Genomic DNA, 54066 nt, shown 5'->3' with positions numbered 1-54066 from the left:
GACCCGGCGCGCGCCGTCGTCGATCCGCGCCTCAGGGTGCATGGCCTCGAAGCGTTGCGCGTCATCGATGCCTCGATCTTTCCCGACAACATCACCGGCAACACCAACGCCGCCGCTATCATGACCGGATGGAAGGGCGCCGAACTGGTTCTGGAGGATCAAAAATGAAAATCACCGACGTCAAGACCTGGGTGGTCGGCAACCCGCCGCCCGGCATCGGCGGCAAATATTTCATCTTCGTCAAGCTCACCACAGATGGCGGCGTCGTCGGCTACGGCGAGGCCTACAACGCCACCTTCTCGGCCCATGTCACGGCGAGGATGGTCGAGGACATGGCCGAGCGCTATCTGATCGGCCGCGACCCGCACGACGTCGAGACCTTCTTCCGCCGCGCCTATTCGTCCGGCTTCACCCAGCGCCCCGACGTGTCCGGCATGGGCTGTTTCTCGGCGCTCGAAATCGCCTGCTGGGACATTATCGGCAAGGAGGCCGGCAAGCCGGTCTACAAGCTGCTCGGCGGCCAGGTGCACGAAACGCTGCGTTCCTATACCTATCTCTACCCGCACAGCGGCAGCGTCCACTCCGAGGACGCGCGCGGCAAGAACGTCTACAACGATCCCGACCTGGCTGCCGCCTGCGCGCTGGAATATGTCGAGCAGGGTTTCACTGCGGTCAAGCTCGATCCGGCCGGCCCCTACACCGCCTTCGACGGCCACCAGCCGCGCCTCGTCGACATCGACCTCTCCGCCCGGATGGTCAAGGCGATCCGCGAGGCAGTCGGCACCCGCGCCGACATCCTGTTCGGCACCCACGGCCAGTTCACTGCGTCGGGTGCGCTGCGCCTGGCCCGCGCCATCGAACCTTACGATCCGCTATGGTTCGAGGAGCCGGTGCCGCCCGACATGCCCGAAGTGATGGCGCAGGTGGCGAGGGGCACTTCGATCCCGATTGCGACAGGGGAAAGACTGACCACGAAATTCGAATTCGCCCGCGTCATCGAGAACCGCGCCGCCACCATCCTGCAGCCGGACCTCGGCCGCTCCGGCGGTATCCTCGAAACCAAGAAGATCGCAGCCATGGCCGAGGCCTATCACATCCAGGTCGCGCCGCACTGCTATTGCGGACCGATCGTCGGCGCCGCCAACATCCAGCTCGCCGTGACGCTGCCCAACTTCCTCATCCTGGAATCGCTGAAGCAGTGGGACGGTTTTCACGCGAAGCTGCTCAAGAAGAAGATCGAATGGCAGGACGGCAACGTCATCCCGTCTAAGGAGCCGGGCCTCGGCGTCGAGCTCGATGAGGCCGTCTGCGAGGCGCATCCCTGGACCGGCAAGGACCTGCATTTGCAGATGATGCAGACGCCGTTGATGCCGTGAGTTGTCCAGCGGGACCTACCAACAATGTCACGCGATTTCAACGTGTTGGACCTAGGATCGGAATCACCGCCGAAACAACTTGAATCAATCCCTCAACGGCTTGATTCAATATCTCAGCGTCAATGCGCCGGGCAGGATCTCGAAGGTCGCCGGTATGCGACCCGGCGATTCGCCGTCTATGTCGATCAGCGCGGCGTTCTTTTGCACATCGCCGAGCGGCTCGACAACCACTTTCTTGCCGCGCAGGATGGTGATCGCCGGATGGTTGCGGTGCCGCCCGCCATAGAGCAGGCGGATGTCCCAGATCAGCTTCAGCTTGCCGGCGGCGCGCAGGATAACGATGTCGAACTCGCCGTCGTTAAGCTCGGCGTCGGGCGCGATCATCATGCCGCCGCCAAAGAATTTTCCGTTTGCCACCGCCACCAGCGCCATGCGCGCCTCGACCGGGGCACCGTCGTCGACAGTGATCGCAACCTCCTGGAAGCGGTAGCGGAGGAACTCCCAGACCGTGCGCCAATAGAACAACGCCTTGGCCGAAACCTTGCCCTTGCGCTTGTCGGCATTGACCGCGCGGTCGGTGGCGCCGGAAAGCCCGAGGCTGGCGATGTTGATGAAATGGCGGCTGGCCAGCGCGCCATGGTCGTCGACATAGCTGATGCACCCGGCATCGACCTTGCGCCCCTTGGCCTCGGCAATCCGCTTCAGTGTCAGGTCGACATTGTCCGACAGGCCGAGCCCGCGGGCGAAGTCGATGCCGGTGCCGCAAGGCAGCAGCCCGAGTTCGGCCGTCCGGCCGCTTTCCCGGAAAGCCTTCAGCAGCCCGTCGGCGACCTCGCTGGCGGTGCCGTCGCCGCCGGCCGCGATCACCAGCTCGAAGCCGATGGCGGCAAGGTCGAGCGCCAGCCGTTCGGCATCGCCCTCGGCCTGCGTTTCACGCAGCTCGAAATCGCCGAAATGTCTTTTCAGCGAAGCCGCAACCTCGGGCCAATGCCGCTTGAGCCTGCCGCCGCCGGCGATCGGATTGAGAACCACCGCGACCTTCAAGCCTGCCTCCCCAAGGCCATCGAACACGCCTTCCACTCATTTGCCGGCATTGAAGCCCGCGCCGGCCCGCGGGGCAAGATCGAATGTCTGACAATGCGATCGAGCATGAAAAGCGATTTCGGCTGAGACTTGGCTGAAAAAGAGTCCAGCCCATGTCACATTCGGCAAATCCAACTCGTCATGTCTCCGGAAACCCTTGAAAGGAGATCACGATGGCACCCAGGCTAAACCCCTTTACCGCCAGCCCCGCGGCAATGCGGCCGTGGATCGAGCTGGGAAAAACAATTCAGACCAGCGGTCTCGAGCCCTTGTTGAGGGAACTTGTCATGACGCGGGCATCACAGATCAACGGATGCGCCTTCTGCATCCACCATCACGTTGAAGATGCCCGCAAGTACGGAGAGACCGAGGACCGGCTCCATCTTCTCAGCGCCTGGCACGAGTCCGCGCTATATTCCGACCGCGAGCGGGCCGCGCTGGGCTGGACCGAGGCGCTGACGCTGGTGTCGGAGACCCGTGCGCCTGACGATGCCTACCAGGCGCTGCGCCAGCATTTTACCGAGGACGAGCAGGTGAGGCTCACCTTGCTGATCGCGCAAGTCAACGCCTGGAACCGCATCAGGATCGGCTTTCGTTCTGTCCACGCGGCTGAGGAACGGCAGGCCGCCTGATGGCACCCGCATCGGGCCAGGACGCCGCTGTCGTCTTCGATCCCCTACGTCCGACCCTTGTCCGCGTTGCATATCTAATGCTGGGCTCGATCGCGGACGCGGAGGACGTTCTCCAGGACGCTTTCTTGTGCTGGCTCGATGTCGACCGAAACGCGGTGCGCGAACCGGAAGCTTTTCTGCGCCGGGTCGTCACGCGTTTGTGCCTGGACCGGCTCAAGTCGGTGCGGCGTCGGCGCGAGACCTATGTCGGCCCGTGGCTGCCTGAGCCGGTTATGAATCGGCTGAGGACGAGACCGATGACGTAACCTTGCCCTTGCTGATGGCGCTGGAGCGCCTGTCGCCGCTGGAGCGCGCTGCCTTCCTGCTTCATGACGTGTTCGGCCTCGACTTCGCCGAGGTCGCGGCCACGATCGGCCGCGAGCCCGCCACCTGTCGCCAGCTCGCCAGCCGGGCGAGAGCCCACGTCCGCGCCGACCGCCCTCGCTATCCCGTGCCGCGGGAACAGGGCCTGGAGATCGCCGAAGCCTTCTTCGCCGCGTCCCGGGACGGCAAGTTGGACAGCCTGCGCGCACTGCTCGCGGCGGACGTCACGCTCTACGCCGATGGCGGCGGCAAGGCACCGGCGCGAAAGGCGCCGGCCTTTGGGCTCGATGATGTCATGCGCCAGTACGCGACGTTCGCGTCTGTCTATGCGGTGAGCCGATCTCGCCTGCTGCGCTATGGCTTTATCAACGGCCTGCCGGGGTTCATCACCATCGAGCGAGGCGACATTCTCCAAACGACTGCGCTGGAGATTGAGGATGGTCGCGTCGTCGCCATCTATGTCGTGCGCAACCCCGATAAGCTCAGGCACATGGCTGACACCCTGCATTGACGGCTTGGCAGGCGGGCACCGCCAATCAACTGCCCACGAACCCCTCTGCGAATACGCGCCTCAGTCCCCGATAATCCCGCTATCCACAGGCGCGCGGCAGTTTCGCCAAACGCTTATCCGGCGTACATTAAACCCATCTCAGGCGGCTACCGATCGCCACGCCGAAAGGCAAAGCGGAACGGCGGATTTCCTGAGGCCCGTACGGCCCTGAACGAGAACAGGCTTGCTTGTTGGAGGGATGGAAGCCGAGACCTACGGGGCCGCGGAAAGCGTGCGAACGCCAACGGCGGACCGATGCTGCCATGAAGGACGGCAAAAACCTTCGATGGCGCGCTGGGCAAAGCTCGCAAGAGTGGAGACCGGCGTGGTCCGGAACGGACGCTGCCCTCGGGTGGCGACTGGCAGGACCGTCAAAATCAAGGCCGGCATGGCGCGACATCTTTCGGGAGTTGCCGCCGCGACCGTGTCCTGATCTGACAGGGAGGCGCTGGGAGAAATCCCGGCGCCGACTGTCTTTGTGGCTCCGCCTGACGATTTTGCCGGCGACGCTTCACCCTGCGCCAAAATCAGCTACTATCCATTAGCCGTCGGGGGCCGTTTGAGAAGGCTGACGGCAGGGGGATACTTCATGACGCTCATCCAGAAGCTTGCTGTTGCCTATGCTTTCCTGTTCTTCGGTGTTGTTGCCATCGGCTATGTGCCGGCCTTCAACGATGCCGGCGGCAATCTGTTCGGCCTGTTCTCGCTGCAATGGTATGACGATTTGCTGCACGCCTTCTCCGGCGTGTGGGCGCTGGCCGCCGCCTTCATCTCGCACCGCCAGGCGGTATTCTATTTCAAGCTGTTCGGATCGGTCTATCTGTTCGACGGCGTGCTCGGCCTGGTCACCGGTTCCGGCTGCCTCGATGGCGGCATTTTCATCAACGGCTTCCGCTCCTTGAACGACATCGAATTCCCCGCCCGCTTCTTCGCCAACCTGCCTCACATCGTCATCGGCGGCTTCGCCGTCTATGTCGGGTTCTGGCTGTCGAAACGTGTGTATGACCATTTCGCCACGGCCTGACCGGCCATGTTCCTGTTCCGCTGGCTGAAGCGCATCATCAAGGCGATCCTCTGGCTCGTCGTCATTGTCGTGTTGATCCCGATCGCCGGGCTGGCCTACGGCTTTCTCACGACGCCCTCGCTGGACACAACACCATTGCCGGGCGTCACTGAGGGTGCCCCGCCGAAGGCACTGGCCGACAAAGTCCGTGCCGAGATCCCCGGCTACCAGCGGCCAGAGGAATCGACCTTTCTGACCTATCCGGAATGGGCCATCGTCTACGCCGCCCGCGAATATGCCGGCTTCGTCGACAAGAACCAGCCGAGCGGTTTTCTCTATCTCTCCTATATCGGCCGCTTCTGGCAGGACTATGCGATGGTGGTCCGCGCCAGCTCCGCCTACAAGTTCAACCTCGACAACCACCAGATGCTGGTGATCATCGGCACCAGCCACACGATCGAGCACGCCATCCAGTGGGCCTATGAAAATACGGTCGGCCGCATTACCGAAGCGACGGCCGGCAAGCGCACCGCCGTCGACATCTACCAGGCCGAGGTGGCGGCGGAGTATGCCGGTTTTCTCGACCAGGTGCCGTGGTACCAGTTTCCCTATGCCGAAAAGCGTGCCGGCCTGTTTGCCGTCCAGCCGGCAGCGGACGACAGCGCCGTCCGCACCAGCGAACGCAAGCTCGCCTTCGGCCTCGCCTACACCATCAAGCAGGGTTACGCCGATCTGATCAAGTCGGCGCTCGCCGCCACCACCGACCCGGCCTTGCTCGACATCCACGTCTGGGCCAAGGGTCCGGTCAGCGAGGTGACCCGCAACGAGCCCGACACCTTGCTGGAGCGCGATCTCGGCGCCGACGGCACGGTCTTCGTCACCAGGCGCTATCAGGTGTTCACCGACATGATCCCGCGCCTGATCGGCAAGGGCGTCTCCTTCGTCGAGATCGGCGGCAATGACGAGATCATGGTCACCGTGCTTTCCAATGACGAGATCAATGTTCCCCAAGGCGCACGCACCTTGTTCAGCTACCCGCTTCCGGCGGAGCCTTCGACGCGCCGCACCGGCCTGACCGTCGCCGTGCGCAAGCTGCACCTCGTGCTGCCGGCGCTGATGACGGCGGGCGCCAGGCTCGAGCACGTCTACGATTACTGAGGCCTTTCGGTCACAGCCAGCCTCGGCAAGACGTGGCGTGATGCTCCGCCACGCTCATTCCACAATCGCGGCCAAATCCCGCCTTGTTCCGCAACGATTGATGACGCCGTAGCACTTTGATCTTGCGCACATGCGCCAGGCAATTCGGAGGGACAAGACCGTGATCAAGACCGCCCTTGTCGCCATGACCATCGTCGGCTGCGACTGCGACGCCAGGCTTTGCGAATATATCGGCGAGACGCCCGCCAAATGGTCGACCATTGCCGAATGCGAAGCGGCGATGAAAAGCCAGATGCTGCACGAGCGCAATTTCGATTATCCGCTGGTCTCGGGCATCTGCCGGACACAGAACTCGTCTTCGTCATCGCAGCTCGCGGCGACCACTTCGGAGCCCGAATTGACGACGGCCAGTACGGCCGCGACAGAGCCGCTGCCAGCAGAACTGAGCCATCGGCCCAGTGCAGCGGTCGGAACGCAGGCGACGGCGACGGAAACAGAAGCCGTCCGGCCGGTCGCCTACGAAGCGGCGGTCGATGGCGGCAGCGCCCTGCTCTACCGCACGAAGACCGGGTACGCCGTGGTCAAGACCGATCTCGGCCGCGCCGCATCGGCAACGATCGGCATCGCCAGGCGCTCGGCGAACTGGCTGGCGGCGAAGCTGCCTGACGGTCTGTAACCGGCACTTCAGGCCGTGCCGATCAGTGCCTTGATGGCGCGGTAAAAAGTCGAGGAAAACAGCTCCCCCGGATCGTATTGCCGCTTCTTCGCCAGGAAGGACGGCAGTTCCGGATAGGAGGCAAGCAGCTCCTTGCCCGTGTAGTGGAGTTGGTAGGGCAGGAAAAAACGCCCGCCATGCTTGATCGTCACGTCGATTAGCGCCCTTGTCAGTGCCCGCATCCTGGCATTGCCGTCGGCGTCGGTCGGCTGATTGATGTAGAGCACCAGCGAATAGGCCGGCTCCGGTGCATAATTCAACGCCACATCCTCCTTGTGGACGATGCGTACCGAAGCGTTGAGCACCGGCAGGGTCTGGTTGCGCAGGATCTCGCGCGCTTCCGCGATGAACGGGTTATAGCCCGCCCGCGGGATGAAATATTCGTGCAGTATGTCGGTTTCGTCGAGCAGATCGTTGAACAGATAGGGTACTGAATCGTGCATCGGGTTGTTGCGGGTGACCAGGCAGGCCTCGCCTTCGGCCATTGCCGCCGTCCGCGCCACCGTGCAGCTCTCGAATTGCGGCTCCAGCGTCTTTTCGGTGAACCATTTCAGCTCCTGGAACAGGCTGCCCCATTTCGCCAGGTTGATGATCACCCGTTTGAGCCCAACCGAGCCCGGTTCACCGATTGCCGGCTGGTCGGCCGGCGGCTGGTCGGCGACCTTGTCATAGCGATAGACGATCATATCCTCGAGGAAATTGCCCGGCGCAGTCGACAGATGCCCATAAAACAGACCAATCGCCCTGTTTGGCTCCAGCACCTCGGCGAAGAACGTCGGGAATTCGTCCGATTTGATGATCTCGCGCGAGGTGCGGTAGACGGCGTTGTCGACGATATCGAGTGTCGCCTCCAGCACCACGCCGAACAGGCCGTAGCCGCCGACGACGTGGCGGAACAGCTCGGTGTTTTCGGCCGGTGAGCAGGTTGTCACCGAACCGTCGGCCAGCATCACCCGCATCGAACGGATCGAGCCGGCGACCGAGCCGGCCTGGTGGTCCATGCCATGCGCGTTGACCGAAAGCGAGCCGCCCACCGAAAAGATGTCGGTCGACTGCATCGCCTTCACCGCAAAGCGCGGGTGCAAAAAATCCTGGATGTCGTGCCAGCGCGCGCCCGGCTGCAAGGTCATCGTCTTCGCCGCCGCATCGACGCGGACCTTGTTGAATTTGCGCATGTCGAGGATCAACGCATTGTCATCGAAAGCGTGGCCGCCCATCGAGTGGCGCACCGCCGCGACCGAGACCTTCAGGCCGTTGGTGCGGGCAAAGGCCAGCGCGCTCGCAATGTGGTTTTCCTCGCTGACTTCGATAACGCCGTAGACCGGCGTCATCGACAGGCCGCTGGCATCGTTGATGTCGCCGCCCTTGGCCAGCCATGGCAGCGCCGGATCGTAGGCTGGCGCGTTCTCGAGCGGCTTCAGCGCCAGGTCGATGCCGTCAATGTCGGCAATGCGGCCGGAATTCTTCTGCGCCGACGGGCCGCGCGCCAGCCTCGCCACGGTCGTCCCGCCCCAGACCATCGCGCCGCCGACCACCGCCGCACCCAGCAGCAACCGCCGCGACAGGCGAAACCCCTTGCGTTCCTCGATCATAGCCCCACCCCACTGTCCCAGGAATAGCGCCGGATGGAGACAAAAACCAGTTGCCAATCAGACGTTCGGCGAATGATGATCCGGTTTGTCTGGCGGAAATGTCGAAAGCAGTCTCACCATGAAGCTTGCAGCCGTACCGCGCTTGCCCTGTTGCTCGCGTTTGCTCCGGCATCAGCCGACGCGCAAACTCCTGGTCAGGGCGACGACAAGGTCGTCAGCGTAGCTGGCGACGATCCGGAGATGGCGGCCGCTATCGAGCAGGCGCGTGCCGGTCTCGACGACTTCCTGGCATTGGCCGACGCGCCTCCATCCGGAACCGCCGACTTCCAATTGAAAGTCATGGTCAGGGACGGGGACGCCACGGAACATTTCTGGGTCATTCCCTTCCACCGTACGGCGGCCGGATTTGCGGGAACCTTGGACAACGAGCCGCAGACCGTTCACAACGTCGTGGCAGGCCAGGAGATCGAATTCAGCCGGGACGATATTTCCGACTGGGGTTATATGAAGAACGGACGCCGGGTGGGAAGCTTCACTGTCTGCGTTCTCTTCAAAAAGATGTCGAAGGATGACGCCGACTATTATCGCCAGAACTATGGCTTCGATTGTTGACGGCTGAATTCCAGTTCAACCGGCTTCTACATCGTTCACGCCGATCTTTCGCACCAGCGCCGCTGTCGCCAGGATCGCGCCCATGTCGGCGATCATCGGCGCGACATGCTTGGTGTAGTCGAGGCGCGTGGAGATATCCGGCAGCTCGAAGAAATTCCTTTCCTGCGGCAGCAGCAAGAAGCCGTCGCTGCCGCTGAGCGCAACGCGTGCCGGATCGTTCGGCCGGGTTTCGCCGAGCCATCGCAGCGCCTGCGCCAGCCGGCCGGTCACCAGCGGCTGCGCCGCCTCGATATTGTCGGTGCGGAACTCGTAGGCGGCATCGAGCTCCGGCACGCCGCTGGACAGTTCCTGCATCTTGCTGCCGAAGATGCCGCGGAAGAAGCCGACGACCTTGTTGGTCCGGCGCGCGGCGACCAATGTGCCGGGGAACGGCACGATCGTCTCGAAGGCGACGATTACGCCCTTGAACACTGCTGTCGTGCTCTTGCCCGTCCCTTCCCGGAGATCTGCTTCGTAAAGCTCGAACGGAAACCCTTCATAGCGGCCGGAAAAAACATCGTCGAAAGACTGCCGGTTGAACGGGCCAACCGTCTCACGCGGCAACCGGTCAAACGAATTCGGCTTGACGTTGTGCCGGTATTGCATGTTCTCGATGAAGCCGAAGACGATCGGCAGCAGAGTGCTGCGGAACGACTGCCGCAATTTGCGCGCCGGCTTGATCGCCTTGAAATAGAGCAGGATTGCCGCCAGGAAGCCGCCGATATAGAGGAACACATGCGGGGTCGAGAACCACTGCTCGTTCGGGTCGGCAACCCCGTTGAAAAGCCAGGCCACAAGCGCCACGAACACCAGCAGCAGTCCGATGAACATCGGCACCCGCCAGCGCGTCTGGCGATGGGCCGAAGCTCTTTCGGCCTCGTAGGCCTCGATGTTCTTCCTGATGCCGGCGATCACCGCTTCGCTCGGCATGAAATCCGCTGTTTCCATCGCCCACCCGCCGCCACAAGCCTGCCCGCGTAGCGCATGATAGCCGGTTTTGTGGACCGCGTCAGCGCAGCCGTCAGCGCGCGGCGAAGATCGCATCAAGGCGGGCCAGAACCCTTTGCCTCGATTTTCCCGCCAGCGCTTCAACCGGCACCAGCCGCTCATGATCGCCGGTGCGCAGCCGCATGAAGGCATGCAGCCGGTAGGCGGCGATGGCCCCGCGCGTGCCGGGATCGGCGCTGATGTCGACGACGAGAATGGCGCCGATACGGCTCGGCCATGGCTGGCGCGCGAAGGCGGTGCCGAAGAAATCGCCGAGCCCATAGGCAACGAGCGTCTTGCCGATCCGCTCGATCGGCTGCACGACGTGGGCATGATGCCCGGCGACCAAGCCGACGCCATGTTCGGCCAGGCGCTGGGCGAGCTTTCGCGTTTCTGCGCGCGGAAAATGCCGGAACTCCCAATCCCAATGCGGCACCGCGCAGAGGAGATCGACACCCGATGCGGCACCGCGCGGCCATTGCGTCGGATCGCCTTGCATCGAGACTCGGCCCGCGAATTGAGCCGCGCCGGCGTTGCGCCACAGGGTAAAGCCGGCAAGGCCGATGGTCAGCGGCCCGACCGCAAACCGTTCGACTGGAGCCCCAGCACCGATGGTGCGGCTGCCGAGCCGCGCTATCGCGGCGACAGTCTCGTCGAAGCCGGCAATGCCCTGGTCGAGCACATGGTTGTTGGCCAGCGACAGCACCAGTCTTTCCAGCGAAATGCCGGCGGCGGCCAGCGCCTCGGCAAGAAACCGCTCGCTCATCGCATGGTGCGTGCCGAACCTCGTACCCAAAACAGAGCTCGGCCGTTCCACGACCGGGCTTTCGCAATTGCCGACCACGAGATCGGCCGAGGCGAGCAGCGCCGCGATCGCCGGATCGCAGTCCGGCGCACGACGATTGGCCACCGCCGAGATGTCGCCGACGAATGCCAGCCGCACCGTCCGCGCCGGCGCCGGTTCGAGCAGGGCTGCCGCCATCGGAGCGAAGCCGCGAGCCGCGCCGCCGAGCGAAGGCCGGAGGAAACGGGGCAGCCAGGACAGTTTGTAGGAAAGCGGATAATTCGACACGCGACGCCCAATCGTTTGCCCTGTGTAGACCGTCCGCCGGATTGATTGAAGCGTCGACTGTTATCGGTGAACCACAGGGCTACAGGCGCGCGAACCAAATGCGTGTATGATCCACTGCGGAGCGACAAAAGGGGCGATCACGATGACGCGTTTTTCCAGGCTGATGGCAGGCGCCATCGTTCTTCTCCTGCCGCTGTCCTCGGCCAGAGCCGCGGCTCCCGAACCGACGGCCCTGTTCGAGGCAAAAACCGTGGCCGAGCGCGACAGCGCGCTAGCCGCGCTGGAAGCCGCCGCGCCCGGCAATCCGGCATCGGCCTATGCCGCCGGCGCCAGTGAATTCTTCACCGCGCTGGAGATCCTGGCGGGCGGTCTGCACCGCCACGGTTTCGACAGCCCGCAATCGTTCATGCTGCCGCTGATGCGGCTGCCGGTGCCGGACAATGTCGATCCCGAGCCGCTGACCTACGAACAATTCCGCGCCATTCTCGTCGCCTTCCGCGACCGGTTGGAGAAATCCGCAGCCACGCTGGGCTCGGTACCCGCCGACGCGGATATCGGCATGGTCATCGACCTGACCCGTCTCGGCATCGATCTCAACGAGGACGGCCAGATCGCGCCGGACGAAAGTGCCGCCGCGATCATGGCGTCCCTGTCACGCGGCGGCGGTGCGCCAGACGCGGCCGCACCCGCCCTCACCTTCCGCTTCGACCGCGCCGACGGCTACTGGCTACAGGGCTATTCCGAATTCCTGATGGCGCAGGCCGATTTCTGGCTGGCGCATGACTTCAGCAACACCTTCGACGGTTCGTTCCATATGCTGTTCCCGCGCGCCAACCTGCCGCTGCAGGACACGCTCGTTCCGCCGGACGGCGGCATGAGCGGCGGCATGTTGTCGTCCGAATGGCGCATCGCCGATTTCATCTCGCTGGTCCATCTCGTCAACTGGCAAGTGGTCGAGCCGGAGCGCCGGCAAGCGGCGCGCCGCCATCTCATGGAAATGATCCGGCTGTCGCGCGAGGACTGGAAAGCCATCCGCGCCGAAACCGACAATGACCGTGAATGGCTGCCCGGGCCGCAGCAAAAAGGCGCCAGCCCGCTCACCGGCCTCGACGTCGGCGAGCAGCAGGTGCAGGCCTGGCTCGCCGCCTTGGCCATGGCCGAGGATCTGCTGGAAGGCCGCACCTTGCTGCCGCATTTCCGCATCGCCGACAAGGGCATCAACATGAAGCGCTTCTTCGACGAGCCGAAGCCCTTCGACCTGGTGCTGTCGATCACCGGCCCGGCCATCGCGCCCTATCTCGAGCGCGGGAAGATTCTCACCAGCGAGGAGTTCGACCAGATCCAGCGCCAATTCGGCGGCGCCGGGTTTCTGACGTTCGCGTTGTGGTTTAATTGAGCGGGAAGCTTGGAGGGTGCTCCTGACACCCTGCTGTCAGCAGCCAAATTGCGCGCAGCACCCCTCACCACTCCGCTCTTTCCATTTTGGCCGATACCTCCCATATTCGGGCCATGGCCAGACTCTCTGACAAGAAAACACCGCCGCCGGCGAATGACGATCGCGCTTCGCCGCCCAAGCGGCGCAGCCCGCTGACCGATTTCCTCGATGCCTCGGAGCCACTGCACGGCTTTGCCGAAGCGCCGCAGGCCGAGTTCACCGGCGCGCCGCTAACCGGCTCGATCGCCGACTGGGCCGAGCAGATCGAGCAGGAAGCCGAGAAGGAAGGGCGCGTTTCCGGCAAAGTCGGCGGCAAATTAGCGAAGCCGGCGAAAAAGATCCCCGAGCGCTCGTCTTCCCCCGGCCGTACGGCGCGCGGCACGTCGATGGGCGGCGCGGCTTCGGCGCGGGAGCGCACCGCGGCCGGTCTCAATCCTGTCGCCGGCCTCGATGTCTCACTGGAAGAGGCCGAGACCATGGCTTCGGGCGGCGTCACCGCCACCGTCGCGGCGCTGTCGGCGCTGATCGAATCCGGCAATCCGCTGCACAAGGACGGCGTGCTGTGGACGCCGCACCGCCCTGCCCGACCGGAGAAATCCGAAGGCGGCATCGCCATCAAGATGGTCTCGGATTTCGAGCCGGCCGGCGACCAGCCGACGGCGATCAAGGATCTGGTCGAGGGCGTCAACAGCAACGACCGCACCCAGGTGCTGCTCGGCGTCACCGGCTCCGGCAAGACCTTCACCATGGCCAAGGTGATCGAGGAGACGCAGCGCCCTGCTCTGATCCTGGCCCCCAACAAGACGCTTGCCGCGCAGCTCTATTCCGAGTTCAAGAAATTCTTCCCGGAAAACGCCGTCGAGTATTTTGTCAGCTACTACGACTATTACCAGCCTGAGGCCTATGTGCCCCGGACCGACACCTACATCGAGAAGGAATCCTCGATCAACGAGCAGATCGATCGCATGCGCCACTCGGCGACGCGCTCGCTGCTCGAGCGTGACGACGTCATCATCGTCGCCTCGGTCTCCTGCATCTACGGTATCGGCTCGGTCGAGACCTATACGGCGATGACCTTCCAGATGCAGATCGGCGACCGCCTAGACCAGCGCGCGTTGCTCGCCGACCTCGTCGCCCAGCAATACAAGCGCCAGGACATAAACTTCGTCCGCGGCTCGTTCCGGGTGCGCGGCGACACGATCGAGATCTTCCCGGCTCACCTCGAGGACCGTGCCTGGCGCATCTCGTTGTTCGGCGACGAGATCGAGGCGATCACCGAATTCGATCCGCTGACGGGCCAAAAGACCGGCGAGCTGAAGAGCGTCAAGATCTACGCCAATTCGCACTATGTGACGCCGCGCCCGACCTTGAACCAGGCCATCAAGTCGATCAAGGAAGAACTCAAGCATAGGCTGGTCGAACTCGAACGGGCCGGTCGGTTGCTGGAGGCGCAGCGGCTGGAGCAGCGCACCCGCTTCGACCTGGAGATGCTTGAGGCGACCGGCTCCTGCGCCGGCATCGAGAATTACTCGCGCTATCTGACCGGCCGCCAGCCGGGCGATCCGCCGCCGACCTTGTTCGAATACATCCCCGACAATGCGTTGGTCTTTGTCGACGAAAGCCACGTCACCGTACCGCAGATCGGCGGCATGTATCGCGGCGACTTTCGCCGCAAGGCGACGCTGGCCGAGTACGGGTTCCGCCTGCCGTCCTGCATGGACAACCGGCCGTTGCGCTTCGAGGAGTGGGACGCCATGCGCCCGCTTTCGGTCGCTGTTTCGGCAACGCCCGGCGGCTGGGAGATGGAACAGTCCGGCGGCGTTTTCGCCGAGCAGGTCATCCGCCCGACCGGCCTGATCGACCCGCCGGTCGAAGTGCGCCCGGCCAAGAGCCAGGTCGACGATGTGGTCGGCGAGATCCGCGAAACGACGAGGGCAGGCTACCGCACGCTGGTCACCGTGCTGACCAAGCGCATGGCCGAGGACCTGACCGAATATCTGCATGAGCAAGGCATTCGCGTGCGCTACATGCACTCCGACATCGACACGCTGGAGCGCATCGAGATCCTGCGCGATTTGCGGCTCGGCGCCTTCGACGTGCTCGTTGGTATCAACCTGTTGCGCGAAGGCCTCGACATTCCCGAATGCGGTTTCGTCGCCATCCTCGATGCCGACAAGGAGGGCTTCCTGCGCTCCGAGACATCGCTGATCCAGACCATCGGCCGCGCCGCCCGCAACGTCGACGGCAAGGTCATCCTCTACGCCGACCAGATCACCGGCTCGATGGAACGAGCGATGGCCGAGACCAGCCGCCGCCGCGAAAAGCAGATGGAGTGGAACCAAGCCAACGGCATCACGCCGGAATCGGTCAAGTCGCGCATCTCCGACATCCTGGACTCGGTCTACGAGAAGGATCATGTCCGCGCCGACATCTCGCAGTTCACCGACAGCGCCGGCGCGATGATGGGCAACAATCTGAAAGCCCATCTCGACGCGATGGACAAGCAGATGCGCGACGCCGCCGCCAACCTCGACTTCGAAAAGGCGGCCCGCATCCGCGACGAGATCAAGCGGCTGCGCGAGATGGAACTGTCGATCTCCGACGATCCGCTGGCCAAATATGCCGACATGGAAAGCCCCGTCTCCGGCCGCGAGAAGGGCAAGCACAACAAGGGCGTGGCCAAACATCGTACATCAGAGGAACAGGAGCGTTTCCGCAAACTCGACGAGGCACGTGCCGCCGAAAAGGCGGCCCGGCCCAACCTCTTTCGCAAGCCCGCGCTCGACGAGATGGGCGCCGACGGCGCCGTACCGGTCAAGAAGCCGCTCTTTGCCAAACCGTCGCTCGACGCAATGGGGCCGGGCACCGACATGCCGACGCCGGCCGGCGCGGTGTCGCGTTCACTGTTCAAGAAACAGTCGGCCGAAGAAGCGCACGGCTCCGATTTCGGCATCCCCGGAGAGCCGACCAAACCGCTGTTCAAGAAAAACTCGCTCGACGAGATGACAGTGCGCCGGACCGAGAAGCCGGTTGAAGGAAAGGTGCCGGCCAAGCCACAGCCGATCTCCCCCCGTGTGGGGGAGATGCCCGGCAGGGCAGAGGGGGGCGCGAAGGATCGCAATGATTCTGCCAAACCCATTGTCCGCGAACGTGCCGGCATCGGTTCCTACGAAGACTCCGCCGACGCGCGTCGCGAAAAGCGACGGCCCGGCAAGACCGGCCGCCCGGGGCGGTAAGGCTCTCCGACTGAGCCGCTAGCTCCGTCTCTTCCCCCATCACCGCGGCCGAGATGGTTTGTCCAGGAACGCTTACGCCTATGTCACCATCAAGGCCGATTGCGTTCGTGCCTATCCTTGGCTCTCATCGAACAACCTTCCCTGGCTTTCAGCTTCGCGCTTCATTTTCCGCGCTTGTCTCTTAGTGGCGGTCTCAGCCCTCTGTCGCTGTATTTTAACCAACTTTGCTTCGCCTGTCGAAATTGTGCGAAGCTTGCCCTTACCGTCATCTGGCCAAGCGCAGGGCACGGCGAAGAACCCTGGCTTGGCTTTTTTCGAGTGCTTCAGGATGGTTGGCCACCAATGCAACAGCAATGCGGCCTTGCGACAGAACGGCCATTGACCCCACTTCGGAGCAAAGAAGATTACGATCATACCCTCTTGAACTAAGGCGAGCCTTTCGTGAGGAACAGTGGCCATTTTGGTATCGCCAGATACGATCACCGTCCCGCCAGAGGCTGCGTAACGCTTCACCCAAGGCACATCATTTTTCGGCTGATAGTCTCCGTCACCTAGCCTAGGCGTGTAATCCTTAGCGCTCTCGATCACGACGCCTTGCACTATATGTTTTAGGCTGCGCTCTTTGTGGAAAAGCTGAAAGACCCGCACCATTGCGGCTGGCATATTTTCGTCAAAGGCGACCTTCAAGCTGCCTGCCGCAGGTCAGCCTGGAAGCGTATGGCCTCCCTGACATGCCTTTCTGATATCTCGAACTGATCCGCCACGGCACGGACGCTGCCTTCAGCCCTCACTGCATCAGCCAACGTCTCAGTCGGAATATGACTGTCTTGAAGAACCGGCCTGCCGAACGAGAAGCGTGGGTGCACGATGACGTTGGGGGCGATCTCCTTTCGCGGATACCAAGCGACCATGTTGCCTTGTGGATCGAACACAACATCCTCCTTCAAGGAAGGCATGACGATTATAGGCATCTCATAGTTTTTTGTTTTCAGATCCTCGTATACCAGCTCTATACCGCGCTTCCGCGCTATCTCCGCGACCACGCGGCGCCCGTCGGTTCGAAACACTATTCCCGCAGCGAATGGATGCGGGTGGGCTAGGGTATCTTTTGCCTCTTGCAAGATGGATCGAATTTCGTTTAGCCGCACGCCAGCCTTGGCGAAGCGTGCCACGAAGCGAAGCTCCATAAGATTTGTGAAACTGACGGCCACTTTTCCGTTGACCAGCCCAAGCTGGTTATCAATGACGGGCTGCTGGCGTCCCTTCTTCCCACCAACCCAAATGCGAACAGATGTTTGCGACGCCTCCACAAGTTCTGCCGTTTCGGGAACGGTAAAAATACCTCCTCCAAGTAAGTCAGGCTGGTGCGTATCGTTTGTCATGGGACAGCTACGATGCTCTTTATTGGGATTGCTATTTGCGGAGGAGGCTTCTTTTCATCCCCTCACGATAATCTCGATCTTGTCAGGAGCAACCCCAAAGTTTTCCGCAAGCCCCTGCTTCGCCTGCGCAATGGTCAATTTCAAAGGTTGATCAGCTACGTTGGCCTGCGTTGCTGAAGCGGTATTGTCGACTGCCGCTGGAGCAAGAGGCACGGTCTCAGACCACAAGGCGTTCCTCCCAAAACCCGATCCAGTCAGCCGCCATCCCTTTTCTTCGTCAGGATTCACCCATGAGGGCATGTGCTCCATCTTGTGTTCAACCAAGGCTACATGGTTGGCATCAAAAGCCTGAACGACCGTTTTGCGGTCGAACATGGTAACTCGGACCATCGTGGGATCGTTAACAGCTGGCCGGACGTGGATCACGTATTCAGCGTCGCGCAGAACCTTGTAGCTTCCGTCCGTGTCGCGCGTAAACGAGATGCGGCCTCCGGTTGACGTCTTGATCACGCAGCTCAGCGTGCTGGTATCTTTCTGCATCAGAATCCGAGAAAACTTCGGCACCCCCTGACCTTTCGATATATCAGTTACCCTATTACCCTTTTCTTCCAAGAGACGAACCGCTGCCTCTCTAGCCATCTTCTCATTCACAATTTTAATCCTTCCTTTTCTGCTAAGCCAAAAATAGATAAAAACTAAAAATAGTCAAGGTAAAACTTTTTACACCTAGAGCAAAGACATAAGCCAAAACCGAAAGGGACGATGAAGCAGCGAAAAAACGATAGTTGGACCGATGCCATGCAGACAATTTGAGATCTCATTAGGGTGTACCCCCTGATCGGCAGCCACTTGCCATCGGCCCCTTCCCTGGTATAGCCATTTGCCACACTCAAACGTCTTGAAAGGAGGGCTGCGTGACTTTCGACCACCACCGTCAGCGCGGCCCTGTCCCTGCCCTGCGAGCTTGCTTGCAGGGCCGACCAGAGACGGTCCGGGTTCTCCCGCTTCGATTTTCTTGGTCTGCCCTTCGTGGTGCTGCAACGCCGAGCCTGATGGCCAGCCTGCGCACGGTCAAAGTGCATCGAACCGGAACTTGTCTCCGGAAAGACCAGAGAAATCGACATGGCCCTGATCAGCCTCAAGTCTCTCGGCGTCACCATGAGTGCGCCGCTCTTTTCCAGCCTTGATCTCACCATCGGCACCGGCGACCGGCTCGGCATCGTCGCCGCCAACGGGCGCGGCAAATCCACTTTGCTGAAGTGCCTGACCGGCGAGATCGAAGCCACCACCGGCGACATCACCCGCACGCGCGGCCTGCGCGTCGGCTATGTCGAGCAGGTCATCCCCGCAGCGCTGGCCGGGCGCAGCTTTCACGAGGTGGTGGCCGACGCCTTGCCGGCCGAGCAGGCCGAAAGCGAGCTGTGGCGCGTCGATGTGGTCCTCGATTCGCTCGACGTACCCGATCCGATGCGCGAGCGGCCGATGCGGGCCTTGAGCGGCGGCTGGCAAAGGCTGGCGCTGATCGCCCGCGTCTGGGTCACCGATCCCGACGTCCTGCTTCTCGACGAGCCGACCAACCATCTCGACCTCGGCAAGATCAGCCAGCTCGAGACCTGGCTGAACGCGCTGCCGCGTGAGGTGCCGCTGGTGATCGCCAGCCACGATAGGGCGTTCCTCGACGCGACAACCAACCGCACGCTGTTCCTGCGCCCCGACCAGTCGCCGGTGTTCTCGCTGCCCTATTCGCGGGCGAGGCTTGCGCTGGACGAGGTCGACGCTTCGACCGAGCGCAAGTTCCAGCGCGACATGAAAGTGGCGCAGCAGCTGCGCCGGCAGGCGGCCAAGCTCAACAATATCGGCATCAATTCCGGCAGCGATCTTTTGACGGTCAAGACCAAGCAGCTCAACCAGCGGGCAGAGCGCCTGGAAGAAGCGGCGGCGCCGGCACACCGCGAAAGATCGGCGGGCACGATCAAGCTCACCAATCGCGGCAGCCATGCCAAAGTGCTGATCACGCTCGACGATCTGGTGGTCGGAACGCCTGACGGCACGGTTCTGTTCAGCACCGGCAAGCGCCACATCTGCCAAGGCGACCGCATCGTCCTGCTCGGCCGTAACGGCGTCGGCAAATCACGGCTGATCGGCCTGATCCGGAACGCCATCGTCGAGCCGGAAACGGCGGCGCAAAGCCTGAAGGTGACGCCGTCGACCGTGCTCGGCTATAGCGACCAGGCATTGTCGGGCATCGGCGGCGACGACACGCCGCTGGCGATGCTCTCGCGCGGATTCGACGTTGGCGAGCAGCGCGCCCGCTCGCTGCTCGCGGGCGCCGGCGTCAGCATCGACATGCAGGAGCGCAGGATCAGCGTGCTGTCGGGCGGACAGAAGGCGAGGCTGATGATGCTGGCGCTCAGGCTCGCCAATCCCAACTTCTATTTACTCGACGAGCCGACCAACCACCTCGACATCGACGGCCAGGAGGCACTGGAAGCGGAATTGCTGGAACATCAAGCAAGCTGCCTGCTTGCCTCGCACGACCGCTCCTTCATCCGCGCGGTTGGCAACCGCTTCTGGCTGATCGAGAAACGGCGGCTGACCGAGGTCGACGACCCGGAAGCTTTCTTCCGGGAGGTTGCCGAGGCCGACGGTTGAAAAATTGCGGAAAAAAATTCCGCCGCTCTGTCGGATGATGATCGCATGCCACGTCCTTGGGTTGCCGACACGGTGATGCCGGCGCCAATCGAGGAGAAAGCATCATGTCTATTCTGTCATCCATAGGTTACGCCGTAACGCGTTACTCGGCGGCTCGCGCCCGTTATCGCAGCGAACGCGCCATACTTTCATTGCCGATCGAGCTGCGCAAAGATATTGGCTGGCCGGAAATCGTCGTCGACGCGCAAAACAGCCCGCGGATTCGCATCGAAGGGTGAAAGGTGGCAGTTGGCCATCGCGGCAGGTGCCATTTCGAATCCAAAAAACCATCGGCCGTGTAGGATCGCCGCCATTTCGTTCGTCCTGTGGTTCGCAAAGGCAAACCAGACGCAAAGAGGAGCATGACATGAATGACCAGGCGCAGACCCAGCCCGCCGCCAAAGTGCTTGGCGGATTGACGCCCTACCTTCAGTTGGACGGCGCTTTCAAAGCCGCCGAATTTTACCAAAAGGCCTTCGGTGCCGAGCAGGTCTTTGCCTATCCGCCGGACGAACAGGGCCGTACCATGCATATCCATCTCCACATCAACGGTTCGACGCTGATGCTTTCCGACTTCTATCCCGAGCATGGAATGCCCGCTGTGAAGCCGCAGGGCTACACCATGCAGCTCCATCTCGGCAGCGACGACATCGACGCTTGGTGGAAGCGGGCCATCGAGGCGGGCTGCGAGGAAGTCGTGCCGTTGCGGGTGATGTTCTGGGGCGACCGCTGGGGCAATATGCGTGATCCGTTCGGCGTCGAATGGGCAATGAACGCGCCGGTGAAGAAAGCTTAGGATCCCCACACAGGTTTGTACCTGAAATCACCGCTCAAGAGGGCGGAAAACAATCGCATGGAGGAAATCAGATGTCTTATGTCGATGGTTTCGTACTTGCCGTGCCGAAGGCAAAGCTCGATGCCTACAAGAAGCTGGCGGAAACCGCCGGCGCCGTCTGGAAGGAGCACGGTGCACTTGCCTATGTCGAATGCGTCGGCGACGACGTCCCTTATGGCGAGATCACCTCGTTCCCGCGCGCCGTGCAGGCCAAGGACGACGAGATCGTCGTCTTCTCATGGATCGTCTATGAATCGCGCCAGAGCCGCGACGCGGTGATGGCCAAGGTTATGGCCGACCCACGCCTCAAGTCGGACTGGTCGACCATGCCGTTCGACGGCAAGCGCATGATCTTTGGCGGCTTTCAGCCGTTTATGGAGCTTTGATGCATGTCGCGCAAAACTGCGCAGCGGTTTTGCGATAACGACATGCATAAAAACAAGGATCTAAAGCGCGTCGCATGAGGCCGATCGAGCGCGACGCGCTTTAGGCGCGGCGGCGCTCTAAGCCAGCCTGTCGAGCAGCGGCTTCAGCCGGTCGCCATAGCGCTTCCACAGATCGACCGAGCCCTGATACATCGGCTGCCGCACTTGCGCGGCCGACGCCGTGCGCACCGGCCGGTCGGTCCGGTGGAACGACAGCACGGCGTCGTCCCATGGCAGGCCGAGATGGGCGATCAGTGCTCGCGACTGGCCTTCCTGGTCGGCGACGAAATCCTCGTAGCGAACGTCGTGCACGACATCAGGCAGCACGGCGTGCCAGTGCGCCATGATGTCGGTGTAGAGATTGTGGAAATCGGCGAGTTCGCCGAGATCGTAGCCGTAGCGGTGGCTGTCGCCGCGGAAGTGCACCTTGTAGATCGACAGGCAGGTCGCCGCCGCATCGCGCGCACAATGGATGATCTTGGCCTGCGGCAGCATCATATGGATGAAACCGACCAACAGGAAATTGCCGGGCATCTTATCGGTGACGTGCCGGAACCCGGGATAGCGGACGTGCAGCATATCGAGATAGGCCTGGCCGGCCTCGGCATAGGCCTTATCGGACATGTCGGCGATGCCCCGGGGAAAGCCGCCCTTCATGCTGAGCGGAAACTGCTTGCCGACCGCCGTCTTCAATATGCTGAGCTCGCCAGCGCCATAGACTTGCGGGTGGCTGGCGATGATCTGCTCGACCAGCGTGGTACCGGAACGAGGCATGCCGACAATGAAGATCGGCGTGTCGTCGGTAATCCCGCTCGGCCTGTGCTTTTCAAAAAAGGCCTTGTCGAACACCGCCTTCATCGCCTCGAACTCGCCGCGCGTCTTGTCGGCGTCGTAGTCGATGCCCCGGCGGCGGATCGCGTTGCCTTCGGCGAAATAGTCGAAGGCGCGACCATAATCCCTGAGGTCGTCATTGGCCTTGCCGAGGCCGAAGGAAAGCTGCATGCGCGGCAGGCTGCCTTGCGGCGCCCTGGCGTGCTCCGCCTCCATCCGGGCAAGCTCGGCGTCGCGCTCCTTCTGGCGCTTGACCTGGGTGAGCATTAGCCAGGCCCTTGCCATGCCGGGATCCACCGCCAGCGCCTGCCTGAAAAGATCCGCAGCCTCGTCGAGACTGCCCTTTTCCATCAGCCCGACACCCAGGCCATGCAAAAGATCGGCATCCTTCGGCCGGATCGTCAGCGCCTCGCGAAAAACAGCTAATGCCTCATCCAGCCGGCCCGCTTCCTGCAGCGTCTCGGCAAGCCCGACACGGGCGCGGACATGGAACGGGTTGCGGCCGATCGTACCGCGATAAATATCCTCGGCGCCTTCGAATTGGCCGAGCTGCTTCAGCGACGAGCCGAGATTGTCGCGCGCCGCCAGTTGGTCCGGCCTGGTTGCCACCACCTTGCGGAAGAGATCGGCTGCGGCCGCGACCCGGCCGAGGTCGCGCAGCACGGTGCCGAGATTGTTGAGGAAATCCGGATTGTTCGGCTGCAGCCGAACCGACTGTTCGATCAGCGCCAGCCCCTCGGCGCTGCGCCCGGTCTGGTGCAGCAGAAGCCCGAGGAAATGCGCGGCGGCCGAGTGGTTAGCCTTTTGCGCCAGCACCTGACGGTAAAGCGCCTCGGCCTCCTGCCGGCGCCCCGCCTGGTGCAGCTGCAGCGCCTGCTGCACGTACTGGTCGAGCCCCAGCGGCGGCTGCCCGCCTGAGCCGTAACGTGCGCCTGCCGGTTGTCTCGGATTTCTGTTGATGGGAAACCTGCCGTGTTGTCCGCCTGCCGCGATCTAGGCCATCGCTGCGGCGCGTGCAAGAGCAGACGACGGGCACTATGGAGCAAACCCCAAACTAGCGGAAGTCGGCCGGCGTCAGCACATACATGTTCCTGCGGCCATGCGAGTAGGCTTCGCGCGCAATATCGTGGATCGACGAACGCTTGGCGTCGAAGGCACTGAGAAATTCGGCCTCGGCTCCGCTTGCGGCCGGGTTTGCCGCCGAAAGTGCCGCAACCTCGACGAAGAACGGGACTTCGAACATGCCGTCATGGCCGACGAAACGAATGCGCTTGGCCGCCGCGTCGTAGGAGCGGCTGGGATTGGGAAAATTGAGTGTCATGGCTGCGCGTCAAATCAGGCGGTTGCTTTCGGCAAGCTGGCGCGCCCGCCGCACCGTGCCATCGGTGTCGGCAAGCCTTCGCCTTGCCGCCTCGTCGCTTCTTATCGTGAGGCGCGGCGACATAACCTTTATCGGCTTTGCGACGGGATTGACTGCAACTGTCGGGACATCCGGTGTTCTTGCGGAATTCATGACTCTCTTCCTTTCATACCTAAATAAATACAAATGCCGGAGGAATTTTTCCGGAAGTTCTTCAAACAATTTTTGAGGTGCACCGGGATCGTATCATCGTTCTGCAAATAACTATAGAAAAGTAATTTTGCGTTGGTAGGGGTAAGAGGCCGGAATCTTCTTGAATAAGCCGCATTTTCGGACTAATGGTATGAAACCGTTTTTGGGTCATGCTTGGGCCCTCGCGGCGTCAGGGTTCTCGGCCCGCCAAACTGATCCAAATCGCCGACACCTGGTACCGCAATGCAGGCTCCGCTTCCGGAGCCAGGCCGGAAAGAAACTTCAAGGCACGAGAATGTCTGCCCGCACCACTCATTCCATCGCGCATTTCGCGGCACCTTTCGTGCTTGGCGGCCTGGATGGCATGCAGCCGGCCGGCGACTATGACATCGACCACGACGAGGAACTGATCGACGGCATGTCGTGGCTTGCCTGGCGCCGCGTCGCCACCTTCATCCATCTGCCGGCAAGGACGGTGAAAAGCCCGACCAGCCGGCTTGTCGCCGTCGACCACGCCGAACTCGAAGCAGCGCTTCGGCACGACCAGGAGAATGCCACATGATCCGCTTCCAGCAGAGTGCGCGGCGCACGGACACGCCGGCGCATATCTTCACCGTCGGCCAGACTGTCCGCATGAAGAGCCGCACCGGCCTTGCCCAAAAGACCGCGGAGCTGTTCCAGATAAAGAGCCGGCTGCCGGTCAAGGACGGCTCGCCGCAATATCGCATTCGCAGCGAGCAGGAGACCTATGAGCGGGTCACCACGGAAGACAATCTCGAACCGGTCGACAACCCGGCCAGTTGAGCCGAAAGCAATCCGCAACACGTATAAGGGATCAGAAAATGGCCAAGGGTCAACAGCGCAGCAATCGCGAGACACGCAAGCCCAAGAAGGACAAGGTGGCGGCAAAACCGGCCTCGCCCTTCGGCTCGGCGGTCAAGCAGGCGGAGACCGCTGTGAAACCCAAGTCCAAAGGCTAGGGTTCGATCGCACGACAATCTGCCTGGAGGCGTGCTTGAACTTCGTCATCGAGTTCTACCGCTCGCGCGATGCCGACGAAGCGATACTCGATCGAGTGTCGCTGGAGGCACCGAACCTGCGCGCCGCCCTGCAAGGCGCCGCCACGCTGCTTCACACGCTGATGATGCCGCAGATCCCCGATCGCCTGCGCATCTCCAACGAGGACGGCGCCGAGCTCTACGTCGGCCCCGCCGATGGTGCGTATCCGGACGAACAGTGAGGCCGGTGCGCTAGCACGGCCCATCATCGACCACCCGATAATCCGCCGCGCGGGCTTCGCATTCGTTGGGGAATGTGCGCAGCTCGCCATGGCGACGAGCGCAGACCGGGCGGTATTCGCGGGTGCAGAATGTCTGCTCCTCACCGCCGCCACCACCGCCGCGGCACTCGCCCTCGCGAATGATGCGGTATCCGGCCCGTTCGGCAAGGCAGGCATTGGCGAAGGTCTGGCGGTCGCCGCCGCGCCGGGCGCAGACCGGGTCATATTGCTTGGTGCAGAATTGCGGCCCCGGCCGTGGCGGGCGCGGCCCTGGCCCCTCGTCGACCACGACGGTGCAGGCCGCAAGAATTGCCGACAGGAACAAGATGGAAAAACCCTGCCGCGAGAAGATTGCCGCAAGAAGCCGCATGAATATTCCCTCCCTCGAAACTCCCGCCCCCGCATAATCGCGCCTGCATCGGGCCGATCCTCGTCAATCTCGCCATTCTGCTGCCAAATGCAACCCCCGTTTGTAGCCTGGCGCATGCAAACCAAGGCGGGTTGCCGGCGCAAGTCCAAAACAGCACCGGCCCAGCTTGCTGGACCATGCCTGGGTTGCGTCTGGCCGATGACCGCGCGGAGAACCAGTTCTATCGGTGCGATGCGTCGGGATGCGCCTGTTGGGCCGCCCGCGGCTCTATCTTGCAAGCATCACGTTTCCGTGCGATAAATTTTGTGTTCGGGCATTTGCGACCCGGAGAGCGGAACGTTTTGGACGACCTTTCCCCGATACTGTGAATCTCTGACAGCCCCGTTTTCGGCGGGGGGTTTTACCATGCGCCAATGCATGACTGCCGAAGCAACCACCGGGACTTGCCCACGGCGCCAGGCGGCGGGCGGAACCACCAAGACTGACACGGGTGAAGGAGTTTCCCCAATGGCCCAGACCGGCACCGTTAAATTCTTCAACGCTACCAAAGGCTTCGGCTTCATTACGCCCGATGGCGGCGCCAAGGATGTATTCGTCCACATCTCGGCGATAGAGGCTTCCGGGCTGCGCACGCTCGTCGACGGTCAGAAGGTCACCTTCGATGTCGAGCCCGACCGTATGGGTAAGGGTCCGAAAGCGGTCAATCTCCGCGCCGCCTGAACGGCGGCGTGCCGCGCGTCCTTTCGGGTGTGTGAGGATGCTGCAAGGCTTTTGGTGTGAACTCGAATTTTATAAAGGCGCGGCGGTTTTCGTCGCGCCTTTTGTGTTCCGGGATGCTTGCCGGCACCCGCAAAACTTTCTCTTGCCGATGGCACTAAAATAAAGGACAAATTTCCGTCCGGGCATTTGCCGGCCCGAGACTGGACTTGTGGGATCAAAGGAGCTTCCCATGCCGCAGACCGGCACCGTCAAATTCTTCAATCACGCCAAGGGCTTCGGCTTCATCACGCCGGACGACGGGGCAAAGGATGTCTTCGTCCATATTTCGGCCGTGCAGGCGTCGGGTCTTCCCGGTCTTGAGGATGGGCAGAAAGTGACATTCGACACCGAGCCGGACAAGCGCGGCAAGGGTCCGAAAGCCGTCAACCTGTCGATCGGCTGAACCAGCCCCGGACAGAATGGACGTGGGCCGGTCTGGCCTGCGGTGTTTGCCGCATGTTTGAACCCCAGTTAAATGAACCGCTTGGTCAAATTTCGTTCAGCCCCCGTTCAGCCACGGTCGCATATTAATCTTCGTTAAAGCCGGACCGCATCCCCCCGAAAACGACCCGGGCCGGCACGAAGGAGACCGACATGAACGGAATTTTCAAGACTGCCATCCTGTCCGCCGCGGTCGTTGCGACCACGCTTGCGACCTTGCCTGCGGCCAGTGCCGATGAATGGCGCCATCACCGCCGCCACCACGGCCACGGCGACGCCGTTGCAGCCGGCGTCCTTGGTCTTGCGGCCGGTGCCCTGATCGGCGGTGCGCTCGCCAGCCCGCAGCCCCGCTATTACGACCCGGCCTATGATGATAAATACTACCGGCCTGCCCCGGTGCGTCGGTATTACGTACAACCGCGAGTGGCCTATGCCGAAAGCTATGCGGAGCCGTGGACCCGCGGCTGGTATGAATACTGCTCGGACCGCTACCAGAGCTTCAACGCGCGTACCGGCACGTTCACCGGCTATGACGGCGAACAGCATTTCTGCACTGCCAACTGAGACAGTTTCCCCTCTGGAACAAAAGCGCTGCCCGGTGGGTGGCGCTTTTTGTTTTTCGCGGTTTCAGACCAGGCCGGCTTTAGACCAAATAAGGATTGCTCCGCCGCTCCTCACCAAAACGGCCGCCGGGACCATGGCCACAGATGAAGCCGATGTCGTCGCCCAACGGCAACAGCTTCTCCTTGATCGAGGCGATCAGCGCGGCGTGGTCGCCGCCCGGCAGGTCGGTGCGGCCGACCGAACCGCGGAACAGCACGTCGCCGACATGGGCGAACTTCGCCGCCCGGTTATAGTAGACGACGTGGCCGGGTGCGTGGCCCGGACAATGGAATACCTCAAACACCTGTGAGCCAAACGAAACGGTCTCGCCCTCGGCAAGGAACCGGTCGGGGACACAGTTGCGCACGGGATCGGTGATGCCGTAGCGCTTCGCCTGGTTCTCGAGATTGGCGAGCAGCGGCCGGTCGGCGGCATGCGGGCCGATGATCTCGATATCGAGCGCCTCCTTCAGTTCCATGGCCCCGCCGGCATGGTCGATATGGCCATGAGTGATCCAGATCGCGCCGGCAGTGATCGCATTGTCCTTGAGCGCCGCCAGCACCTTGTCGATGTCGCCGCCCGGATCGACGACGACGCCTTGTCTGTCGTCTATGTCGAAGAGGATGGTGCAGTTCTGTTGGAACGGCGTGACCGGCACGATGCCGGCGTTGAGCTGACCCATATTTGTCCTTTCACACTGTCGGAGCTCCGCGCGCCCCCTCGAACGCGTCAGGAAAGCTCTAACCTTGTTGAATCAGGCCCTGATGTAGAGACACACGCGGACGGCGTCCACCGCTCCCGCAAACGGCAAACGGCAAACGGCAAACGAAATGGGCGGCCGAAGCCGCCCATTTGAAAAGCCTGAAACGTCGAAGCTTATTTCTTCATCGCGTTCATGACCGCACCGATGATGCCGGTCAGGATGGCGCCGCCGCCGGCACCGCCAACGATGTTGGGAATGTTCAACGCGCTGCCGGCCCCTGCCGCCGTGGCGGCTGCTGCCGGATCGACCGCCCCACCGCCCAGCAGGCTGCTGAGGATGGCCGCCCCGCCGACGCCGCCAACAGCGCCGCCCAGGATTTTGGGAAGCTGACCCATCGCCGCCGTCTTGATAGCCGCGCCCACCGCCTGACCACCGATGATACCCGTAATCACCTGAATAATGATCGGAAGAAGCGTGTTCATATCCATATTTCCAATCCCTCCATAGCTGCCAGCCTCCCGGGCCGACGCCATCATGAGACGCCGAATTGGACGAAAGTCAAATGCGCAAACGCTTAAATAAAAGGGGCGGCCCGAAAACCGCCCCTACTTGATAAAAAAGCTGTGACTTTCGTTATTCTGCAGCAATCGCGTGGTTGGGTTGAACGGCTGCAGAATAGTCATTCATCAGCGTCTTGGCGATCTCACCGACCTCGAATCGGTACGGGCCGATCTCCGAAACCGGCGTCACCTCGGCCGCTGTCCCGGTGAGGAAGCACTGCTGGAAGCCTTCAAGCTCTTCCGGCATGATGGCGCGCTCGATCACCTCCAAACCGCGGTCCTTGGCAAGGCCGATGACCGTGCGGCGGGTGATGCCGTCGAGGAAGCAATCGGGCTTGGGCGTATGGATCTTGCCGTCCTTGACGAAGAAGATGTTGGCGCCTGTCGCTTCCGCCACCTGGCCACGCCAGTCGAGCATCATGGCGTCGGCATAGCCCTTGGCCTCGGCGGCATGCTTGGACATGGTGCAGATCATGTAGAGGCCGGCCGCCTTCGATTTCGACGGTGCGGTGCGCGGGTCGGGGCGGCGCCATTCGGCCATGTCGAGGCGGATGCCCTTCAGCTTCTGCGCCGGGTCGAAATAACTCGGCCACTGCCAGATGGCGATGGCGCAGTTGATCCGGCTGTTCTGCGCCGAAACGCCCATTTGTTCGCTGCCGCGCCACGCGATCGGCCGGACATAGGCGTCCTGGAAACCTTGCTTCTTCAACAGCATGCGGCAGGCGTCGTCGATCATGGCGACCGAGTAGGGTATCTTGAAGCCAAGCAGGCGCGCCGACTCATGCAGGCGTTCGGTGTGGTCGGTCAGCTTGAAAATTTCGCCGCCATAGGCGCGCTCGCCCTCGAATACCGCGCTGGCGTAGTGCAGCCCGTGGGTCAAGACGTGGATCTTGGCGTCGGCCCATTTGACGAATTCGCCGTTCATCCAGATAAAGCCGTCCAGTTGGTCGAAGGGAACGGATGCCATGGTAACCTCCCGCGGGCGGCAGCCCGCACATCATTGTGTCGTTGCGTGTTTCGCCTCGGCCGCCGCGGGCGGCCATTGTCTCAAAGCGTAGGCGGATATTTAAGGTCTGGCAAACTCAGGAAGTTCCGGAAAAAAGGGCTTCGTTTGCCTTTTCGTTCGCAATCCGCCGAAAAGCTTGCCAAAAATTACCATCGCGCGGAAAATACGTCAATAGTGCTGACATAATTTCCTGCTTCACACGGAGAAAAGATGACGAGCCACGCAGCCGCAGAGCCGATCAGGACGGCGATCACCGACGAGGATGGCATCGATTTCGCCATCATCGAGTTGTTCTTCTTCGCCTATCGCGACTTTACCTCCGATCCGGACCAGATCCTGGCCGACTACGGTTTTGGCCGTGCTCATCACCGGGTTCTGCATTTTGTCAATCGCCGGCCCGGCCTGACGGTCGCCGAGCTCCTCGACGTGCTCAAGATCACCAAGCAGAGCCTGGCGCGCGTGCTCAAGCAACTGATCGACACCGACCATATCGTGCAATTGCAGGGCCCTCGCGACCGCCGCCAGCGCGAGCTTTATCCGACGGCCAAGGGCCGTGCGCTGGCGCTGGCACTGGCGCGGCCACAGTCGCGCCGCATCCATGCTGCATTGGAGGATTCCGGAGCCACCGAACGCGCCGTTATCGAACGGTTCCTTGAGGCGATGGTCAATCCGGAACTAAGGGCGCAGATCGACATTGTGCCCGCAAAGATGTCAGGGAAAAGCCATGGAGACCATTGAGAGGGTTGATCATCCGACAGCACCGGAAGACGACGCGCCGCATCTGCTGGTGGTCGACGACGACACCCGAATCCGCAATCTTCTGAAACAGTATCTGACCGAAAACGGTTTTCGCGTCACCGTTGCCGGAAATTCCGGCGAGGCGCGGCGCAAGCTCACCGGCCTCGATTTCGATCTGATCGTGCTCGACGTCATGATGCCGGGTGAAAGCGGCGTCGATCTCACCAAGGCGCTGCGGGCGGAAAAAAACGTACCGATCCTGATGCTCACCGCACTGTCCGAAACCGACAGCCGGATCACCGGGCTCGAGGCCGGCGCCGACGACTATCTGCCAAAACCGTTCGACCCGCGCGAGCTGATCCTGCGCATCAACAATATCTTGCGCCGCGGCGGCCCCGCGACGACGCCCAAGGTCGAACAGCTGGTCTTCGGCCCCTATACCTTCCAGATCGCCAGGCGTGAGCTGAAGCGCGGCGGCGAGGCGCTCAAGCTGACGGACCGCGAGCAGGAAATCCTGGCGATCTTCGCTGCGCGTGCCGGCGAAACGATACCGCGGCATGAGCTTGTCGGCGACGAGTCCGAGGTCGGCGAGCGCACGATCGACGTCCAGATCAACCGGCTGCGCCGCAAGATCGAACGCGATCCGTCCAATCCGGTCTGGCTGCAGACCGTGCGCGGTATTGGGTATCGGCTCAGCGTGGAATAGAATGCCGCCGACAGCGGTCCTTTGCTGGGCCGCCGGTGAGCGAAAAGACGAATGGCGACCACGCAACTCGAACGGCCGGAAGATGGCGGCTTGAGCGCCCGCGCGACGCGGGCGCTGAAGGCCGTGCCGCGCGCTTGGAACCGTTTCTGGCGCCTGGTGTCGCTTTACATGCCGAAGCGGCTCTATGCCCGCTCGCTGATCATCGTCATCGCGCCAATGATCATGCTGCAGTCGGTCGTCGCCTTTGTCTTCATGGAGCGCCATTGGCAGACCGTGACGCAGCGCCTGTCGCAGGCCACGGTGCGCGACATCGCCGCCATCATCGACCTGATAGAGACCTATCCGCACGACGCCGACTACGCCAACGTCATCCGCATCGCCCAGGATCGCATGCAGTTGAAGGTCGACCTCCTGCCGCCAGACCCACTGCCGCCACCCGGGCCAAAGCCGTTCTTCTCGATCCTCGACGAGATCCTTTCGTCCGAGATCACCCGCCAGATCAACCGTCCGTTCTGGATCGATACGGTCGGCAATTCAAATATCGTCGAGGTCCGCGTCCAGCTCGAGAACAAGGTGCTGCGGGTCTTCGTGCGCCGCAGCCAGGCCTATGCATCGAACACCCATATTTTCCTGATCTGGATGGTCGGCACCTCACTGGTGCTGCTGATGATCGCCATTCCCTTCCTGCGCAACCAGATCCGGCCGATTCTGACGCTGGCCGAGGCGGCCGAGAGCTTCGGCAAAGGCCGGCCGATGCCTCGCGATTTTCGCCCGCGCGGCGCCGAGGAAGTCCGCCGCGCCGGCTTTGCCTTCATCCAGATGCGCGAACGCATCGAACGCCAGCTCGAGCAGCGCACCGCCATGCTGAGCGGCGTCAGCCACGATCTGAGGACCATCCTCACCCGCTTCAAGCTGCAATTGGCGCTGGCCGGGACCAAGGCGGCCGACACCCAGGCACTCGACCAGGATATCGACGACATGCAGTCGATGCTGGAAGGCTACCTTGCCTTTGCACGCGGCGAAGCATCGGAAGACGCCGGCCGGTTCGACCTCGAAGCCTTCTTCGACAAGCTTCGCGAGGAAGCCGCGCTGCGCAAGCGCAAGCTGTCGACCGTGCTTGCCGGCGATCCGCATGTCCATGTGCGCCCCAATGCCTTTGCCCGGCTGCTGTCCAACGTCGTCGGCAATGCATTCCGCTATGCCAAGACGGTGGAGATCAATGCCAATCATGGACGCGGTTCGCTGCTCGTCACTATCGACGATGACGGTCCGGGCATTCCGCCCGAAAAGCGGGAGGATGTATTCAAGCCTTTCGTGCGGTTGGACGAGGCCCGCAACCTCGACGCCAGCGGCACCGGCCTTGGCCTTTCCATCGCACGCGACATTGCCCGCAGCCATGGCGGCGACATCGTCCTCGAACGCAGCCCGCTCGGCGGCCTGCGGGCGGTGATCAAGGTTCCGGCTTGACGGGAGCGAGGCCGGCCTTCATCCGCCCGTCATGAAACCATGGTGAAGAGCGCCAATGAAGCGCGCGATCCTGATTGATTCGGCCCTGCGGCCTCATTTCGACCCCGCGCCTGCCCGGGTGCGCTGGTGCGAGGCCAGAGCGGCGGCGTGGTCGCCGTTCAGGCATCGCGGCAAAGCAATCAAGCTCTCCGCCAAGGGACCGCCATGCGCATCCTGATGGTCACCGATGCCTGGCGCCCGCAAGTCAACGGCGTCGTCCACACGCTGGAGCGCCTCTCGGAGACCTTGAAATCCTTCGATGTCGAGACGGACTTCCTGACGCCGAACATCTTTCGCACCCTGCCTCTGCCGACCTATCCCGACATCAGGCTGGCGCTGACGACGCCGCACCGCGTGGCGCAGCTGATCGAGGCACGCAAGGCGGATCACATCCATATCGTCACCGAAGGACCGCTCGGCATTATGGCGCGGCGCTACTGCCGCAACGCCGGCCGTCCGTTCACGACCAGCTATCACACACGTTTTCCTGAATATCTGAGCGCGCGTCTGCCGGTGCCGGAAGCATGGGCCTATCGCTGGCTGCGCGATTTCCATAATTCAGGACAGGGCACGCTGGTCGCCACCCAGTCGCTTGCCGACGATCTTGCGGCACGCGGCTTCACCAAGCTTCGGCCATGGACGCGTGGCGTCGATACCGATCATTTTCGGCCGGATAAAAGAAAGGACCTGGGGCTTCCGGGACCGATCTTCCTCTGCGTCGGCCGCGTTGCGATCGAGAAGAACCTGCCGGCTTTCCTCGACCTGGACCTGCCCGGCAGCAAGGTGGTTGTCGGCGAAGGGCCGGAATTGGCGAAGCTGAAGGCCAGATATCCCGATACCCATTTTCTCGGCCATCGCCCGAACGACGAACTGGCCGAGATCTACGCCTCGGCCGACGTCTTCGTCTTCCCCAGCCGCACCGACACATTCGGCAACGTCATTATCGAGTCGTTGGCCAGCGGCACGCCTGTCGCAGCCTATCCCGTCACCGGGCCTATCGATATCGTCGGTGACGGCATCGGCGGCGCGGTCTCGCACGACCTTCGGCAAGCAGCGCTCGCCGCGCTTCTCGTCGACCGCACCGAGGCGCGGCAACGTGCTATGCGCTACAGCTGGAAAGCCTGCGCCGAAATGTTCATGGAAACGGTCGAAGAAGCACTGGGTACCACGCGTAAACTGGCCGCCTGAGCAAACCGCAGTTAGAATAACCTACCGCCGTCCGGCACCTTGCGCTCGATCGCGCCGAGGACGACGGCGCCCTCTTCATCGGGAAAACCGAGCGTCAGCACTTCCGACATGAATGGCCCGATCTGACGCGGCGGGAAATTGACCACCGCGAACACCTGCCGGCCGATCAAGCTTTCGGGTGGATAGTATTTCGTGATCTGGGCCGAGGATTTCTTCACCCCGATCACGGGACCGAAATCGATTTTCAACTTGATCGCCGGCTTGCGCGCCTCGGGAAAAGGCTCGGCCTCGACGATCGTGCCGGCGCGGATGTCGACGCGGTCGAAATCGGCGAAGCTGATCTCGGGTTTTCTCGCGTTGCTCGAACTCATCGATGGTCAGGCGTTTCCGTAGGTTTCGAACAGCACGCCGGCCAGCGCGTCCTTGGCCGAAGTCCCCGACCAGACGACGAACTGGAAGGCCTGAAAATAGCATTCGCAGGCTTCCAGCGCCGACGACAGCAGCACCTCGACCTGCTGGCTCGACGGCTCAACCCCACCGGCCAGCAGCAGCGACTGGCGGAACATGATGGCGCCTTCCTGCTCCCAGAGGTCGAAATGCCCAAACAGCATCTGCTCGTTGATCAGCGAAAGCAGCCGCATCACCTCAAGCGCGCGCGCCTCAGGCACCTTGATGTCGAAAGCGCAGGCCAGGTGCAGCGCCTCGTAGTCCTCCATCCAGGAGAATGAAACGTGGTAGTCGGTCCAGCTTCCGGCAACCGAGATCGAGATCTCGTCGTCGCCGGCCCGCTCGAAGGACCAGTCGTTGTTGTGGGCCACCTGCTCGATAACATCCACCGGATGGATTTCGCGGGAGAATTCGAGTTCGAGAAGTTCCATGAAATGCTTCCTGTCGTTCTGGGAGCGCCACCACACGCTCCGCGGGAGAGGCACACTCGAACAATTCTGTCTAGAACTCGGACGGCCAGGACTTCGTCAACGCAAAGACCCCGGACCGGACCCCACCGCCCGGCGCATGACCCTGCTCCGAATCATGCAACAAATTCAGTCTATTGATCGGGAGTCGCGTGACCAGCCCAATTTTTCGCACTGCGTCATTCGCATGTGGAAAGGCGCTGTCGGAAAGATCCACGCAGTACCGGTAAGCGATTCACGACAAAGCGCTTTTTGCGATCCGGCTTTGTGGAAAAGTTTAACGAATATTTTTATTATTTTTTTGCACGCGGCTTTGCCGAAGCCGCAGGCGCTGCCTGACCGGTCATTTCGGCAAGCTTGGCCTCGAGCGCTTCGATGCGAGCAGCGAGGCGGGTGTTTTCTTCCCTGGCCTTCGCCGCCATGTCGCGAGCGGCCTCGAATTCCTCGCGCTGCACGACGTCCATGGAGTTGAGTATCCGCTCGGCCTGGCCCCTGAAGGCGGTCTCCACCTCGCGCCGCACGCCTTGCGCGGCACCGGCTGCGTCGGTCATCAGCTTGGCGAATTCATCGAGAATGCGGTTCGGTCCGGTCGCCATGGCAAATCCTCGCTTGGTCGAATTGACGTAGTGGCGCACGATGCGGAATGCAAGCATATGCTCGCCTTGACCCTGCCAAAACCCTGCCGCATGGTCCGCGCCCGAACCTGACCGGAACCGGGAGACCCTGTTGAGCGAATATTTGCTGCCGCTGGCTGCCCTGCCCTTCCCCAACATGGATCCGGTCATCGTCCGGATCGGACCGCTGGCGGTGCATTGGTACGGCGTCGGCTACATCGTCGGCATCCTGTTCGCCTGGTGGTATGCCAAGCGCCTCGTCACCAACCCGAAACTCTGGCCCGACGGCACCCTGCCGATGAAGCCCGTGGATCTCGACGACTTCATCGTCTGGGCGGCCATCGGCGTGGTGCTCGGCGGACGCACCGGCTACGTGTTGTTCTACGACCTGCCGCGTTACATCGCCAATCCGCTCGATGTCGTCGCCGTCTGGCAGGGCGGCATGTCGTTTCATGGCGGCCTGCTCGGCGTCATTCTCGCCATGACGCTGTTTTCCCGGGCGCGTGGCATCCGCACATGGTCGCTGTTCGACGTTGTTGCCGCCGGCGTGCCGGTGGGGCTTGGCCTCGTTCGCCTGGCAAACTTCATCAATTCCGAACTATGGGGCCGACCGACCGACGTTCCATGGGCATTCGAATTCCCCAATGGCGGCCCATTTGCACGCCATCCGAGCCAGATCTACGAGGCGCTGCTCGAAGGGCTGGTGTTGTTCCTTGTCCTGCGCTTTCTCACTCATTCGCGGCTCAAGCTGAAGACGCCGCGCTTCGTCGGCGGCGCCTTCATTGCCGGCTATGGCGCCTCGCGCGTCTTCGTCGAATTCTTCCGCGAGCCCGACCAGCAGCTCGGCTATCTCCTTGGCACGAGCTGGCTCACCATGGGCATGGTGCTGTCGCTGCCGATGGTGCTGGCCGGCATCTGGGCGATGGCTACAGCCAAGCCGGTGACAAAACCGCAGCCCGCATGACGCCGCTGAAGACACGCATCGCCGAGCTGATCGGTGCGGTGGGACCGATCCCCATCAGCGAATACATGGCGCTCTGCCTGTTCGATCCGCAGGACGGCTATTATACGACACGCGAGCCGTTCGGCGCCGCCGGCGACTTCGTCACCGCGCCGGAGATCAGCCAGATGTTTGGCGAGATGGTCGCCGTCTGGCTCTACCAGGCATGGCTGGCGATCGGCCGGCCGACGCCGGTCGCCATCGCCGAAATAGGCCCCGGCCGCGGCACGCTGATGAGAGATATGCTGCGCACGCTTTCGCGGCTCGATCCGACGCTTACCGCCAGCGCATCATTCGCCTTGATCGAGACCAGTCCGCGGTTGACCGAGGTCCAGAAACGGACGCTTGCCGGGACGTCGGCCACCATCGCCTGGAATGAAACCATCGACACACTACCGCAGGGGCAGCTTCTGATTGTTGGCAACGAGCTGTTTGACGCGGTGCCTATTCGCCAGTTCGTCCGCGCCGGAGCCGGCTGGCGCGAACGGATGATCGGTCTCGACGATGCGAACCAGCTTCGCTTTTTCGTCGGCGCCGGCTCGCTCGACCCGATGCTGCTGCCGGAGGATGCCGAGAATGCGCCGCAAGGTGCGATCGTCGAGGTGGCGCCAGCCCGCGCCGCCCTGATGGCGGCCATCGCCGGGCGACTTGCCGGATTTGGCGGCGCCGGCCTGTTTCTCGACTACGGTCACCTCCAGCCCGGCATCGGCGACACCTTGCAGGCCTTGCGCAAGCACGGTCATGAGGACGTGCTGGCGAATCCGGGGGAGGCCGACCTCACCGCCCATGTCGATTTCGCTGCCCTCGCTGCAACCGTTCGGGCACACAGCCTCGATGCCCACCTCTCCACGCAAGGTGAATTCCTGCTCAAGATGGGGCTTCTCGAACGAGCTGGCCGGCTCGGCGCCAATGCCGATGAGGCAGCTCGTGAAAAGATCGCGGCCGACGTCGAGCGCCTCGCCGGTCAGCAGGCCATGGGCGAGCTCTTCAAGGTGCTTGCCATCCTTCCTCCCGGCATTGCCGTTCCGCCGTTCGCAAGCGCGGATTGACTTTTCGCTGTCGCCTCTACCACTCTCCCCTCTCCGGCTGCGCCCGACATCAACTGCACTCGCCTTCAACTGCGCCCGCCTTCAACTCGCCTACCTTCAACTTGCCTACCTTCAACTCGCCGCCTTCAACGCGCTTGACGAAATCGCCCATACGGACAACAAAGCCGCCATGCTGAATCAGACCAAACCGGATCCCGTTCGGTCGCCCTTGCTGGAAACGGCGCAAGGCATCCGCCACGGCTACTTCACACGCGTCGGCGGCATTTCCAGCGGCATCTACCGGGGCCTCAACATCGGCACCGGATCGAGCGACGACCAGACGCTGGTGCGCGAGAATCGCCGCCGCGTCGCCGAATGGATGGGCGTGGCGGCAAGCCATCTGCTGACTGCTCATCAGGTTCATTCGCCGGACGTCGTCATCGCCAGGGAACCTTTTGCCGGCGAGCGTCCCAAGGCCGACGCCATCGTCACCGACCGGCCGGGCATTGCCATCGGGGCCTCGACCGCCGATTGCGGACCGGTCCTCTTCGCTGACGCCGAGGCGTGCATTATCGGAGCCGCCCATGCCGGCTGGAAAGGCGCTTTCACGGGAGTGCTGGAAAACACCATCGCGGCAATGGAAAGCCTCGGCGCCCGGCGTGACCGCATCGTCGCAGTGCTCGGTCCTTCCATCGGCCCACAGAATTACGAAGTCGGACCGGAATTCGTCGCCCGCTTCGTCGACGCCGATGCCGGTAATGCCCGCTATTTCGCGCCCTCCGCAAATGCCGGACACGCGATGTTCGATCTCAACCGCTACACGGTCGACCGGCTGACCAAGGCTGGCGTCAATGCCGAAGGGCTCGGCCGCTGCACCTATGCCGAGGAAGAGCTTTTCTACTCCTATCGGCGCAGCACGCATCGCAACGAGCCCGACTACGGACGGCAGGTTTCGGCAATCGTTTTGGAGACTGACTGATGGCGCTGCATTTCGAACGCTCGGAATTCGACGCGCGGCGCGATCGACTGATGATCGAGATCGCCGAAAAGAAGCTCGACGCCGTCCTGCTGTTTGCGCAGGAAAGCATGTATTGGCTAACCGGCTACGACACGTTCGGCTTCTGCTTTTTCCAGTGCCTGGTGGTCAAGGCCGACGGCTCGATGGTACTGCTGACGCGTTCGGCCGATTTGCGCCAGGCACGCCACACCTCGATCATCGACAACATCGTTTTGTGGACGGATCGCAACGGCGCCAATCCGGCGGTCGACCTGCGCAATTTGCTCAACGAGCTTGACCTGCTCGGCGCCCGCATCGGCGTCGAATACGACACCCACGGCCTGACGGCATATAATGGCCGGCGCCTCGACGAGCAGTTGCAGACCTTCGGGCAGATCGCAGATGCCTCTGGCATTGTCAGCCGGCTGCGGCTGTTCAAGAGCCCGGCCGAAATCGCCAAGGCGGAAAAAGCCGCAAATCTGGCCGACGACGCGCTGGACGCAGCACTGCCGCTGATCAAGCAGGGCGGCGATGAGGCGCTGATCCTCGCCGCCATGCAAGGCGCGATCTTTGCCGGCGGCGGCGATTATCCGGCCAACGAGTTCATCATCGGCTCGGGCGTCGACGCCCTGCTCTGCCGCTACAAGGCCGGTCGCCGCAAGCTCACCAAGAACGACCAGCTGACACTCGAATGGGCCGGTGTCTTCCATCACTACCATGCGGCAATGATGCGCACGGTGTTGACCGGCAAGGTATCGAAACGCCACCAGGAATTGTTCGATGCCGCCCGCGCCGCGCTACTTGCAGTCGAGAAGGCGATGACACCTGGTAATACGTTCGGCGACGTGTTCGACGCCCATGCCCGCACGCTCGAAGCCCACAATTTGACCAAGCACCGGCTCAATGCCTGCGGTTATTCGCTCGGCGCCCGCTTCACCCCGTCCTGGATGGATATGCCGATGTTCTATCAGGGTAATCCCGAACCGATTGCGCCGAACATGACGCTGTTCGCCCATATGATCATCATGGACTCCGAAACCGAAACGGCGATGACCCTTGGCCGCACCTACCTGACGACCGAATCCCAGCCGAAGCCGCTGTCCCGCCATGATCTCGACTTGATCGTGCAGTGAATCCATAATGGAAAAAGTGTGAGGGGCGTTCGTCGCCAAGGAGTTTTCAGGCTAATGAGACGATCGCATGTGACGACCGTGTCATTGCTCGCGGCGCTGGCGCTGGCGGCTTGCACCAATGCGAAGGACGTTCTCGAACCCTCGGCCATCGCCCCGCAATCGACCCAATCCCTGCCCGGAGCCGGCGGCGCCGCAACGCCCCCCTCAACTGCGGCGCCGTCTTCCGGCACCGCGCCAACTGCAGATACAGCGCAGCCTCCGGCGGCAGCAGCCGTGCCGCCCGCCAAAAGCGCCGCTGCCATTGCGCGAACCCGGCTGCAGGTGGCGCCGATCGTCGGCGCCTCGGTAGAAGCCGCGACACCGCTGACCGCCGAGCTTCAGACACGCGCCAGGCAGCGTGGCATCACCTTGGCCGGCAGCACCGACCAGACCCCAACGCACGTGCTCAAGGGCTATTTCTCGACCATGACGGAAGGCAAGGACACCACCGTCATCTATGTCTGGGACATCTATGACCCGGCCGGCAACCGGCTGCATCGCATCAACGGCCAGCAGAAGGCGTCCTCCGTCGGTGGCGGCGAAGGCTGGGCGGCGGTCGCGCCGGCGACCATGCAGGCGATTGCCGACCAGACAATCGACCAGTTCGCCACCTGGCTTGGCGGCGGCGCCGGCTGACCTGGAGCATGATTCCGAAAAGTGGAATCCGGTTTTCGGAAAAGAGCATGCTCAGACTGAAAGATAGAAGCTATCCCGATTCTGTCGGCATCGAAGTGGACCTATCGCCGCATCGTCAAGCCGTAAGCGATTATTGAGATTAGCCGGCGGATTCCCATTCACGACGCTTGCAATACCGGCGCGGGCCGCTAAAAGCCCGACTAAGAGGCTGGAGTGCTATCGGAGTCTCTCAATCCTTCGCCAGGAACGGTGCATGAAGCTCTTCGCGGGCAATTCCAACAGGGTGCTGGCCGAATCAGTCGCCCGCTACCTCAACATTCCGCTGGGCAAGGCCAGCGTCAGGCGCTTCGCTGACCAGGAAATCTTCGTCGAGATCCAGGAGAACGTGCGAGGCGAGGACGTCTTCATCCTGCAGTCCACCTCGTTCCCGACCAACGATCATCTGATGGAACTGCTCATCATGATCGACGCCTTCATGCGCTCCTCGGCCAAGCGTATCACTGCGGTTATTCCTTATTTCGGCTATGCCAGGCAGGACCGCCGCGCCTCCGGCCGCACACCGATCTCGGCCAAGCTGGTAGCCAACATGATCACGCGGGCGGGCGTCAACCGGGTGCTGACGCTGGATCTGCATGCCGGGCAAATTCAGGGCTTCTTCGACATCCCGACCGACAATCTGTTTTCCGTGCCGGTGATGGCGCGTGACGTGAAGGCGAAATACAAGCAGCTCGCCAATGTCATGGTGGTGTCGCCGGATGTCGGCGGCGTGGTCCGCGCCCGTGCCCTCGCCAAGCGCATCGATGCCCAGTTGGCCATCGTCGACAAGCGTCGCGAGCGCCCCGGCGAATCGGAAGTCATGAACGTCATCGGTGACGTGCGCGGCAAGGATTGCCTGTTGATCGACGACATCATTGATTCGGGCGGCACGCTATGCAATGCGGCCGATGCGCTGCTTGCCGACGGCGCCACCAGTGTCACCGCCTATACTACCCATGGCGTTTTGTCCGGCGGCGCCATCGCCCGCATTGGCGCCTCGAAACTGCAGGAACTGGTCATCACCGATTCCATCCAGCCGACCCAGGCAGTGCTGGACGCCGCCAATATCCGCGTCATCTCCATCGCCGAACTGATGGGTGAGGCGATCTCCCGCACGGCAACCGAGGAATCGGTGTCGAGCCTGTTCGATTAATACATGTCGCGCAAAAGTGAGCAGCGGTTTTGCGACAACGACATGCATAAAACAAGAACCTAAAGCGCGTCGCATGAGACCGGTCGAACGCGACGCGCTTTAGGGCTGCGACTCAGGCCGAGCCGGACCGCTTATTCGCCGCACACCTTCACCAGCATCACGGGCGCCGCGCATGTAACCGCGTGGCGAGGCTCCCAGCATGCGCTTGAACATGGTGATGAACGCCGGCACGCTGTCATAGCCGAGATCGAGCGCCACCCTTGTGATCGGCTCGCCGTCGGCCAGCCGTGGCAGCGCCGCGAACAGACAGGCCTGCTGGCGCCAAGTCGACAGCGACAATCCGGTCTGGCGATGAAAGGCGCGGGTGAAAGAGCGGCGGCTCATGCCGACGATAGCGGCCCATTCATCGATCGTCGCGTGCGGTGACGGTGCCGAGACGAAGCGCCGGCACAGCGCTGCCAGCCTTGCGTCGGACGGGAACGGCAGTCCGAGTGGCCGTTGCGGCAGGTTCGGGATTTCGTGCAGCAGGAGCTTCATGATCAGCCCGCCCCGCCCCTCCAGCTCGGCGCCCTGCGGCAGCTTTTCCGATTCCACGATCAGGCTGTGCATCAGGTCGGTGATGCCGACGACGCGCAACCCGTCCGGCAGGCCGGGAATGGCCTCCGGCATCACATAGACGGAGCGCATGCTGACGTCGCCCAGCATCTCAACCGAGTGTTCGGTGCCGGCTGGGATCCACATCGCGTGGTCGGGGGGCACCATCCAGCGCCCATGCAACAGCCCAAGATCGGTATCGCCCGCTCTGAACATTTCCCTGCCATGCGGCATCAGCTATGGCCCACTTGCGAAACTATTGGACCAAACCACGAAAGAAGTCGCGTGACAAGCAACGTATAAGGCAGCCGGCCCATAAGACCGCCTGCGGGAGCGCCCGCCAAAAAGACCACGGAGCCTGCCTTGACCGATACCACAGCAACCGCCGACGCCAAGCCGGCAGCGGCCAGCCACATTTCAGCTCAGGCGACGGCCTTCACCGTCATCCTGGCGGTGAGCTTCTGCCATTGCATCAACGACATCATGCAGTCGCTGCTGTCGGCGATCTATCCGCTGCTGAAGGACAATTACGGTCTCGATTTCTGGCAGATCGGCCTTTTGACTTTCACCTTCCAGGTGACGGCATCCTTGCTGCAGCCGGTGATCGGCATGATTACCGACAAGCGGCCGATGCCGTATTCGCTGCCCTACGGCATGGCCTCTTCGCTGATCGGCCTGGTCGTGCTGGCCTATGCCGGACATTACTCACTGCTCCTCATCGGCGCCTCGCTGATCGGCATCGGCTCGGCGATCTTCCACCCGGAATCCTCGCGCATCGCGCGCTTCGCCTCCGGTGGCAGGTTCGGCCTGGCACAGTCGCTGTTCCAAGTCGGCGGCAATTTCGGCCAGGCCATGGGGCCGCTGCTGGCAGCCTTCATCGTCGTGCCCTTCGGCCAGACCAGCATCGCCTGGCTCGCCGGCGGCTCGCTGATCGGCATCATCGTGCTGTGGCAGGTCGGCGGCTGGTACAGCCGCCTGCGTGCCGCACAGAGCACCCGCAAGGCGGCAGGCTTCGTCTCGCCCTTCCCGCGCCGCAAGGTGATGGGAGCGCTGCTGGTGCTGACGCTGCTGGTATTGACCAAGAACGCCTATATTTCCAGCCTTGCCAGCTATTACACCTTCTATTCCATCCATAAATTCGGCGTTTCAGTCCAGATGTCGCAAGTCATGCTGTTCCTGTTCCTCGGCGCCTCGGCCCTGGGCATCCTGCTCGGCGGCCCGTTCGGCGACCGCTACGGGCAGAAGGCGATGATCTGGTTCTCGATCGTCGGCGTGCTGCCCTTCACCCTGGCCCTGCCCTATGCCAATTTCGAGTGGACGATGGTTCTCACCGTGCTGATCGGCCTGATCCTGTCCTCGGCCTTCTCGAACATCGTCGTCTTCGCGCAGGAACTCGTGCCCGGCCGGGTCGGCATGATCGCCGGCATCTTTTTCGGCTTCGCCTTCGGCATGGGCGGCATCGCGGCCGCCGTGCTTGGCGTCGTCGCCGACATGAAAGGCATCGATTTCGTCTTCCAGGTCTGCTCGTATTTGCCGCTACTCGGGCTGCTGACGGTTTTTCTGCCTAACATGAAGGAAGCGAGGAAGGTGACCACGGTCGGGTGAAGCCCGGGTTCGGTTTCTAAGCGAATCCCCTCTTCCGACGCGCCCGTCCAGCCGCCGTGCCATCGCCCGCTGCGGTTATTTGGGCCGGGCCCGGCGACGCCGATTTGGCGGCCGTCAGCCGCTTTCGTAGTTCGTTCCCTCTACACCCAGGCCTGCAGCTGCCCACTCGGGCAAGCCGCCTTCGAACCGGCGCGAGGCCCAGCCTCGTGCCCTCAGGATTGCCAAAGCGTCGGCCGACAGAACGCACTGGACCCCACGACAATAGGCGACAACGACCTTCTCTCGTGGAAGCTCCGCAAGCCGCTGCTCCAGCTCATCAGCGGGAATGTTGATCGCACCCGGCAAATGCCCCGTCGCGAATTCGTTCTGCGGCCTGACATCGAGCAGCACGACTTCGTCGTTTCGCATGCGGCGCACGAGTTCCTCGCGCGAGATGTTTTCCAGCCTGTCCGGCTGGCTAATGCTGTCGTTGATAAACTCACGGATCTGCTCGCGTCTATGGTTTGCAAGGCTTCGCAGCGCCGCGAACACGTTTTCGATTGGGCCATCTGCAAGCCGGTACAGAACGCGTTTTCCGTCTCGCCGGGTCTGCACCAGGCCCGCTCGCTTGAGATGTTGAAGATGCTGCGACGTATTCGCCAATGCGATCCCCGAAAGCTGCGTCAGCTGCTCGACGGCCAGTTCGCCATCGGCAATGTGACGCAGCAGAACCAGCCGGTGGGCATGCCCCAAGGTGCGGGCGAGATCCGCTACTTCGTCGAAGATCGGGTGGTGAACGTCCGTGCTTTTCATATGACTTGGCTAGCATTAATCAATCAATCAATCAATATGTTGAATGATTGGTTAATGTCTGACGGGTGAAACAGGAGAGCAAAAATGTTGGAGTTCGTTGTCCGTGCGGCCGTCATTGGTATCGGCGCGACAGCCCTGATGGACCTTTGGGGATGGTTTCTGAAGCGAATGCTCGCGATTCCATCGCTTGATTACGCCTGGGTCGGCCGCTGGATCGGACACTTTCCGCGTGGCCGTTTCGCGCACGCGAATATCGCGCAAGTTGCTCGCGTTCGCGGCGAAACCGCCATTGGATGGAGCGCACATTACGCGACCGGCATCGTATTTGCCGCGGCGCTGATTGGAGTGTGGAGCCTCGACTGGGCACGGCACCCGACAGTGCTTCCGGCCCTGTTGGTCGGCGTCTGCACCATCGTCGCCCCGTTCTTCGTGATGCAACCGGCTTTTGGGATCGGCATCGCGGCTTCGAAAGTTCCCAATCCGCGCACTGCGCGCCTGCGCAGCCTTATGACCCATCTGTCCTTTGGCGTCGGACTGTACATTGCAGCATTGCTTTCGGCACTGCTGTTTCCGGCCTGACATTGATGGGACACGGTCCGTCCCTGGGCACCTTCCGCCCCGCTTGCACCTCGCGCCGCCTTCCGCTATAGAGCCGCCACCCGCGTAGACACCCTTGGAGGCAACGCGGCGGAAGGCCGCCTTCCCGCATGATCCCGAACAAAGGTCCGCTCATGCGGCTGCCGGCTTTCGGACATCCAGGCCTGGCGGCTTTCGACGTTTACGGCCCCGGCACGTTGCCGGCCGCGAACGCTCCAGAACAACGCGAAAGGAAATGCCATGAGCCACGATACTTACGAGCTCAAGGCCGAAGCGCGCGAACAGGTCGGTAAGGGGTCCGCCCGTGCAGTTCGCCGCAACGGTAAAGTGCCTGCAGTGATTTACGGCGACAAGCAGCCTCCCCTGGCGATTGCGCTGACCTATAAGGACATCTACTACAAGATCCATGGCGGCGGGTTTCTGACCACGGTCGCCACGATCGATGTCGACGGCAACAAGATCCAGGTTCTGCCCAAGGACTTCCAGCTCGACCCGGTCAAGGATTTCCCGGTCCATGTCGATTTCCTGCGCATCGGCAAGGACACCGAAGTCAATGTCGACGTGCCCGTGCACTTCATCAATGAAGACAAGTCGCCCGGCATCAAGCGCGGCGGCGTGCTCAACATCGTGCGCCACGAGGTCGAATTCCACTGCCCGGCCAATGCGATCCCGGATTTCATCACCATCGATCTCACCGGCACCGATATTGGCGATTCGATCCACATTTCGGCCGTCACCTTGCCGGCCGGCGTCAAGCCGGTGATCTCCGACCGTGACTTCACCATCGCGACCATTGCCGGCTCCTCGGCGATGAAGCCGGAGGCCGTAGAAGAGACGACTGAAGCGGCTGCGCCCGAAGCGGCTCCTGCCGCCGAAGAGAAGTAACCCCTTCCCGCCCGGAGGCGACGATGCTTGTCTTTGCAGGCCTCGGCAATCCGGGCGCGAAATTCGCCAACAACCGGCACAATGTCGGCTTCATGGCGGCGGACGCGATCGCCCGCCGCCATTCCTTTTCGCCTTGGTCGAAGAAATTCCAGGGGCTGATCGCCGAAGGCACGCTTGCCGGCGACAAGGTGATCCTGATCAAGCCGCAGACCTTCATGAACCTGTCCGGCCAATCGGTCGGCGAAGCCTTGCGCTTCTATAAGCTCGGCCCTTCGGCGCTGACTGTCTTTTATGACGAGATCGACCTTGCCGCCGGCAAGGTTCGGGTCAAGGTCGGTGGCGGTTCCGGCGGCCACAACGGTATCCGCTCGCTCGACCAGCACGTCGGGAAGGATTTTCGCCGTGTGCGCATCGGCGTCGGCCACCCCGGCGTCAAGGAAATGGTGCACGGCCATGTGCTCGGCGATTTCGCCAAGGGCGACCGCGAATGGCTGGACGTGCTGCTCGACGCAATCGCCGATGGTGCCGGATTGCTTGCCAAGGGCGACGACAATTCGTTCATGAATCGCGTGACGCTGGCGCTGCGCGACAAGCTCACGCCGACGGGCGACGACGACCGCCCGCCACCCAAGGCGCCAAAGGTGCAAAGCCATGTCCGCCAGGCGCGGCCGCAGCAGCCGGCGGCCAAGCTGCCCGAAACCGGCCCGATGGCGGCGATGCTGAAGAAGCTTTTTGGCGGCAAGGATTGAGCCATGGCGCCGTCAGCGCCGCGGGCATGAGTGCACAGGGCTTGACGATCGTCGGCGCTTTCGCCCATAGCCCTGATCAAATTTCGATTTCCCGATAGGACCGGACAAAAATGGGTTTCAAATGCGGCATCGTTGGCTTGCCCAATGTCGGCAAGTCGACGCTCTTCAATGCGTTGACCAGGACGGCGGCGGCACAGGCCGCCAATTATCCGTTCTGCACCATCGAGCCGAATACCGGTGAGGTTGCGGTGCCCGACCCGCGCCTGCAGAAGATCGCCGCGATCGGCAAGTCGAAGGAGATCATCCCGACGCGCATCTCGTTCGTCGACATTGCCGGCCTGGTGCGCGGCGCCTCGAAGGGTGAAGGGCTGGGCAACCAGTTCCTCGCCAACATCCGTGAGGTCGATGCCATCGTCCATGTGCTGCGCTGCTTCGAGGATGACGACATCACCCATGTCGAGGGCCGCATCGATCCTGTCGCCGATGCCGAGACCGTCGAGACCGAATTGATGCTTGCTGACCTCGACAGCCTCGAGCGCCGCATCGTGCAGATCCGCAAGCGTGCCGCCGGCAAGGACAAGGAGGCAGCGACCGTACTTCCCATGATGGAAGCGGCGCTTGAACTACTGCAGGCCGGCAAGCCCGCCCGCATCCTGCTCAACGGCATCTCGGCTGAGGATCTGCGCATCCTGCAGGGACTGAACCTTTTGACGTCGCACCCGGTGCTTTACGTGTGCAACGTCGCCGAAGCCGATGCCGCCATCGGCAACGCCCATACCAGGGCGGTCGAGCAGATGGCGGCCGCGCAAGGTGCCCGCACCGTTGTGATTTCGGCGGCGATCGAGGCCGAGGTCGCCCAGCTCTCGGACGAAGAGGAAATGGAATTCCTGGCAACGCTCGGCCTGGACGAACCCGGCTTGAACAAGGTCATCCGCGCCGGCTACGAGCTGCTGCAGCTCATCACCTACTTTACCGTCGGGCCGAAGGAGACACGCGCCTGGACCGTGCACAAGGGCGCCAGGGCGCCGCAGGCGGCAGGCGTTATCCACACCGATTTCGAGCGCGGCTTCATCCGCGCCCAGACCATCGCCTATGACGACTTCGTCAGGCTGGGCGGCGAAGTGGCGGCTAAGGAGGCCGGCAAGGCGCGCGACGAAGGCAAGGAGTATGTCGTCCAGGACGGCGACATCATGCTGTTCAAGTTCAACACCTGACCAGGCGAGGGAGCCCAGCGGCCACCATTGCCGCCGCTCGATGCCAAACTTCAAAGCAGGGGTCGCAGTGCCTCTTGCGCTGCTTGACGGGCCGTCGTGCGGGGTCTAAGGGGCCTTTGCACCGGCCTCGCGCCTCACCTGCCCGTGTCCGTGCGATCTGACTGACGCGCCCCTCCAACGAACGCTCTTTGGCAACAGCAAGGGAGACCCGGCGATGATCAAGGCCTTCGTCGTCGACAATGATCGCCTGCGCCTGGTCGACGATCTCCTGCAGAACAGCGACACTGTGGTCTGGGTCGACCTCTTCAACCCGACAAAGGAAGAAGAGACGACAATTGAGACCTGGCTCGGCATCGCCGTTCCGACCCGCGAAGAGATGGAAGAGATCGAGATCTCGAGCCGTCTCTACGTCGAGGACGGCGCCTACTTCATGACCGCCATTCTGCCTGCGCAGACCGAGGTGGACGATCCGTTGATGTCGCCGGTTACCTTCGTGCTCGCCGGCAGCAGGCTGATCACCGTGCGGTACCACGAACCGAAGGCGTTTAAGACCTTTCCGCAGCGCGCCGAGAAGGTGGCGACCGGTTGCACCAGCGGCGACACCATCCTGATCGGACTACTGGAGGCGATCGTCGACCGCCTCGCCGACATTCTGGAGCGCGCCGGCCGCGACGTCGAGGCGATCTCGCGCGACATCTTCGAGGCACGCTCGACCAAGGTTTCCAAGCGCAACCGCGACTTCCAGGAGCTGTTGAAAGGCATTGGCCGCAAGGAGGATCTCGCCTCCTCGGTCCGCGACAGCCTGATCTCGCTGCAGCGCCTTGCCGGCTTCCTCGCCCATGCCTCCACGCAGACCAGGATGAGCAAGGATACCCGCGCCCGCATCAAGACCTTGTCGCGCGATGTGCTGTCGCTCGCCGACCACGCCACGTTCCTGTCGCAGAAGATCAGCTTCCTGCTCGACGCGACGCTCGGCATGATCTCGATCGAGCAGAACGCCATCATCAAGATCTTCTCCGTCGCCGCTGTCATCTTCCTGCCGCCGACGCTTGTCGCTTCAATCTACGGCATGAATTTCGACATCATCCCCGAGCTCAAATGGCACTTTGGTTATCCCTTCGCCATCGGCATGATGGTGCTTTCGGCAATCCTGCCCTTCTGGTATTTCCGCCGCCGCGGCTGGCTGTAGGGTCATCAATACCTCCGCTGCGGCTTGGGCGCCGCAGGCTGGCGCACTAGAAATTGCTTGACCAAATGCCGCGCTGCCTGCATCCGGGACCCCGACCCGCAGCGATCGTACAATCCTGAACAGGATTTCCAGACCATGACCGCAAAGACCTGGGCTTATGAGGATTTTGTCGAGGGCGCTTCGCTCGACCTTGGCACCAAGCTGGTAAGCGCCGCCGAAATCATAGAATTCGCCGGCGAGTTCGATGCCCAGGCGATGCATCTCGACGAGGCTGCGGGTAAGGCCAGCATCCTCGGCGGGCTGGCGGCTTCGGGTTGGCACACCTGCGCCATGTTCATGCGCATGCTGTGCGATGCCTTCCTGCTCGACTCGACCTCCCAGGGCGCGCCAGGCGTCGACCAGGTCAAATGGAAACGGCCGGTCCTGGCCGGCGACCTGTTGAGCGGCAGCACCACCGTCCTTGCCAAGCGCCTGTCTAGATCGAAGCCCCGGCTTGGCCTGGTGACCATGCGCAGCGAGTTGTTCAACCAGCGCGGCGAAGGTGTTTTCGAGCTCGAAAACACCGTCATGTTCCTCACCCGCGAGGGCAGTGCGTGAGCCTCGACGAATTCTTCTGCATCGGTATCACCGTCACGCTCGGTTCGCATCGATTCGAACCGGAGGCGATCAAGGCGTTCGCCCGCAAATACGATCCGCAAGTTTTCCACATCGATGAAGAGGCGGCGAGGAACAGCATATTCGGCGGGCTCTGCGCCTCGGGCTGGCACACCGCCGCCACCTGGATGAAATTGAACCTCCAGGCTGGCATAGAGGCAGAGGTCGCCCGCTGGCCCGGCCCCGGGCCGGTGCCGGAATTCGGCCCCTCGCCCGGCTTCAAGAACCTCAAATGGCCCAAACCTGTCTATGCCGGGGAAACCGTGACTTTCACCCGCACGGCGCTGGCCCACCGCCCCATTGCCTCGCGACCGGGCTGGCGGCTGCTGACGCTCCGCTCAGAGGCCTTCGATTCGACGGGCGACAAGGTGATCGAATTCGAAAGTGCCGTGCTGGTGAAGGTGGGGTGAGCGGAATTCTTCCCTTCTGCCACGGGGGAGAAGGAAGAAACGCTCAATGCCCCTCAAACCCGATCAGCGTCCTCACCGGCACGCCGAGCCCCTCTAACCTCTCGCGGCCGCCAAGGTCCGGCAGGTCGATGACGAAGCAGGCGGCGAGAATGTCGGCGCCGATCTGCCGCAATAGCTTGACGGCCGCCTCCGCCGTGCCGCCGGTGGCGATCAAATCGTCGACGAGGATTACCTTCTCGCCCGGAGAAACACCGTCCTTGTGCATCTCCATCTCGTCCAGCCCGTATTCCAGGCTGTAGGCGACGCGCACCGTCTCGTAAGGCAACTTGCCCTTCTTGCGGATCGGCACGAAGCCGGCTGAGAGCTGGTGGGCGATGGCGCCGCCGAGGATGAAGCCGCGCGCCTCGATGCCGGCGATCTTGTCGATCTTCAGGCCGGCATAGGGATGCACCAGTTCGTCGATCGCGCGGCGGAAGGCCCGCGCATTGCCGAGCAGCGTGGTGATGTCGCGAAACAGGATGCCCGGCTTGGGATAATCCGGAATGGTGCGGATCGCGGCAAGCAGCGTCTCTTCGAGCGAGGACTTCATCAAGCGGCTCTCCGGGCCATTCAGATTCGGCTAAAGACGTGAAAGGAATTGGCCAATCGTAACCCGGTGCAGCCAAGTCCGGCTACCGCCATGTGACGCCTGACGGAAAATTGTCCGGCAAAGGGCCTTGTTCAGCGCCGGCTGCGATGAATCGACATGCCTGCAATGAAAAGGGCGCCTTTCGACGCCCTCGCATTCTCTTATATCGCAGGGCTCAGTGCGTCACGCCGGCCCACACCTTGCGCTTGGTCAGGTAGACCAGTGCGCCGAACAGCAGCAGGAAGACCAGTACGCGAAAGCCGGTCTTCTTGCGGTCCTCGAGGTGCGGTTCTGCCGCCCACATCAGGAAGGCCGACACGTCGCGAGAATACTGGTCGACCGTCTGCGGCGCCCCGTCATCATAGGTAACCTGGCCGTCGGAGAGCGGCTTCGGCATCTTCAGCGACACGCCGGACAGGAAGTACGGATTGTAGTTCGTGCCTTCTGGTATGACCATGCCCGCCGGCGGCTGTTGGTCGTAGCCGGTCAGCAGCGAGTGGATGTAGTCGGGGCCGCCCTGGGCATATTGCGTAAAGATGTCGAACACGAAGCGCGGGAAGCCGCGCTCGACGCCGCGCGCCTTGGCCAGCAGCGACATGTCGGGGGGTGCTGCACCGCCATTGGCCGCCGCCGCCGCTTCCTCGTTGGGGAACGGCGGCGGAAAATGGTCGGACGGCTTGCCGGGACGATCGAACATGTCGCCGGCATCGTTCGGGCCGTCATGGATCGTATATTCGGCCGCCAGCGTCTTGATCTGCGCATCCGAATAGCCAAGGCCTTCCAGCGTACGGAACGCCACCAAATTCATCGAATGGCAGGCCGAGCAGACTTCCTTGTAGACCTTGAGCCCGCGCTGCAGCTGGGCCTTGTCGTAGGTGCCGAATGGCCCGGCGAAGCTCCAGTCCATTTCCTTCGGTTCGTCAATCGGGAAATGCGTCGGCGCCGCCTCATTGTGCGCCTCTTCCTGGGCGCTCGCTCCAGTGCCTGTGGCCCCAATGCCCGCGGCCACAAGGCCAAGCAGCGTCAACGAGGCGAGAATCTTCTTCATGCCATATCCCCTTGAGATTCTCTGACGCGCGGTCATCGTCCCGAGCATGATCTTGTCCGAAAACCGGTTTCCACTTTTCGGGATCATGCTCAGCCTTTGGTTTCCGGCGCGGCCGTGGCGCCGGCAGGATGTCCACCGCCACCCTTGTTCTTCTCGAGCACCGCCTCGGTGATCGAATTCGGCAGCCGCCGCGGCGTCTCGATCAGCCCAAGCACCGGCAGCGCTACCAGGAAGAAGGCGAAGTAGAACAGCGTCGCCATCTGCGCCATGAACACATAGCTGCCCTCGGCCGGCTGCGAGCCCAGCCAGCCGAGCAGGATGGCGTCGGCCATGAACAGCCAGAAGAACAGCTTGTACCAGGGCCGGTAGACAGCCGAGCGCACCTTCGAGGTGTCGAGCCACGGCACCAGGAACAGCATTACAATCGCGCCGAACATGCAGAGCACGCCGCCGAGTTTGGAGTTGATGGGCCCGATATTGAAGGTGATGGCGCGCAGGATCGCGTAGAACGGCAGGAAGTACCATTCCGGCACGATGTGGGCCGGCGTCTTCAGCGGGTTGGCCACGGTGTAATTGTCCGGATGGCCGAGATAGTTCGGCAGGTAGAACACGAAATAGGCGAAGACGAACAGGAACACGATCATGCCGAACCCGTCCTTGATGGTCGCGTAAGGCGTGAAGGCGAGCGTGTCGGTCTTCGATTTGACCTCGATGCCGGTCGGATTGTTCTGGCCGACGACGTGAAGCGCCCAGATGTGCAGCACGACGACGCCGGCGATCATGAACGGCAGCAGGTAATGCAGCGCAAAGAAGCGGTTCAGCGTCGGATTGTCGACCGCGAAGCCGCCGAGGAGAAGCTGCTGGATCCAGTCGCCAACCAGCGGTATGGCGGTGAAGAAGCCGGTGATGACGGTGGCGCCCCAGAAGCTCATCTGGCCCCAGGGCAGCACATAGCCCATGAACCCGGTCGCCATCATCAGCAGGTAGATGATGCAGCCGAGGATCCACAGCAGCTCGCGCGGCGCCTTGTAGGAGCCGTAGTAGAGGCCACGGAAGATATGGATGTAGACGGCGACGAAGAAGAACGACGCGCCGTTCGAATGCAGGTAGCGCAGCAGCCAGCCCGAATTCACGTCGCGCATGATCTTCTCGACCGAATCGAAGGCGAGAGTGCTGTCGGCCGCGTAGTGCATGGCCAGCACGATACCCGTCAGGATCTGCGCCGCCAGCATGAGCGCGAGGATGCCGCCGAAGGTCCAGGCATAATTCAAATTGCGCGGCACCGGATAGGCGATGAAGCTGTCATAGACCAGCCGCGGCAGCGGCATGCGCGAATCGAACCAGCGTCCGATGCCGGTCTTGGGCGTATAGGTCGAGTGTCCCTCGCTCATCGAAATATCCCTTGCCTCAGCCGATACGGATCTTGGTGTCGGAAATAAACTGGAACACCGGTACCGCCATGTTCTCGGGTGCCGGCCCCTTCCGGATGCGGCCGGCGGTGTCGTATACGGAACCGTGGCACGGGCAGAACCAGCCGCCGAAATCGCCTTCCTGGCCGAGCGGGATGCAGCCGAGATGGGTGCAGACCTGGACCATCACCATCCACGCTTCCTTGCCCGGCGTGGTGCGGTTGGCGTCGGTCGCCGGCGCGTCGGCCGGCAAATTGGCATTGCGGGCAATTGGATCCTTGAGCTCGGCGAGATTGACCGCCTCGCCGTCCTTCATCTCTTGCTCAGTGCGGTTGCGCACGACCACCGGCTTGCCCCGCCACTTCACAACGAGCGACATTCCTGGCGTCAGCGAAGAGACGTCGACCTCAACCGAGGCAAGGGCCAGCGTCGAGGCATCCGGACGCATCTGATCGATGAACGGCCAAGCGACGGCGCCCGCGCCGACCACCGCGGCCATGCCGGTGGCGACGTAGAGAAAATCACGACGGTTGGGATCCTGGGTGTCGGTTGCGCTCACGGGTGCCTGATCCTTTCGCCTCTTCCGTGCCGGCGGCCGAGCCTTGTTCCCGCTCAATCGCGCCGGCCCGACAGCGCATGGCGAACAGGCTAGCGAATTCCTCCGGCATTTGGGACTTGGGTTTATGCGTGAAGCCTGTTTTTGTCCAGACGGGTGAAGGCACAAGGGCAGATTGTCGCGGGGACGTAATTTGCCCGATGGAATGATTGGAAAATCGCAGGAAAACCAAACGACTGCGTTCGCCTCGACAGCGGGCGCTGGCGCGGTTTATCCTCGCCCTATGGCGCATGTTATAGACCGCGACAAATGGGCCGAGGCGCCCGACCACTGGCAGGGCGAGTTGCAATGCGGCGCCTACGGCTCCAACAGCTGCCTGATCTTCAACTACCTGCCTGAGATCGGCGGCGGCCCCAGGCTGCACAGCCATCCCTATTGCGAGATTTTTATCATCCGGACCGGGACCGGCCTGGTCACCGTCGGCGACCGGCAGATCGAGGCCACGGCCGGCCAGATCCTGATCGTACCGCCGGACACGCCGCACAAATTCACCAATCTCGGGCCAGGCCCGCTGGAAACCACCGACATACACGAGAACGGCAGCTTCATCACCGAGTGGCTGGAATAACGCCTCCCAAACCGATTCCGGTTTGGATCATACGCTGGCGCCGAGCCTGGCCAGCACGGCCTTGGGAATATTGTATTCCCGGATCACCGCGTCGTGCTTGCGCAGGCCGCAGAGTTCGCGCTGGATGAAA

At 62.4% G+C, this 54066-nt stretch carries 63 protein-coding genes and 1 pseudogene (2 of these 64 running past the window's edge); 40 read left to right on the top strand and 24 right to left on the bottom strand.

The window, feature by feature from the left end; translation table 11 throughout:
* A protein-coding gene (locus NKH01_RS20015; RefSeq protein WP_353021927.1) for a GMC family oxidoreductase crosses the window boundary here: on the top strand, positions 1-168 show its end. 1449 nt of this gene lie to the left of the window's left edge; the window shows 168 of its 1617 coding nt (coding positions 1450-1617); its start codon lies off the left edge, out of view; it ends in the stop codon at positions 166-168.
* Complete coding sequence (locus NKH01_RS20010; RefSeq protein ID WP_353021924.1) at positions 165-1376, top strand: mandelate racemase/muconate lactonizing enzyme family protein; 1212 nt, start codon at positions 165-167, stop codon at positions 1374-1376. Before NKH01_RS20015 ends, NKH01_RS20010 begins: the two co-directional genes overlap by 4 nt.
* A gap of 105 nt (positions 1377-1481) precedes the next feature.
* Here NKH01_RS20010 and NKH01_RS20005 read toward each other — a convergent pair whose 3' ends face one another.
* Complete coding sequence (locus NKH01_RS20005; protein ID WP_352483106.1) at positions 1482-2420, bottom strand: diacylglycerol/lipid kinase family protein; 939 nt, start codon at positions 2418-2420, stop codon at positions 1482-1484.
* Between the two features lie 212 nt (positions 2421-2632).
* Between NKH01_RS20005 and NKH01_RS20000 the strand changes: the two genes are divergently transcribed.
* The 5 genes and pseudogenes from NKH01_RS20000 to NKH01_RS19980 all read left to right on the top strand — a co-directional run bounded on the left by NKH01_RS20000 (position 2633) and on the right by NKH01_RS19980 (position 6841).
* On the top strand, positions 2633-3091 hold the full coding sequence (locus NKH01_RS20000; protein ID WP_352910541.1) for a carboxymuconolactone decarboxylase family protein: 459 nt from the start codon (positions 2633-2635) through the stop codon (positions 3089-3091).
* A pseudogene (locus NKH01_RS19995) lies at positions 3091-3965 on the top strand (sigma-70 family RNA polymerase sigma factor). The gene NKH01_RS20000 and the pseudogene NKH01_RS19995 overlap by 1 nt, the downstream one beginning before the upstream one ends.
* Before the next feature lie 628 nt (positions 3966-4593).
* Entirely contained in the window at positions 4594-5028 is a 435-nt protein-coding gene (locus tag NKH01_RS19990; RefSeq protein WP_023719157.1) for a DUF4383 domain-containing protein, read from the top strand.
* A gap of 6 nt (positions 5029-5034) precedes the next feature.
* Positions 5035-6165: a hypothetical protein gene (locus NKH01_RS19985; RefSeq protein WP_353021921.1), complete on the top strand. Its 1131-nt coding sequence runs from the start codon at positions 5035-5037 to the stop codon at positions 6163-6165.
* A 160-nt stretch (positions 6166-6325) separates the two neighbouring features.
* Complete coding sequence (locus NKH01_RS19980) at positions 6326-6841, top strand: hypothetical protein (RefSeq protein WP_023719159.1); 516 nt, start codon at positions 6326-6328, stop codon at positions 6839-6841.
* An 8-nt stretch (positions 6842-6849) separates the two neighbouring features.
* Here NKH01_RS19980 and NKH01_RS19975 read toward each other — a convergent pair whose 3' ends face one another.
* The gene (locus NKH01_RS19975; protein ID WP_353021919.1) at positions 6850-8472 is read right to left on the bottom strand and encodes an FAD-binding oxidoreductase; all 1623 of its coding nucleotides are present in this window, start codon (positions 8470-8472) and stop codon (positions 6850-6852) included.
* A gap of 33 nt (positions 8473-8505) precedes the next feature.
* Between NKH01_RS19975 and NKH01_RS19970 the strand changes: the two genes are divergently transcribed.
* Positions 8506-9084 carry a YegJ family protein gene (locus tag NKH01_RS19970; RefSeq protein WP_353021917.1) on the top strand — a complete coding sequence of 193 codons (579 nt, stop codon included), beginning with the start codon at positions 8506-8508 and terminating at the stop codon, positions 9082-9084.
* A 15-nt stretch (positions 9085-9099) separates the two neighbouring features.
* Here the strand turns inward: NKH01_RS19970 and NKH01_RS19965 are convergent, their stop codons facing one another.
* Together NKH01_RS19965 and NKH01_RS19960 are read right to left on the bottom strand one after the other, a co-directional pair.
* Entirely contained in the window at positions 9100-10071 is a 972-nt protein-coding gene (locus tag NKH01_RS19965; protein ID WP_353021914.1) for a hypothetical protein, read from the bottom strand.
* 73 nt (positions 10072-10144) lie between these two features.
* Complete coding sequence (locus tag NKH01_RS19960; protein WP_353021912.1) at positions 10145-11182, bottom strand: CapA family protein; 1038 nt, start codon at positions 11180-11182, stop codon at positions 10145-10147.
* A gap of 142 nt (positions 11183-11324) precedes the next feature.
* Between NKH01_RS19960 and NKH01_RS19955 the strand changes: the two genes are divergently transcribed.
* Together NKH01_RS19955 and uvrB are read left to right on the top strand one after the other, a co-directional pair.
* Positions 11325-12578, top strand: coding sequence for a hypothetical protein (locus tag NKH01_RS19955; protein WP_353021910.1), 1254 nt, complete (start codon positions 11325-11327; stop codon positions 12576-12578).
* 113 nt (positions 12579-12691) lie between these two features.
* Positions 12692-15853 carry an excinuclease ABC subunit UvrB gene (gene uvrB, locus NKH01_RS19950; protein ID WP_353021908.1) on the top strand — a complete coding sequence of 1054 codons (3162 nt, stop codon included), beginning with the start codon at positions 12692-12694 and terminating at the stop codon, positions 15851-15853.
* Positions 15854-15964: 111 nt separating this feature from the next.
* On the opposite strand, the gene NKH01_RS19945 is transcribed toward uvrB, so the two are convergent.
* Genes NKH01_RS19945 through NKH01_RS19935 form a run of 3 tightly spaced genes read right to left on the bottom strand, consistent with a single transcriptional unit; the run spans position 15965 to position 17886 of the window.
* Complete coding sequence (locus NKH01_RS19945; RefSeq protein WP_353021906.1) at positions 15965-16540, bottom strand: PIN-like domain-containing protein; 576 nt, start codon at positions 16538-16540, stop codon at positions 15965-15967.
* Positions 16537-17235 carry a DUF433 domain-containing protein gene (locus tag NKH01_RS19940; protein WP_353021903.1) on the bottom strand — a complete coding sequence of 233 codons (699 nt, stop codon included), beginning with the start codon at positions 17233-17235 and terminating at the stop codon, positions 16537-16539. Before NKH01_RS19940 ends, NKH01_RS19945 begins: the two co-directional genes overlap by 4 nt.
* A gap of 54 nt (positions 17236-17289) precedes the next feature.
* Positions 17290-17886 carry a hypothetical protein gene (locus NKH01_RS19935; RefSeq protein ID WP_353021901.1) on the bottom strand — a complete coding sequence of 199 codons (597 nt, stop codon included), beginning with the start codon at positions 17884-17886 and terminating at the stop codon, positions 17290-17292.
* Positions 17887-18357: 471 nt separating this feature from the next.
* Here NKH01_RS19935 and NKH01_RS19930 point away from each other — a divergent pair, with 471 nt between their 5' ends.
* The 4 genes from NKH01_RS19930 (at position 18358) to NKH01_RS19915 (ending at position 21147) form a co-directional block, all read left to right on the top strand.
* The gene (locus NKH01_RS19930) at positions 18358-19887 is read left to right on the top strand and encodes an ABC-F family ATP-binding cassette domain-containing protein (RefSeq protein WP_353021898.1); all 1530 of its coding nucleotides are present in this window, start codon (positions 18358-18360) and stop codon (positions 19885-19887) included.
* Positions 19888-19991: 104 nt separating this feature from the next.
* On the top strand, positions 19992-20165 hold the full coding sequence (locus tag NKH01_RS19925; RefSeq protein ID WP_023678401.1) for a hypothetical protein: 174 nt from the start codon (positions 19992-19994) through the stop codon (positions 20163-20165).
* Between the two features lie 128 nt (positions 20166-20293).
* A complete protein-coding gene (locus NKH01_RS19920) occupies positions 20294-20722 on the top strand; it encodes a VOC family protein (protein WP_353021896.1) in 429 nt (142 codons plus the stop codon).
* A gap of 71 nt (positions 20723-20793) precedes the next feature.
* Positions 20794-21147 carry a DUF1428 domain-containing protein gene (locus NKH01_RS19915; protein WP_352894576.1) on the top strand — a complete coding sequence of 118 codons (354 nt, stop codon included), beginning with the start codon at positions 20794-20796 and terminating at the stop codon, positions 21145-21147.
* Between the two features lie 117 nt (positions 21148-21264).
* Here NKH01_RS19915 and NKH01_RS19910 read toward each other — a convergent pair whose 3' ends face one another.
* From NKH01_RS19910 to NKH01_RS19900, 3 genes are all read right to left on the bottom strand, one after another.
* Positions 21265-22899 carry a tetratricopeptide repeat-containing sulfotransferase family protein gene (locus NKH01_RS19910; RefSeq protein WP_353021893.1) on the bottom strand — a complete coding sequence of 545 codons (1635 nt, stop codon included), beginning with the start codon at positions 22897-22899 and terminating at the stop codon, positions 21265-21267.
* Positions 22900-23071: 172 nt separating this feature from the next.
* Entirely contained in the window at positions 23072-23338 is a 267-nt protein-coding gene (locus NKH01_RS19905; protein WP_023719171.1) for a DUF1488 family protein, read from the bottom strand.
* 9 nt (positions 23339-23347) lie between these two features.
* Positions 23348-23530 (bottom strand): hypothetical protein, encoded by a 183-nt coding sequence (locus NKH01_RS19900; protein WP_023719172.1) that lies wholly within the window; start codon positions 23528-23530, stop codon positions 23348-23350.
* Between the two features lie 334 nt (positions 23531-23864).
* On the opposite strand from NKH01_RS19900, the gene NKH01_RS19895 reads away from it, so the two are divergent.
* From NKH01_RS19895 to NKH01_RS19880, 4 genes are read left to right on the top strand one after another with little or no spacing between them, the layout of a single operon-like run.
* Entirely contained in the window at positions 23865-24131 is a 267-nt protein-coding gene (locus NKH01_RS19895; RefSeq protein ID WP_352846610.1) for a hypothetical protein, read from the top strand.
* Entirely contained in the window at positions 24128-24373 is a 246-nt protein-coding gene (locus NKH01_RS19890) for a hypothetical protein (protein ID WP_352846608.1), read from the top strand. Before NKH01_RS19895 ends, NKH01_RS19890 begins: the two co-directional genes overlap by 4 nt.
* Before the next feature lie 38 nt (positions 24374-24411).
* On the top strand, positions 24412-24549 hold the full coding sequence (locus NKH01_RS19885; protein ID WP_023719175.1) for a hypothetical protein: 138 nt from the start codon (positions 24412-24414) through the stop codon (positions 24547-24549).
* Positions 24550-24584: 35 nt separating this feature from the next.
* Positions 24585-24809 (top strand): hypothetical protein, encoded by a 225-nt coding sequence (locus tag NKH01_RS19880; protein ID WP_292661267.1) that lies wholly within the window; start codon positions 24585-24587, stop codon positions 24807-24809.
* Between the two features lie 10 nt (positions 24810-24819).
* On the opposite strand, the gene NKH01_RS19875 is transcribed toward NKH01_RS19880, so the two are convergent.
* A complete protein-coding gene (locus NKH01_RS19875) occupies positions 24820-25218 on the bottom strand; it encodes a Kazal-type serine protease inhibitor family protein (protein ID WP_352846606.1) in 399 nt (132 codons plus the stop codon).
* A 507-nt stretch (positions 25219-25725) separates the two neighbouring features.
* Here NKH01_RS19875 and NKH01_RS19870 point away from each other — a divergent pair.
* The 3 genes from NKH01_RS19870 (at position 25726) to NKH01_RS19860 (ending at position 26982) form a co-directional block, all read left to right on the top strand.
* A complete protein-coding gene (locus NKH01_RS19870; protein ID WP_006202520.1) occupies positions 25726-25938 on the top strand; it encodes a cold-shock protein in 213 nt (70 codons plus the stop codon).
* A gap of 229 nt (positions 25939-26167) precedes the next feature.
* Positions 26168-26380 (top strand): cold-shock protein, encoded by a 213-nt coding sequence (locus tag NKH01_RS19865; RefSeq protein ID WP_006202521.1) that lies wholly within the window; start codon positions 26168-26170, stop codon positions 26378-26380.
* Positions 26381-26571: 191 nt separating this feature from the next.
* Positions 26572-26982: a BA14K family protein gene (locus NKH01_RS19860; RefSeq protein WP_353021890.1), complete on the top strand. Its 411-nt coding sequence runs from the start codon at positions 26572-26574 to the stop codon at positions 26980-26982.
* A 79-nt stretch (positions 26983-27061) separates the two neighbouring features.
* Here NKH01_RS19860 and NKH01_RS19855 read toward each other — a convergent pair whose 3' ends face one another.
* The 3 genes from NKH01_RS19855 to NKH01_RS19845 form a co-directional block, all read right to left on the bottom strand.
* Positions 27062-27703 (bottom strand): MBL fold metallo-hydrolase, encoded by a 642-nt coding sequence (locus NKH01_RS19855; RefSeq protein ID WP_353021888.1) that lies wholly within the window; start codon positions 27701-27703, stop codon positions 27062-27064.
* Between the two features lie 194 nt (positions 27704-27897).
* Positions 27898-28212: a hypothetical protein gene (locus NKH01_RS19850; protein ID WP_023719180.1), complete on the bottom strand. Its 315-nt coding sequence runs from the start codon at positions 28210-28212 to the stop codon at positions 27898-27900.
* 145 nt (positions 28213-28357) lie between these two features.
* Positions 28358-29251, bottom strand: coding sequence for a branched-chain amino acid aminotransferase (locus tag NKH01_RS19845; RefSeq protein WP_353021885.1), 894 nt, complete (start codon positions 29249-29251; stop codon positions 28358-28360).
* A gap of 249 nt (positions 29252-29500) precedes the next feature.
* Here NKH01_RS19845 and NKH01_RS19840 point away from each other — a divergent pair, with 249 nt between their 5' ends.
* The 4 genes from NKH01_RS19840 to NKH01_RS19825 all read left to right on the top strand — a co-directional run bounded on the left by NKH01_RS19840 (position 29501) and on the right by NKH01_RS19825 (position 33428).
* Positions 29501-30028, top strand: coding sequence for a MarR family winged helix-turn-helix transcriptional regulator (locus tag NKH01_RS19840; RefSeq protein ID WP_023719182.1), 528 nt, complete (start codon positions 29501-29503; stop codon positions 30026-30028).
* The gene (locus NKH01_RS19835; protein WP_023719183.1) at positions 30015-30734 is read left to right on the top strand and encodes a response regulator; all 720 of its coding nucleotides are present in this window, start codon (positions 30015-30017) and stop codon (positions 30732-30734) included. Before NKH01_RS19840 ends, NKH01_RS19835 begins: the two co-directional genes overlap by 14 nt.
* A gap of 51 nt (positions 30735-30785) precedes the next feature.
* Entirely contained in the window at positions 30786-32201 is a 1416-nt protein-coding gene (locus tag NKH01_RS19830) for an ATP-binding protein (RefSeq protein ID WP_023719184.1), read from the top strand.
* Between the two features lie 204 nt (positions 32202-32405).
* Positions 32406-33428 carry a glycosyltransferase family 4 protein gene (locus tag NKH01_RS19825; RefSeq protein WP_353021881.1) on the top strand — a complete coding sequence of 341 codons (1023 nt, stop codon included), beginning with the start codon at positions 32406-32408 and terminating at the stop codon, positions 33426-33428.
* An 11-nt stretch (positions 33429-33439) separates the two neighbouring features.
* On the opposite strand, the gene NKH01_RS19820 is transcribed toward NKH01_RS19825, so the two are convergent.
* The 3 genes from NKH01_RS19820 to NKH01_RS19810 form a co-directional block, all read right to left on the bottom strand.
* Complete coding sequence (locus NKH01_RS19820) at positions 33440-33799, bottom strand: tRNA-binding protein (RefSeq protein WP_353021877.1); 360 nt, start codon at positions 33797-33799, stop codon at positions 33440-33442.
* A 6-nt stretch (positions 33800-33805) separates the two neighbouring features.
* Positions 33806-34306 (bottom strand): type III secretion system chaperone family protein, encoded by a 501-nt coding sequence (locus NKH01_RS19815; protein ID WP_023678420.1) that lies wholly within the window; start codon positions 34304-34306, stop codon positions 33806-33808.
* Between the two features lie 329 nt (positions 34307-34635).
* Complete coding sequence (locus tag NKH01_RS19810; RefSeq protein ID WP_023719187.1) at positions 34636-34938, bottom strand: accessory factor UbiK family protein; 303 nt, start codon at positions 34936-34938, stop codon at positions 34636-34638.
* Between the two features lie 130 nt (positions 34939-35068).
* Between NKH01_RS19810 and lgt the strand changes: the two genes are divergently transcribed.
* From lgt to NKH01_RS19780, 6 genes are all read left to right on the top strand, one after another.
* Positions 35069-35920 carry a prolipoprotein diacylglyceryl transferase gene (gene lgt / locus NKH01_RS19805; protein ID WP_353021873.1) on the top strand — a complete coding sequence of 284 codons (852 nt, stop codon included), beginning with the start codon at positions 35069-35071 and terminating at the stop codon, positions 35918-35920.
* Complete coding sequence (locus NKH01_RS19800) at positions 35917-37005, top strand: class I SAM-dependent methyltransferase (RefSeq protein ID WP_353021870.1); 1089 nt, start codon at positions 35917-35919, stop codon at positions 37003-37005. The genes lgt and NKH01_RS19800 overlap by 4 nt, the downstream gene beginning before the upstream one ends.
* A gap of 169 nt (positions 37006-37174) precedes the next feature.
* Positions 37175-37963 carry a peptidoglycan editing factor PgeF gene (pgeF, locus tag NKH01_RS19795; RefSeq protein WP_023719190.1) on the top strand — a complete coding sequence of 263 codons (789 nt, stop codon included), beginning with the start codon at positions 37175-37177 and terminating at the stop codon, positions 37961-37963.
* The gene (locus NKH01_RS19790) at positions 37963-39114 is read left to right on the top strand and encodes a M24 family metallopeptidase (protein WP_023678425.1); all 1152 of its coding nucleotides are present in this window, start codon (positions 37963-37965) and stop codon (positions 39112-39114) included. Before pgeF ends, NKH01_RS19790 begins: the two co-directional genes overlap by 1 nt.
* A gap of 54 nt (positions 39115-39168) precedes the next feature.
* A complete protein-coding gene (locus NKH01_RS19785; RefSeq protein WP_353021866.1) occupies positions 39169-39789 on the top strand; it encodes a hypothetical protein in 621 nt (206 codons plus the stop codon).
* Positions 39790-40042: 253 nt separating this feature from the next.
* Positions 40043-40978, top strand: a complete 936-nt coding sequence (locus NKH01_RS19780; RefSeq protein ID WP_023678427.1) for a ribose-phosphate pyrophosphokinase — start codon at positions 40043-40045, stop codon at positions 40976-40978.
* Positions 40979-41077: 99 nt separating this feature from the next.
* Here NKH01_RS19780 and NKH01_RS19775 read toward each other — a convergent pair whose 3' ends face one another.
* Entirely contained in the window at positions 41078-41806 is a 729-nt protein-coding gene (locus NKH01_RS19775) for an AraC family transcriptional regulator (protein WP_353021862.1), read from the bottom strand.
* Between the two features lie 129 nt (positions 41807-41935).
* Here NKH01_RS19775 and NKH01_RS19770 point away from each other — a divergent pair, with 129 nt between their 5' ends.
* The gene (locus NKH01_RS19770) at positions 41936-43177 is read left to right on the top strand and encodes an MFS transporter (RefSeq protein ID WP_353021859.1); all 1242 of its coding nucleotides are present in this window, start codon (positions 41936-41938) and stop codon (positions 43175-43177) included.
* Positions 43178-43291: 114 nt separating this feature from the next.
* Here NKH01_RS19770 and NKH01_RS19765 read toward each other — a convergent pair whose 3' ends face one another.
* Positions 43292-43969: an ArsR/SmtB family transcription factor gene (locus tag NKH01_RS19765; protein ID WP_352787744.1), complete on the bottom strand. Its 678-nt coding sequence runs from the start codon at positions 43967-43969 to the stop codon at positions 43292-43294.
* Between the two features lie 84 nt (positions 43970-44053).
* On the opposite strand from NKH01_RS19765, the gene NKH01_RS19760 reads away from it, so the two are divergent.
* The 7 genes from NKH01_RS19760 to NKH01_RS19730 all read left to right on the top strand — a co-directional run bounded on the left by NKH01_RS19760 (position 44054) and on the right by NKH01_RS19730 (position 49667).
* Positions 44054-44548 carry a DUF2938 domain-containing protein gene (locus NKH01_RS19760; RefSeq protein WP_353021855.1) on the top strand — a complete coding sequence of 165 codons (495 nt, stop codon included), beginning with the start codon at positions 44054-44056 and terminating at the stop codon, positions 44546-44548.
* Positions 44549-44806: 258 nt separating this feature from the next.
* Positions 44807-45451, top strand: a complete 645-nt coding sequence (locus tag NKH01_RS19755; RefSeq protein WP_023719196.1) for a 50S ribosomal protein L25/general stress protein Ctc — start codon at positions 44807-44809, stop codon at positions 45449-45451.
* A 23-nt stretch (positions 45452-45474) separates the two neighbouring features.
* A complete protein-coding gene (gene pth / locus NKH01_RS19750; RefSeq protein WP_353021853.1) occupies positions 45475-46200 on the top strand; it encodes an aminoacyl-tRNA hydrolase in 726 nt (241 codons plus the stop codon).
* A gap of 110 nt (positions 46201-46310) precedes the next feature.
* Positions 46311-47414, top strand: coding sequence for a redox-regulated ATPase YchF (ychF, locus tag NKH01_RS19745; RefSeq protein WP_352846598.1), 1104 nt, complete (start codon positions 46311-46313; stop codon positions 47412-47414).
* A gap of 214 nt (positions 47415-47628) precedes the next feature.
* Positions 47629-48603, top strand: a complete 975-nt coding sequence (gene corA, locus NKH01_RS19740) for a magnesium/cobalt transporter CorA (protein WP_023719200.1) — start codon at positions 47629-47631, stop codon at positions 48601-48603.
* A 135-nt stretch (positions 48604-48738) separates the two neighbouring features.
* Complete coding sequence (locus tag NKH01_RS19735; protein WP_352482086.1) at positions 48739-49200, top strand: MaoC family dehydratase; 462 nt, start codon at positions 48739-48741, stop codon at positions 49198-49200.
* Complete coding sequence (locus tag NKH01_RS19730) at positions 49197-49667, top strand: MaoC family dehydratase (protein ID WP_023719202.1); 471 nt, start codon at positions 49197-49199, stop codon at positions 49665-49667. Before NKH01_RS19735 ends, NKH01_RS19730 begins: the two co-directional genes overlap by 4 nt.
* A 43-nt stretch (positions 49668-49710) precedes the next feature.
* Here NKH01_RS19730 and NKH01_RS19725 read toward each other — a convergent pair whose 3' ends face one another.
* The 4 genes from NKH01_RS19725 to petA all read right to left on the bottom strand — a co-directional run bounded on the left by NKH01_RS19725 (position 49711) and on the right by petA (position 53311).
* Positions 49711-50256, bottom strand: coding sequence for an adenine phosphoribosyltransferase (locus NKH01_RS19725; protein ID WP_023719203.1), 546 nt, complete (start codon positions 50254-50256; stop codon positions 49711-49713).
* A gap of 214 nt (positions 50257-50470) precedes the next feature.
* Complete coding sequence (locus NKH01_RS19720; protein ID WP_353021850.1) at positions 50471-51343, bottom strand: cytochrome c1; 873 nt, start codon at positions 51341-51343, stop codon at positions 50471-50473.
* An 89-nt stretch (positions 51344-51432) separates the two neighbouring features.
* The gene (locus NKH01_RS19715) at positions 51433-52734 is read right to left on the bottom strand and encodes a cytochrome b (RefSeq protein WP_352516104.1); all 1302 of its coding nucleotides are present in this window, start codon (positions 52732-52734) and stop codon (positions 51433-51435) included.
* Between the two features lie 16 nt (positions 52735-52750).
* A complete protein-coding gene (gene petA / locus NKH01_RS19710; RefSeq protein WP_023719206.1) occupies positions 52751-53311 on the bottom strand; it encodes a ubiquinol-cytochrome c reductase iron-sulfur subunit in 561 nt (186 codons plus the stop codon).
* Positions 53312-53591: 280 nt separating this feature from the next.
* Here petA and NKH01_RS19705 point away from each other — a divergent pair, with 280 nt between their 5' ends.
* Positions 53592-53936, top strand: coding sequence for a cupin domain-containing protein (locus NKH01_RS19705; RefSeq protein WP_352858896.1), 345 nt, complete (start codon positions 53592-53594; stop codon positions 53934-53936).
* A gap of 27 nt (positions 53937-53963) precedes the next feature.
* On the opposite strand, the gene NKH01_RS19700 is transcribed toward NKH01_RS19705, so the two are convergent.
* Positions 53964-54066: the 3' end of a DUF6665 family protein gene (locus NKH01_RS19700; RefSeq protein WP_353021847.1), read on the bottom strand. It continues 212 nt past the right edge of the window; the window shows 103 of its 315 coding nt (coding positions 213-315); its start codon lies off the right edge, out of view; the stop codon is at positions 53964-53966.

Source organism: Mesorhizobium sp. M1403, from assembly GCF_040317695.1.
GTDB lineage: Bacteria > Pseudomonadota > Alphaproteobacteria > Rhizobiales > Rhizobiaceae > Mesorhizobium.
The sequence above is the reverse complement of the archived record's forward strand: the minus strand, read 5'-3'. Positions and strand labels throughout refer to the sequence as shown.

What these genes read in the sequence shown, in the direction of transcription:
- NKH01_RS19925 (WP_023678401.1), top strand. Translation starts at nt 19,992, where the DNA reads ATGTCTATTCTGTCATCCATAGGTTACGCCGTAACGCGTTACTCGGCG.
- NKH01_RS19890 (WP_352846608.1), top strand. Translation starts at nt 24,128, where the DNA reads ATGATCCGCTTCCAGCAGAGTGCGCGGCGCACGGACACGCCGGCGCAT.
- NKH01_RS19940 (WP_353021903.1), bottom strand. Translation starts at nt 17,235, where the DNA reads ATGACAAACGATACGCACCAGCCTGACTTACTTGGAGGAGGTATTTTT.
- pgeF (WP_023719190.1), top strand. Translation starts at nt 37,175, where the DNA reads ATGCTGAATCAGACCAAACCGGATCCCGTTCGGTCGCCCTTGCTGGAA.
- NKH01_RS19870 (WP_006202520.1), top strand. Translation starts at nt 25,726, where the DNA reads ATGGCCCAGACCGGCACCGTTAAATTCTTCAACGCTACCAAAGGCTTC.
- NKH01_RS19780 (WP_023678427.1), top strand. Translation starts at nt 40,043, where the DNA reads ATGAAGCTCTTCGCGGGCAATTCCAACAGGGTGCTGGCCGAATCAGTC.
- NKH01_RS19845 (WP_353021885.1), bottom strand. Translation starts at nt 29,251, where the DNA reads ATGGCATCCGTTCCCTTCGACCAACTGGACGGCTTTATCTGGATGAAC.
- NKH01_RS19755 (WP_023719196.1), top strand. Translation starts at nt 44,807, where the DNA reads ATGAGCCACGATACTTACGAGCTCAAGGCCGAAGCGCGCGAACAGGTC.
- NKH01_RS19875 (WP_352846606.1), bottom strand. Translation starts at nt 25,218, where the DNA reads ATGCGGCTTCTTGCGGCAATCTTCTCGCGGCAGGGTTTTTCCATCTTG.
- NKH01_RS19970 (WP_353021917.1), top strand. Translation starts at nt 8,506, where the DNA reads ATGGAGACAAAAACCAGTTGCCAATCAGACGTTCGGCGAATGATGATC.
- NKH01_RS20010 (WP_353021924.1), top strand. Translation starts at nt 165, where the DNA reads ATGAAAATCACCGACGTCAAGACCTGGGTGGTCGGCAACCCGCCGCCC.
- uvrB (WP_353021908.1), top strand. Translation starts at nt 12,692, where the DNA reads ATGGCCAGACTCTCTGACAAGAAAACACCGCCGCCGGCGAATGACGAT.
- NKH01_RS19860 (WP_353021890.1), top strand. Translation starts at nt 26,572, where the DNA reads ATGAACGGAATTTTCAAGACTGCCATCCTGTCCGCCGCGGTCGTTGCG.
- NKH01_RS19930 (WP_353021898.1), top strand. Translation starts at nt 18,358, where the DNA reads ATGGCCCTGATCAGCCTCAAGTCTCTCGGCGTCACCATGAGTGCGCCG.
- NKH01_RS19855 (WP_353021888.1), bottom strand. Translation starts at nt 27,703, where the DNA reads ATGGGTCAGCTCAACGCCGGCATCGTGCCGGTCACGCCGTTCCAACAG.
- NKH01_RS19895 (WP_352846610.1), top strand. Translation starts at nt 23,865, where the DNA reads ATGTCTGCCCGCACCACTCATTCCATCGCGCATTTCGCGGCACCTTTC.
- NKH01_RS19955 (WP_353021910.1), top strand. Translation starts at nt 11,325, where the DNA reads ATGACGCGTTTTTCCAGGCTGATGGCAGGCGCCATCGTTCTTCTCCTG.
- NKH01_RS19835 (WP_023719183.1), top strand. Translation starts at nt 30,015, where the DNA reads ATGGAGACCATTGAGAGGGTTGATCATCCGACAGCACCGGAAGACGAC.
- NKH01_RS19825 (WP_353021881.1), top strand. Translation starts at nt 32,406, where the DNA reads ATGCGCATCCTGATGGTCACCGATGCCTGGCGCCCGCAAGTCAACGGC.
- NKH01_RS19760 (WP_353021855.1), top strand. Translation starts at nt 44,054, where the DNA reads ATGTTGGAGTTCGTTGTCCGTGCGGCCGTCATTGGTATCGGCGCGACA.
- NKH01_RS19715 (WP_352516104.1), bottom strand. Translation starts at nt 52,734, where the DNA reads ATGAGCGAGGGACACTCGACCTATACGCCCAAGACCGGCATCGGACGC.
- NKH01_RS19975 (WP_353021919.1), bottom strand. Translation starts at nt 8,472, where the DNA reads ATGATCGAGGAACGCAAGGGGTTTCGCCTGTCGCGGCGGTTGCTGCTG.
- NKH01_RS19840 (WP_023719182.1), top strand. Translation starts at nt 29,501, where the DNA reads ATGACGAGCCACGCAGCCGCAGAGCCGATCAGGACGGCGATCACCGAC.
- NKH01_RS19885 (WP_023719175.1), top strand. Translation starts at nt 24,412, where the DNA reads ATGGCCAAGGGTCAACAGCGCAGCAATCGCGAGACACGCAAGCCCAAG.
- NKH01_RS19775 (WP_353021862.1), bottom strand. Translation starts at nt 41,806, where the DNA reads ATGCCGCATGGCAGGGAAATGTTCAGAGCGGGCGATACCGATCTTGGG.
- NKH01_RS19905 (WP_023719171.1), bottom strand. Translation starts at nt 23,338, where the DNA reads ATGACACTCAATTTTCCCAATCCCAGCCGCTCCTACGACGCGGCGGCC.
- NKH01_RS19850 (WP_023719180.1), bottom strand. Translation starts at nt 28,212, where the DNA reads ATGGATATGAACACGCTTCTTCCGATCATTATTCAGGTGATTACGGGT.
- NKH01_RS19735 (WP_352482086.1), top strand. Translation starts at nt 48,739, where the DNA reads ATGACCGCAAAGACCTGGGCTTATGAGGATTTTGTCGAGGGCGCTTCG.
- NKH01_RS19720 (WP_353021850.1), bottom strand. Translation starts at nt 51,343, where the DNA reads ATGAAGAAGATTCTCGCCTCGTTGACGCTGCTTGGCCTTGTGGCCGCG.
- NKH01_RS19985 (WP_353021921.1), top strand. Translation starts at nt 5,035, where the DNA reads ATGTTCCTGTTCCGCTGGCTGAAGCGCATCATCAAGGCGATCCTCTGG.
- NKH01_RS19915 (WP_352894576.1), top strand. Translation starts at nt 20,794, where the DNA reads ATGTCTTATGTCGATGGTTTCGTACTTGCCGTGCCGAAGGCAAAGCTC.
- NKH01_RS19865 (WP_006202521.1), top strand. Translation starts at nt 26,168, where the DNA reads ATGCCGCAGACCGGCACCGTCAAATTCTTCAATCACGCCAAGGGCTTC.
- NKH01_RS19810 (WP_023719187.1), bottom strand. Translation starts at nt 34,938, where the DNA reads ATGGCGACCGGACCGAACCGCATTCTCGATGAATTCGCCAAGCTGATG.
- pth (WP_353021853.1), top strand. Translation starts at nt 45,475, where the DNA reads ATGCTTGTCTTTGCAGGCCTCGGCAATCCGGGCGCGAAATTCGCCAAC.
- NKH01_RS19705 (WP_352858896.1), top strand. Translation starts at nt 53,592, where the DNA reads ATGGCGCATGTTATAGACCGCGACAAATGGGCCGAGGCGCCCGACCAC.
- NKH01_RS19920 (WP_353021896.1), top strand. Translation starts at nt 20,294, where the DNA reads ATGAATGACCAGGCGCAGACCCAGCCCGCCGCCAAAGTGCTTGGCGGA.
- ychF (WP_352846598.1), top strand. Translation starts at nt 46,311, where the DNA reads ATGGGTTTCAAATGCGGCATCGTTGGCTTGCCCAATGTCGGCAAGTCG.
- corA (WP_023719200.1), top strand. Translation starts at nt 47,629, where the DNA reads ATGATCAAGGCCTTCGTCGTCGACAATGATCGCCTGCGCCTGGTCGAC.
- NKH01_RS19790 (WP_023678425.1), top strand. Translation starts at nt 37,963, where the DNA reads ATGGCGCTGCATTTCGAACGCTCGGAATTCGACGCGCGGCGCGATCGA.
- NKH01_RS19820 (WP_353021877.1), bottom strand. Translation starts at nt 33,799, where the DNA reads ATGAGTTCGAGCAACGCGAGAAAACCCGAGATCAGCTTCGCCGATTTC.
- NKH01_RS19785 (WP_353021866.1), top strand. Translation starts at nt 39,169, where the DNA reads ATGAGACGATCGCATGTGACGACCGTGTCATTGCTCGCGGCGCTGGCG.
- NKH01_RS19965 (WP_353021914.1), bottom strand. Translation starts at nt 10,071, where the DNA reads ATGGAAACAGCGGATTTCATGCCGAGCGAAGCGGTGATCGCCGGCATC.
- NKH01_RS20000 (WP_352910541.1), top strand. Translation starts at nt 2,633, where the DNA reads ATGGCACCCAGGCTAAACCCCTTTACCGCCAGCCCCGCGGCAATGCGG.
- NKH01_RS19830 (WP_023719184.1), top strand. Translation starts at nt 30,786, where the DNA reads ATGGCGACCACGCAACTCGAACGGCCGGAAGATGGCGGCTTGAGCGCC.
- NKH01_RS19815 (WP_023678420.1), bottom strand. Translation starts at nt 34,306, where the DNA reads ATGGAACTTCTCGAACTCGAATTCTCCCGCGAAATCCATCCGGTGGAT.
- NKH01_RS19800 (WP_353021870.1), top strand. Translation starts at nt 35,917, where the DNA reads ATGACGCCGCTGAAGACACGCATCGCCGAGCTGATCGGTGCGGTGGGA.
- NKH01_RS19990 (WP_023719157.1), top strand. Translation starts at nt 4,594, where the DNA reads ATGACGCTCATCCAGAAGCTTGCTGTTGCCTATGCTTTCCTGTTCTTC.
- NKH01_RS19725 (WP_023719203.1), bottom strand. Translation starts at nt 50,256, where the DNA reads ATGAAGTCCTCGCTCGAAGAGACGCTGCTTGCCGCGATCCGCACCATT.
- NKH01_RS19765 (WP_352787744.1), bottom strand. Translation starts at nt 43,969, where the DNA reads ATGAAAAGCACGGACGTTCACCACCCGATCTTCGACGAAGTAGCGGAT.
- NKH01_RS19900 (WP_023719172.1), bottom strand. Translation starts at nt 23,530, where the DNA reads ATGAATTCCGCAAGAACACCGGATGTCCCGACAGTTGCAGTCAATCCC.